Consider the following 57671-nt stretch of genomic DNA (forward strand, 5'->3'; position numbering starts at 1 on the left):
CCGTGGCGCAGCACGAGGGCGAGGTGCTCTTCGTCGAGCTGCCCGCCGCCGTCGAGCTGACGGTCAAGGAGACCGAGCCGGGCGTGCAGGGCGACCGCTCCACCGGCGGCACGAAGCCCGCCGTCCTGGAGACCGACCACCAGATCCAGGTCCCGCTCTTCATCACCACCGGTGAGAAGATCAAGGTCGACACCCGCACCAGCGACTACCTCGGCCGGGTGAACAGCTAACCGTGGCTGCCCGCAACACGGCCCGCAAGCGTGCCTTCCAGATCCTCTTCGAGGGCGACCAGCGCGGCATCGAGGTGCTGACGGTCCTCGCCGACTGGATCCGGCACTCCCGGACCGACACCCGGCAGCCGCCGGTGAGCGAGTACACGATGCAGCTCGTCGAGGGCTACGCGAAGCACGCGCAGCGCATCGACGAGCTGATCGCCCAGTACTCGGTCGGCTGGACCCTGGACCGGATGCCGGTCGTGGACCGCAGCATCCTGCGTCTCGGCGCCTACGAGCTGATCTGGGTCGACGAGACGCCGGACGCGGTGGTCCTCGACGAGATGGTGCAGCTGGCGAAGGAGTTCTCGACGGACGAATCCCCGTCCTTCGTGAACGGCCTGCTGGGCCGCTTCAAGGAGCTCAAGCCGACCCTCCGCCGCGAGGCCTGATCGCACCCGGCGCACGGCGCACCCGGCGTGCCAGGCGCGCCCCGGCACGGACGCAGCCTCATAACCGCAACGTCAGAGCCGCATCGTCAGGCCGCGACGTCACGACCGCAACCTCACGGCGCACGAAAAAACCGCCGGGGTGACAGGAACCCACGAAGGCTCCCGTCACCCCGGCGGCACGTTTCTGCGAGCAGCCCCTCCACGTACCCGTGAAGCGCACACCCGCGAAGCGCACGCACCCGTGAAGCGCTCGGCGTGGAACGCCTACGCGTCCTCGTGCGAGGCCACCGCGCGGCGGGCGTCCGCGTCCAGGACACCCCAGCTGATGAGCTGCTCGGTGAGGACCGACGGCGACTGGTCGTAGATGACGGCGAGGGTGCGCAGGTCGTCCTGGCGGATGGACAGCACCTTGCCGTTGTAGTCGCCGCGCTGGGACTGGATCGTCGCCGCGTAGCGCTGCAGCGGTCCCGCCTTCTCGGCCGGCACCGTGGCCAGCCGCTCCAGGTCCAGGACCAGCTTCGGCGGCGGCTCGGCGGCGCCGCCCGGGGTCGTACCCGGCAGCAGCTCCTGCACCGGAACGCCGTAGAAGTCCGCCAGCTCCGCGAGGCGCTGCACGGTGACGGCGCGGTCGCCACGCTCGTACGAACCGACCACGACCGCCTTCCAGCGGCCCTGGGACTTCTCCTCGACACCGTGGAGGGAAAGGCCCTGCTGGGTGCGGATCGCCCGGAGCTTGGCCCCGAGCTGTTTGGCGTATTCGCTGGACATATAGCTCCCCGGCACTGTGTCGACGCGGCTCTGGCCGATTTCCATGCCGCGCGGCTGGTAACTCACTGTGAGGTTACGCAGCGTTACTCTGATGCGTCAAGCCGAATGGTCCACACCGACTCTTCCGTGGTAGCGAAGATCGGCTACTCCATTGGAGTGACAGGGGGTGTCGCTCCGGGCGAATCCGGGCCTGATAGCCTGTGTGAAGCAATCCGACGTCCTTTAAGGTCCGTCCCGTGAGGCGGAGAAGGAGGTCCGTTTCGTATGGACAAGCAGGGCCCGCACAACCCCTCGCCATCGCAAGACCAGCACCCGACCCCCGATGCCCGCCCCGTCCTCGAGGCCCCCGACATCGCCCGGGTGCTGACCCGCATCGCCCACGAGATCGTCGAACGCGCCAAGGGCGCCGACGACGTGGTGCTCCTCGGCATCCCGACCCGAGGCGTCTTCCTCGCCCAGCGGCTCGCCGCCAAGCTGGAGCAGATCACCGAGCGCAAGGTCCCGGTCGGCTCGCTCGACATCACGATGTACCGCGACGACCTGCGCATGCACCCGCCGCGCGCACTCGCCCGCACCGAGATCCCCGGTGACGGCATCGACGGCCGGCTGGTCGTCCTCGTCGACGACGTGCTGTTCTCCGGCCGCACCATCCGCGCCGCCCTCGACGCGCTGAACGACATCGGCCGCCCCCGCGCGGTGCAGCTCGCCGTCCTCGTCGACCGCGGCCACCGCGAACTGCCCATCCGCGCCGACTACGTCGGCAAGAACCTCCCCACGTCGCTGCGGGAGACGGTCAAGGTCCTGCTCGCCGAGGAGGACGGTCGCGACACCGTGCTGCTCGGCGCCAAGCGGACCTCCCAGTAGCACAGCGCGCGCACGCAGCGGCGCGCGCCGGCTCGGCACGCCCTCGCGCGTCCCCGTCTGCCCGATTTCGCCTCATTGAACTGCCTTACGGAGCCTGACAGATGCAGCGTCATCTCATCTCGGCCGCCGACCTCACCCGCGACGACGCCGTCCTCATCCTCGACACCGCCGAGGAGATGGCCCGGGTCGCCGACCGGCCGATCAAGAAACTGCCCACCCTGCGCGGCCGCACCGTCGTGAACCTCTTCTTCGAGGACTCCACGCGCACGCGGATCTCCTTCGAGGCCGCGGAGAAGCGCCTGTCCGCGGACGTCATCAACTTCACCGCCAAGGGCTCCAGCGTCTCCAAGGGCGAGTCCCTCAAGGACACCGCCCAGACCCTGGAAGCCATGGGCGTGGACGCGGTGGTCATCCGGCACGGCGCCTCCGGAGCCCCGTACCGCCTCGCCACCTCCGGCTGGATCGACGCCGCCGTCATCAACGCGGGCGACGGCACCCACCAGCACCCCACCCAGGCGCTGCTCGACGCCTTCACCATGCGCCGCCGACTGGTCGGCCGCGACGCCGGGCTCGGCCAGGACCTGAACGGCCGCCGGATCACCATCGTCGGTGACGTCCTGCACAGCCGGGTCGCCCGCTCCAACGTGGACCTGCTGCACACCCTCGGCGCCGAGGTCACCCTCGTCGCCCCGCCCACCCTGCTCCCGGTCGGCGTCGAGACCTGGCCCTGCGAGGTCGCGTACGACCTGGACTCCACGCTCACCAAGTCCGACGCCGTGATGATGCTGCGCGTCCAGCGCGAGCGGATGAACGCCGCGTTCTTCCCCACCGAGCGGGAGTACTCGCGCCGCTACGGCCTCGACGGCGAGCGCATGGCGCGGATGCCCGAGCACGCCATCGTGATGCACCCCGGCCCGATGGTCCGCGGCATGGAGATCACCGCCGAGGTGGCGGACTCCGACCGCTGCACCGTGATCGAACAGGTCGCCAACGGTGTCTCCATCCGGATGGCCGTGCTCTATCTGCTCCTGGGCGGCAACGAACCCGCCGTCACCCACGCCCGTACCACCGAGGAGAAGTAACAACCATGAGCAAGATCCTGATCCGTGGTGCGAAGGTGCTCGGCGGCGAGCCGCAGGACGTACTGATCGACGGCGCCGTCATCGCGGCGGTCGGCCCGGACCTGGCCGCGGAGCACGCCGGGAGCGCCGAGATCGTCGAAGCCGCCGGCAAGGTGCTGCTCCCGGGCCTGGTCGACCTGCACACGCACCTGCGCGAACCAGGCCGCGAGGACTCCGAGACGGTGCTCACCGGCAGCCGAGCGGCGGCGAGCGGCGGCTACACCGCCGTGTTCGCCATGGCCAACACCTTTCCGGTCGCCGACACCGCCGGTGTGGTCGAGCAGGTCTGGCGGCTCGGCAAGGAGCACGGCTACTGCGACGTGCGGCCCGTCGGCGCGGTCACCGTCGGCCTGGAGGGGCAGAAGCTCGCCGAACTGGGCGCCATGCACGACTCCGCGGCCGGCGTCACCGTCTTCTCCGACGACGGCAAGTGCGTCCACGACGCCGTGATCATGCGCCGCGCCCTGGAGTACGTGAAGGCCTTCGGCGGCGTCGTCGCCCAGCACGCGCAGGAGCCCCGCCTCACCGAGGGCGCCCAGATGAACGAGGGCGTCGTCTCCGCCGAACTCGGACTCGGCGGCTGGCCCGCCGTCGCCGAGGAATCGGTCATCGCCCGGGACGTGCTGCTCGCCGAGCACGTCGGCTCCCGCGTGCACATCTGCCACCTGTCCACGGCGGGCAGCGTCGAGATCGTGCGCTGGGCCAAGTCCCGCGGCATCGACGTCACCGCCGAGGTCACCCCGCACCACCTCCTCCTCACCGACGAGCTGGTCCGGTCGTACAACCCGGTCTACAAGGTGAACCCGCCGCTGCGCACCGAGCGCGACGTCATGGCCCTGCGCGAGGCGCTCGCCGACGGCACGATCGACATCGTCGCCACCGACCACGCCCCGCACCCGCACGAGGACAAGGACTGCGAGTGGGCCGCCGCCGCCATGGGCATGGTCGGCCTGGAGACCGCGCTGTCGGTGGTCCAGGAGACGATGGTCGACACCGGCCTGCTGGACTGGGCCGGCGTCGCCGACCGCATGTCCTTCGAGCCCGCGCGCATCGGCCGCGCCGAGGGCCACGGCCGTCCCGTCTCGGCAGGTGAGCCCGCCAACCTCACCCTCGTCGACACGGCATACCGTGGTTCCGTGGACCCCGCGGGCTTCGCCTCGCGCAGCCGCAACACTCCTTACGAGGGCCGTGAGCTGCCGGGCCGTGTCACCCACACCTGGCTCCGGGGCACGGCCACGCTCGTCGACGGGAAGCTCACGTGACACCTGTAATCCTGCTGGCCGCCGAGAAGGAATCGGCGGAAGTGACCGACTGGGCCGCCCGGATCGGCTGGGTCGTCGGACTCGCCCTCTTCGTCGCGCTCGTCTACTGGCTGATGCGCGAGGGCTGGAAGTGGCGCGGCACCCTCCAGAGCGACCTGCCCGAGCTGCACAGCGCGCCGGACGACCCCGGCCCCGCCAGACTGAGCATGAGCGGCCGCTACCACGGCTCGACCACCGCAGGTCAGTGGCTGGACCGCATCGTGGCGCACGGCCTGGGCACCCGCAGCCGGGCCGAGCTGACGCTCACCGACGCGGGAATCGACGTGGTGCGTCCCGGCGCGGACGACTTCTTCGTCCCGGCGGACGCGCTGCGCGGGGCCCGGCTCGACAAGGGCATCGCCGGCAAGGTCCTCACCGAGGGCGGGCTGCTGGTCGTCACCTGGGCGCACGGCGAGAGGCTGATCGACTCCGGATTCCGCTCCGACCACGCGGCCGAGCACCACGAGTGGGTGGACGCCCTCAACCACATGATCAACAAGACGGAAGGCGCACGATGACAACCTCCACCAGGGGAACCGCCAAGGTTCCCGCCGTACTCGTCCTGGAGGACGGCCGGATCTTCCGCGGCCGCGCCTACGGGGCTGTGGGGGAGACCTTCGGCGAAGCGGTGTTCTCCACCGGCATGACCGGCTACCAGGAGACCCTCACCGACCCGTCGTACCACCGCCAGGTCGTCGTGATGACCGCCCCCCACGTGGGCAACACCGGCGTCAACGACGAGGACATGGAGTCCCGCAAGATCTGGGTCTCCGGCTACGTCGTGCGCGACCCCGCGCGCGTGCCGTCCAACTGGCGCTCGAAGCGCTCGCTGGACCAGGAGCTGGCCGCGCAGGGCGTGGTCGGCATCTGCGGCATCGACACCCGCGCCCTCACCCGCCACCTGCGCGAGCGCGGCGCCATGCGCGTCGGCATCTTCTCCGGCAACGCCCTGCCCGACGAGGGCACCATGCTCGCCGAGGTCCGCCAGGCCCCCGAGATGCAGGGCGCCGACCTCTCCGCCGAGGTGGCCACCAAGGAGGCGTACGTCGTCCCCGCGCAGGGCGAGAAGAAGTTCACCGTCGCCGCCGTCGACCTCGGCATCAAGGGCATGACCCCCTACCGGATGGCCGAGCGCGGCATCGAGGTGCACGTGCTGCCCGCCACCGCCACCGTCGACGACGTGTACGCGGTCGACCCGGACGGCGTGTTCTTCTCCAACGGCCCCGGCGACCCCGCCACCGCCGACCACCCCGTCTCCGTGATGCGGGGCGTGCTGGAGCGCGGCACGCCCCTGTTCGGCATCTGCTTCGGCAACCAGATCCTCGGCCGCGCCCTCGGCTTCGGCACCTACAAGCTGAAGTACGGCCACCGCGGCATCAACCAGCCGGTGCAGGACCGTACGACCGGCAAGGTCGAGGTCACCGCGCACAACCACGGCTTCGCCGTCGACGCCCCGCTGGACACGGTCTCCGACACCCCCTACGGCCGCGCCGAGGTCACCCACGTGTGTCTCAACGACAACGTGGTCGAGGGTCTCCGGCTCCTCGACAAGCCGGCCTTCAGCGTCCAGTACCACCCGGAAGCGGCAGCGGGTCCGCACGACGCCGCCTACCTGTTCGACCGCTTCACCTCTCTGATGAGCACCGTTCCGATGGAGGGCCAGCGTGCCTAAGCGCACCGATATCCAGTCCGTCCTGGTCATCGGCTCCGGCCCGATCGTCATCGGCCAGGCCGCCGAGTTCGACTACTCCGGCACCCAGGCGTGCCGCGTCCTGAAGTCCGAGGGCCTGCGGGTCGTCCTGGTCAACTCCAACCCCGCGACGATCATGACCGACCCGGAGATCGCCGACGCCACCTACGTCGAGCCGATCACCCCCGAGTTCGTCGAGAAGATCATCGCAAAGGAGCGGCCCGATGCCCTGCTGCCCACCCTGGGCGGCCAGACGGCCCTCAACACGGCCATCTCCCTGCACGACAACGGCGTCCTGGCGAAGTACGGCGTCGAGCTGATCGGCGCCAACGTGGCGGCGATCCACAAGGGCGAGGACCGCGACCAGTTCAAGGAGGTCGTGGAGGCCGTCCGCGGCAGGATCGGCCACGGCGAGTCCGCCCGCTCCTTCATCTGCCACTCCATGGACGACGTCCTCAAGGGCGTCGAGGAACTCGGCGGCTACCCGGTCGTCGTCCGCCCGTCCTTCACCATGGGCGGCGCCGGCTCCGGCTTCGCCCACGACGAGGACGAGCTGCGCCGCATCGCGGGTCAGGGCCTCGCCCTCTCGCCGACCACCGAGGTGCTCCTGGAGGAGTCCATCCTCGGCTGGAAGGAGTACGAGCTGGAGCTGATGCGCGACAAGAACGACAACGTCGTGGTCGTCTGCTCCATCGAGAACTTCGACCCCATGGGCGTGCACACCGGCGACTCCATCACCGTCGCGCCGGCCATGACGCTGACCGACCGCGAGTACCAGGTGCTGCGCGACGTCGGCATCGCGATCATCCGCGAGGTCGGCGTCGACACCGGCGGCTGCAACATCCAGTTCGCGGTGAACCCCGTGGACGGCCGGGTCATCGTCATCGAGATGAACCCGCGCGTCTCGCGCTCCTCGGCCCTCGCCTCCAAGGCGACCGGTTTCCCGATCGCCAAGATCGCGGCCAAGCTCGCCGTCGGCTACACCCTCGACGAGATCCCCAACGACATCACCCGGGAGACCCCGGCCTCCTTCGAGCCCACGCTCGACTACGTGGTCGTCAAGGCCCCCCGGTTCGCCTTCGAGAAGTTCCCGAGCGCCGACTCCACCCTCACCACCACCATGAAGTCGGTCGGCGAGGCCATGGCCATCGGCCGCAACTTCACCGAGGCCTTCCAGAAGGCGCTGCGCTCCCTGGAGAAGAAGGGCAGCCAGTTCTCCTTCGTCGGCGAGCCCGGCGACAAGGCCGAACTGCTGCGCGAGGCAATCCGTCCCACCGACGGCCGGATCAACGCGGTCATGGGGGCCATCCGCGCGGGCGCCACGCCCGAGGAGGTCTTCGAGGCCACCAGGATCGACCCCTGGTTCGTCGACCAGCTGTTCCTCATCAAGGAGACCGCCGACGAACTGGCCGAGGCCCCCGAGCTGACCCGCGAGCTGCTCGCCGAGGCCAAGCGGCACGGCTTCTCCGACCACCAGATCGGCGAGATCCGCGGCCTGCGCGAGGACGTGGTCCGCGAGGTCCGGCACGCGCTGGGCATCCGCCCCGTCTACAAGACCGTCGACACCTGCGCCGCCGAGTTCGCCGCGCGGACGCCGTACTTCTACTCCTCCTACGACGAGGAGACCGAGGTCGCGTCCCGCGAGAAGCCCGCGGTGATCATCCTCGGCTCCGGCCCGAACCGCATCGGCCAGGGCATCGAGTTCGACTACTCCTGCGTCCACGCCTCCTTCGCGCTGCACGACGCCGGCTACGAGACCGTGATGGTCAACTGCAACCCGGAGACCGTCTCCACCGACTACGACACCTCCGACCGGCTCTACTTCGAGCCGCTCACCCTGGAGGACGTCCTGGAGGTCGTGCACGCCGAGCGGCAGGCCGGACCGGTCGCGGGCGTCATCGTGCAACTGGGCGGCCAGACCCCGCTCGGCCTGTCCCAGGCGCTCAAGGACAACGGCGTGCCGATCGTCGGCACCTCCCCGGAGGCCATCCACGCCGCCGAGGACCGCGGCGCCTTCGGCCAGGTCCTCAAGGAGGCCGGGCTGCCCGCCCCCAAGCACGGCACCGCCACCACCTTCGCCGAGGCCAAGGCCATCGCCGACGAGATCGGCTACCCGGTTCTCGTCCGCCCGTCCTACGTGCTGGGCGGCCGCGGCATGGAGATCGTCTACGACGAGAACCGGCTGGAGGCCTACATCACCGAGTCGACCGAGATCAGCCCCTCCCGGCCGGTCCTCGTCGACCGCTTCCTCGACGACGCCATAGAGATCGACGTCGACGCCCTCTATGACGGCCAGGAGCTGTACCTGGGCGGCGTCATGGAGCACATCGAGGAGGCCGGCATCCACTCCGGCGACTCGGCGTGCGCCCTGCCCCCGATCACGCTCGGCGGCTTCGACATCAAGCGGCTGCGCGCCTCCACCGAGGGCATCGCGCGCGGCGTCGGGGTGCGCGGTCTGATCAACATCCAGTTCGCGCTGGCCGGGGACATCCTCTACGTCCTGGAGGCCAACCCGCGCGCCTCGCGCACCGTCCCCTTCACCTCGAAGGCGACCGCGGTGCCGCTGGCGAAGGCCGCCGCGCGGATCTCGCTGGGCGCCACCGTCGCCGAGCTGCGCGCCGAGGGCCTGCTCCCGGCGCGGGGCGACGGCGGGGAGCTGCCGCTGGACGCGCCGATCTCCGTCAAGGAGGCCGTGATGCCCTGGTCCCGCTTCCGGGACATCCACGGCCGTGGCGTCGACACCGTGCTCGGCCCGGAGATGCGCTCCACCGGCGAGGTCATGGGCATCGACACCGTCTTCGGCACGGCGTACGCCAAGTCGCAGGCCGGCGCCTACGGCCCGCTGCCGACCAAGGGCCGCGCCTTCATCTCGGTCGCCAACCGCGACAAGCGTTCGATGATCTTCCCCGCGCGGGAGCTCGTGGCGCACGGCTTCGAACTGCTCGCCACCTCCGGCACCGCCGAGGTCCTCAAGCGCAACGGCATCAACGCCACCGTGGTGCGCAAGCACTCCGAGGGCACCGGACCGAACGGCGAGCGGACCATCGTCCAGCTCATCCACGACGGCGAGGTCGACCTCATCGTCAACACCCCGTACGGCACCGGCGGCCGCCTCGACGGCTACGACATCCGTACGGCCGCCGTGGCCCGGTCCGTGCCGTGCCTGACGACGGTCCAGGCGCTCGCCGCCGCCGTCCAGGGCATCGACGCGCTCAACCGCGGGGACGTGGGAGTCCGCTCGCTCCAGGAACACGCGGAACATCTCACCGCGGCCCGCGACGACTAGCAGCCCCCAGGGGGACACCGGAAACGGTGTCCCCCTCTTCATGAGGACACCATGTACAAGATTCTCTTCACCCTGCTCTTCCGGCGGATGGACCCGGAGCGGGCCCACCACGTCGCCTTCCGCTGGATCCGTCTCGTCGCGCGCGTTCCGGTGCTGCGGACCTTCGTCGCCGCCGTGCTCGCCCCCCGCCACGAGGAACTGCGCACCGAGGCGCTCGGGCTGCGCCTGCACAGCCCCTTCGGTCTCGCCGCCGGCTTCGACAAGAACGCCGTCGGCATCGACGGCCTGGCCATGCTGGGCTTCGACCACGTGGAGATCGGCACGGTGACCGGGGAGGCACAGCCCGGCAACCCCAGGAAGCGGCTGTTCCGCCTCGTGGCCGACCGGGCCCTGATCAACCGCATGGGCTTCAACAACGACGGCTCGCTCGCCGTCGCGGCCCGGCTGGCCTCCCGCAGGCCCGTCTTCCGGACCGTGGTCGGGGTCAACATCGGCAAGACCAAGGCCGTACCGGAGGACGAGGCCGTGGCCGACTACGTGAAGTCCGCCGAGCGGCTCGCCCCGTACGCGGACTACCTCGTCGTCAACGTCTCCTCGCCGAACACGCCCGGCCTGCGCGACCTCCAGGCCGTCGGCCAGCTGCGGCCGCTGCTCACCGCGGTCCGCGAGGCCGCTGGCCGCAGCGTGCCGTCACGCCGGGTCCCGCTGCTGGTGAAGATCGCCCCCGACCTCGCCGACGAGGACGTCGACGCCGTCGCCGACCTGGCGGTGGAACTGGGCCTGGACGGGATCATCGCCACCAACACCACCATCGCCCGCGAGGGACTCGGCCTGACCTCCGACCCGAGCGTCGTGAAGGAGACCGGCGGCCTGTCCGGCGCCCCCCTGAAGGCACGCTCTCTCGAGGTGCTGCGCCGCCTCTACGCGCGCGTGGGCGACCGGATCACCCTGGTCGGCGTCGGGGGCGTCGAGAACGCCGAGGACGCCTGGCAGCGCATCCTGGCCGGTGCCACGCTGGTCCAGGGGTACAGCGCGTTCGTCTACCAGGGCCCCTTCTGGGCCCGCTCCATCCACAAGGGACTGCTCGCGCGGCTGCGCACCAGCCCCTACGCCTCGCTCGCCGACGCGGTGGGCGCCGACGTGAGGACAACGGCATGACCGGACTGGAACCCTTCGGCGCGCGACTGCGCCGCGCGATGGACGAGCGGGGCCCGCTGTGCGTGGGCATCGACCCGCACGCCTCCCTGCTCGCCGAGTGGGGGCTGACCGACAACGTGGCCGGTCTGGAGCGGTTCAGCCGCACGGTCGTCGAGGCGCTCGCGGACCGGATCGCCGTGCTCAAGCCGCAGAGCGCCTTCTTCGAGCGCTTCGGCTCACGCGGCGTCGCGGTGCTGGAGAAGACGGTCCAGGAGGCGCGGGCGGCCGGCGCGCTGGTCGTCATGGACGCCAAGCGCGGTGACATCGGCTCCACCATGGCCGCCTACGCGGAATCCTTCCTCCACAAGGACGCGCCCCTGTTCTCGGACGCGCTCACCGTTTCCCCGTACCTCGGCTACGGCTCGCTCAGCCCGGCCGTCGCCCTGGCCCGCGAGAGCGGCACCGGGCTGTTCGTGCTGGCGCTGACGTCCAACCCGGAGGGCGGCGAGGTGCAGCACGCGGTCCGCGCGGACGGGCGCACTGTGGGCGCCACCATGCTCGGGCACCTGGCCCTGGAGAACGCCGGCGAGGAGCCGCTGGGCTCCTTCGGCGCGGTGGTCGGCGCCACGCTGGGCGATCTGTCCTCGTACGGGCTGGACATGGGCGGGCCCCTCCTGGCGCCCGGCATCGGGGCGCAGGGGGCCACGGCGGCGGATCTTCCGGCCGTGTTCGGGCGCGCGGTACGCAATGTCGTGCCCAACGTCAGCCGGGGAGTGTTGCGCCACGGTCCCGATGTCGTCGCTCTGCGTGACCGCGCAGAGCGGTTCGCGGAGGAGATCCGCGGTGCCGTGACGGGTGTCTGAGAGCGTTCGACGAGGGATTCCGAGGTCGTCGCACTCTGGATACACCCTCAAATCCGGGGCAATATGTCCTAAATGCCCGTCCTGACGGAGGCTGACCAGGACTTTTCCGCTGTTCTCGCTGACTCCGGCGGACTTGGCCGCTAGTCTCCGACGGAGAGTGAACGGGCAAGCGTGTTGCTCGTGGCTCCCCAGGTGTGGGGCGACTAGGTTCCTCACCGGTCCGTATCCGACAGTTCGACATCCGAGGTGACGTAGGCGTGGCTCTTCCGCCCCTTACCCCTGAACAGCGCGCAGCCGCGCTCGAAAAGGCCGCCGCGGCTCGCCGGGAGCGGGCCGAGGTCAAGAATCGACTCAAGCACTCCGGCGCCTCCCTTCACGAGGTCATCAAGCAGGGCCAGGAGAACGACGTCATCGGCAAGATGAAGGTCTCCGCCCTGCTGGAGTCCCTGCCTGGCGTGGGCAAGGTCCGCGCCAAGCAGATCATGGAGCGACTGGGCATCTCCGAGAGCCGCCGCGTGCGGGGTCTCGGTTCCAACCAGATCGCCTCCCTGGAGCGCGAGTTCGGCAGCACCGGCTCCTGAGTCCCGGGCACTGCGGGATTGCTGGAATAATCGCTGCATGACTGAACGTCCGCGGCTGACCGTGCTCTCCGGCCCCTCCGGGGTCGGCAAGAGCACGGTCGTCGCCCATATGCGCAAGGAACACCCCGAGGTCTGGCTCTCGGTGTCGGCGACGACCCGGGGGCCTCGCCCCGGGGAGCAGCACGGAGTCCACTACTTCTTCGTCACCGACGAGGAGATGGACAAGCTGATCGCCAACGGCGAGCTGCTGGAGTGGGCCGAGTTCGCCGGGAACCGGTACGGCACACCCCGCGCGGCGGTGCAGGAGCACCTGGAGGCGGGGGTGCCCGTGCTCCTGGAGATCGACCTCCAGGGCGCGCGGCAGGTCCGCGAGTCCATGCCCGACGCCCAGCTGGTGTTCCTGGCTCCTCCCTCCTGGGAGGAGCTCGTGCGCAGGCTCACGGGCCGGGGCACCGAGTCCCCCGAGGTCATCGAGCGCCGGCTCGATGCCGCGAAGACCGAACTGGCGGCCGAGCCGGAGTTCGACACCACCCTGGTCAACACCTCCGTCGAGGACGTGGCCCGCGAGCTGCTAGCCTTGATGAACGTCGTGTGATCGTGAGCGACCGTGCAGCGGTCCGCTCACCGGTCGTCTCCCGACTGAATCTTTCCCATCCATCGGAAGGTAGAGCGTGTCCTCTTCCATCTCCGCGCCCGAGGGCATCATCAACCCGCCGATCGACGAGCTCCTCGAGGCCACGGACTCGAAGTACAGCCTCGTGATCTACGCGGCCAAGCGGGCCCGCCAGATCAACGCGTACTACTCGCAGCTCGGCGAGGGCCTGCTCGAGTACGTCGGTCCCCTTGTCGACACCCATGTCCACGAGAAGCCGCTCTCGATCGCCCTGCGCGAGATCAACGCGGGACTGCTGACCTCCGAGGCCGTCGAAGGCCCCGGCCAGTAATCGGTCAGTACGTCGTACCATCAGCTCGCAGCTGACTTTTCCACAGGCCCGGCAGTACACCTGCCGGGCCTGTGGTGTCTCATGGGGTGTGGTCGCACATTTCCGAGGTCCGGGGAGAGACGGTGGACAAGCCGAAGGTCGTACTGGGGGTCAGCGGCGGCATCGCCGCGTACAAGGCCTGTGAGCTGCTCCGGCGGCTGACGGAGTCGGGGCACGACGTGCGGGTCGTCCCCACCGCCTCCGCCCTGCACTTCGTCGGCGCCGCCACCTGGTCCGCCCTTTCCGGCCACCCGGTCTCCACCGAGGTCTGGGACGACGTCCACGAGGTGCCCCACGTCCGCATCGGGCAGCACGCCGACCTGGTGGTCGTCGCCCCCGCCACGGCGGACATGCTGGCCAAGGCCGCCCACGGGCTGGCCGACGACCTCCTCACCAACACCCTCCTCACCGCCCGCTGCCCGGTGGTCTTCGCCCCCGCCATGCACACCGAGATGTGGGAGCACCCGGCCACCCAGGACAACGTGGCGACGCTGCGCGCCCGGGGCGCCGTCGTCATCGAACCGGCCGTCGGACGCCTCACCGGCGTCGACACCGGCAAGGGCCGGCTGCCCGACCCGGGGGAGATCTTCGAGGTCTGCCGCCGGGTCCTGGCCTGCGGCGCCACCGCACCCGACCTCGCGGGACGGCACGTCGTCGTCAGTGCCGGGGGCACCCGCGAGCCCCTCGACCCCGTCCGCTTCCTCGGCAACCGCTCCTCGGGCAAGCAGGGCTACGCCCTCGCCCGCACCGCCGCCGCCCGGGGCGCCCGCGTCACGCTGATCGCGGCCAACACCGCCCTTCCCGACCCCGCCGGGGTGGACGTCGTCCCCGTCGGGACCGCCGCCGAACTGCGCGAGGCCGTCCTCACCGCCGCCGTCGACGCGGACGCGGTGGTCATGGCCGCCGCCGTCGCCGACTTCCGCCCGGCGGCCTACGCGACCGGGAAGATCAAGAAGAAGGACGACCGGGAGCCGGAGCCCATCACCCTGGTACGGAATCCGGACATCCTCGCCGAGATCTCCGGCGACCGGGCGCGGCCCGGACAGGTGATCGTGGGCTTCGCCGCCGAGACCGACGACGTGCTCGCCAACGGGCGCGCCAAGCTGAAGCGCAAGGGCTGCGATCTGCTCGTGGTGAACGAGGTGGGGGAGCGCAAGACCTTCGGCGCGGACGAGAGCGAGGCCGTGGTACTGGGCGCGGACGGCAGCGAGACCCCCGTCCCGCACGGCCCCAAGGAGACCGTGGCCGAAACCGTCTGGGACCTGGTGGCCGACCGGCTCGGATGAGTGCTTGAGTCACCCGCGGCTCCGTAAACCTTCCCCCGGGAGGGTGTGGCGCCTCTGGCGAACCTCGCCCGGCCCGGAGAGAATGCCCGTGCCGCAGGTCACAGCACTCTCGCGAGACGAGACAGGGGGCCCGCGGTGAAGCGCGACCGATAAACTGTTCCACGGACGGCGTCGGGTGCAGCCCCCGCCGTCCGCCAATGATCAGCCAGCAGCCGCTGCAACCCCAGGGAGCGTTGTGTCCCGTCGTCTGTTCACCTCGGAGTCCGTGACCGAGGGTCACCCCGACAAGATCGCTGACCAGATCAGCGACACCATCCTCGACGCGCTGCTCCGCGAGGACCCGGCCTCCCGGGTCGCCGTCGAGACCCTGATCACCACCGGCCTGGTGCACGTGGCCGGCGAGGTCACCACCAAGACGTACGCGGACATCGCGACGCTGGTGCGCAACAAGATCCTTGAGATCGGCTACGACTCCTCCAAGAAGGGCTTCGACGGCGCCTCCTGCGGCGTGTCGGTGTCGATCGGCGCGCAGTCCCCGGACATCGCGCAGGGCGTCGACGCCGCCTACGAGGCCCGCGTCGAGGGCGACGACGACGAACTGGACCGCCAGGGCGCCGGCGACCAGGGCCTGATGTTCGGCTACGCGACGGACGAGACGCCGACGCTGATGCCGCTCCCCGTCTTCCTCGCCCACCGGCTCTCCAAGCGCCTGTCCGACGTGCGCAAGAACGGGACCATCCCCTACCTGCGCCCCGACGGCAAGACCCAGGTCACCATCGAGTACGACGGCGACAAGGCCGTCCGCCTGGACACCGTGGTCGTCTCCTCGCAGCACGCGAGCGACATCGACCTCGAGTCGCTGCTCGCGCCCGACATCCGCGAGTTCGTCGTGGAGCCGGAGCTGAAGTCGCTCCTGGACGACGGCATCAAGCTGGACACCGAGAAGTACCGGCTGCTGGTGAACCCCACCGGCCGGTTCGAGATCGGCGGCCCCATGGGCGACGCGGGCCTGACCGGCCGCAAGATCATCATCGACACCTACGGCGGCATGGCCCGCCACGGCGGCGGCGCCTTCTCCGGCAAGGACCCCTCCAAGGTGGACCGCTCGGCGGCCTACGCGATGCGCTGGGTCGCCAAGAACGTCGTCGCCGCGGGCCTCGCCGGACGCTGCGAGGTGCAGGTGGCGTACGCGATCGGCAAGGCCGAGCCGGTCGGCCTGTTCGTGGAGACCTTCGGCACCGCCAAGGTCGACGTGGAGAGGATCGAGCGGGCCATCGACGAGGTCTTCGACCTGCGCCCGGCAGCCATCATCCGCGACCTCGACCTGTTGCGGCCCATCTACGCCCAGACCGCCGCCTACGGTCACTTCGGCCGTGAGCTGCCCGACTTCACCTGGGAGCGCACCGACCGCGTCGACGCCCTGCGCAAGGCCGCCGGGCTGTAGCCCCACGCCGTCCCTCCGGGGCCCGGCGCCCCCTCCGCGGGGGTGCCGGGCCCCGGCGCGTACCTCGGGCCCACCGCACATCCGGGCGCGGGGCCGCGCGGACGCGGGCGAGTCCCCGTACCCGAGACCGGTCTCGGGCCCGGCGCCGTTGTCGGTGGCGTTTGGTAAGAATGCAAGCGTGAGCAGCGACAACGGACCCGCGGACGGCGGCGCGGAGGGCACCCCGCCCGAGCAGCTCGCGCTCATCCGGGAGAGCGTGCGCAAGGCCGCCGCGCCCCGGGCCAAGCCGCGCACCTGGCGGGGTGCCGCGCTCGCCAAGGAGCTGCCCGTCGCCCGGGTCCTCGTCGACAAGGGAGTGCTCCACCTCGACCGCTACTTCGACTACGCCGTGCCCGAGGAGCTGGACGCCGACGCCCAGCCGGGCGTCCGGGTCCGGGTACGGTTCGGCGCCGGCCGGCACCGGGTGCGCGAGGGCCGGCGGGAGGGCGGCGGCCTGATCGACGGGTTCCTCGTCGAGCGGCTCGCCGAGTCCGACTACACGGGCCCCCTGGCGGCGCTGGCCCAGGTCGTCTCGCCCGAGCGGGTGCTCGACGAGGAACTGTTGGCGCTCGCCCGCGCCGTCGCCGACCGGTACGCGGGCAGCCTCGCCGACGTGCTCCAGCTCGCCGTGCCGCCGCGCAACGCCCGCGCCGAGAAGCGGCCTTCCCCCGCCCCGCAGCCCCCGCCTCCGCCGCCCGCCCCCGGCTCCTGGGAGCGCTACGAGCAGGGCCCCGCCTTCCTGGAGTCACTGGCCGCCGGAGGCGCCCCCCGGGCCGTGTGGAACGCGCTGCCCGGACCGCAGTGGAGCGAGGAACTGGCCAGGGCCCTCGCCGCGACCCTGGCCTCCGGACGCGGCGCGCTGGCCGTCCTGCCCGACGGACGGACCGTCGCCCGCGTGGACGCCGCCCTCACCGCGCTGCTGGGGGAGGGGCGGCACGCGGTCCTCACCGCCGACGCCGGCCCCGAGAAGCGGTACGCGCAGTGGCTCGCCGTACGGCGGGGATCGGTGCGGGTCGTCATCGGAACGCGGGCGGCGATGTTCGCACCGGTGCGCGACCTCGGCCTGGTCGCCGTCTGGGACGACGGCGACGACAGCCACAGCGAGCAGCACGCCCCGCAACCGCATGCCCGCGAGGTGCTGCTGCTGCGGGCGGCACAGGACAAGTGCGGCTTCCTGCTCGGCGGTTGGAGCTGCACCGTGGAGGCCGCCCAGCTCGTCGACACCGGCTGGGCACGCCCGCTGGTCGCGGGCAGGGAGCAGGTACGGGCGGCCGCGCCGCTGGTGCGCACCGTGGGCGACCTGGACCTCGCGCGCGACGAGGCGGCCCGCGCGGCGCGGCTGCCGACACTCGCCTGGCAGGCCGCCAGGGAGGGACTGCGGCACGGGCCGGTCCTGGTCCAGGTGCCCCGGCGCGGATACGTGCCACGGATGGCGTGCGCCACCTGCCGCGCCCCGGCACGCTGCCGGCACTGCGCCGGGCCGCTGGAGGCCCGGGGATCCGACGACCTGCGGTGCGGATGGTGCGGGCGCGAGGAGAACGGCTGGCACTGTCCCGACTGCGGCGGCTTCCGGCTGCGGGCCCAGGTGGTGGGGGCGCGCCGCACCGCCGAGGAGCTGGGCCGGGCCTTTCCGGCCGTTCCGGTGCGGACCTCGGGCCGCGAGCACGTGCTGGACACGGTGCCGGGGACGCCCGCGCTGGTGGTCAGCACGCCGGGCGCGGAGCCGGTGGCCGAGGGCGGGTACGCCGCGGCGCTGCTGCTGGACGGGTGGGCGATGCTGAGCAGGCCCGACCTGCGGTCCGGGGAGGACGCGCTGCGCCGCTGGATCGGTGCCGCGGCGCTGGTCCGCTCCCAGACGGCGGGGGGCACGGTGGTGGTGGTCGCGGAGCCGACGCTGCGGCCGGTGCAGGCGCTGGTGCGGTGGGACCCGGTCGGGCACGCCGTGCGGGAACTGGCCGAGCGCGGGGAGCTGGGCTTCCCGCCGGTGTCGCGGATGGCGGCGGTGTCCGGGCCCGGGGACGCGGTGACGGAGTTCCTCCGCGCGGTGGAGCTGCCGGCACGCGCGGAGATCCTGGGCCCCGTACCCCTGCCGGTCACCCCGGCAGGCCGCCCCCGGCGCCCGGGCGCACCCCCGCCCGGTGAACACTGGGACCGAGCCCTGATCCGCGTCCCCCCGGGCCACGGCGCCCCCCTGGCCGCCGCCCTGAAGGCAGCACAGGCAACCCGCATGGCCCGCGGCGGCAGCACGCCGGTATGGGTCCGAATCGATCCCCTGGACATCGGCTGACCAGCCCCACGCCCCCGGGAGGGCAGGGACGGGTCGTCGGGTGGGCCCCGTGCGAGGGCTCGACTCCGTCCGGCTGACCGCCCGCGACACCTGGCCGCACCTCCGCCCGGGGAGCACCGGGACCGGGCGCCGGCCCAGGCTCCCCTGGGCCACGGCGCTGAGAACCCGCGGCGGATGTGCCGCGCCCTCCCGGGGCGGTGGGCCCGGGAGGGCGGGGGCGGGCCGGCCCTGTCCAAGCTCAGCTCTGTGCAGCCGGCCGCCCGCGAGGCCCCGGCACACCTCCGCCCGGGTGGGGCAAGGCGTGGATCTGGGTTCCCGGGCACGGCGCCGCCCTGGCCGGGGGACCCGGACTCGCAGGGGCGGTAGCTCGCCTGGGTAGGCGCGGGTAGGCCGACGCCGCGCCCTCGTGTGGCGGTGTGCCCGGGAGGGCCGGGGCGGCGGGTTGGTTTCGTACGAGGGCTCAGCCCGTGTGGGGAGTGGGCCCCGTGAGGGCTCGGCCCTGGCGGTGGTCAGCCGTTGCGCGGGGCGGGGAAGACCGTGGGGCGGGGGTCGTCGCGCAGGGAGGGGCTGCCGGCCGTGGGCTGGGTCGGCATGGAGCGGGCGGCGGGGACGGTCGGCACCGTGGAGACACCGGCGCCCACATTGACCGTGCGGGTGCCCGAGGACTCCGGGGCGCGCTCCGTTTCGGCGGTGGGGGTCGCGGGCGACGTCTGGGCCGCCGCGCGGCGGGAACCGTAGCGGCGGTGCACCGCCTGCTTGGTGACTCCGAGCGCGGAGCCCACCGCGTCCCACGAGAAGCCCAGCGAGCGGTCGAAGTCCACCGCCGCCGTCACCAGGGTCTCGACACTGTCCCGCAGCTCCTGGGCGAGACGGACCGTCGGGGCGGGGGCGCGTCCGTAGACGACGAAGCCCGTGGAGGGGCCGGAGCGGCGCGGGCGGTAGACGTTGCCCAGCTGGGCGGTGAGCGTGCGCAGTGCGTCCACCTGCCGGCGGACCCGCTCGATGTCGCGCACCAGCAAGTGCAGGCTGGCCCGAGCCTGGGCGTCGTGGGTTGCGTGGTCGGCCATGAACAAGCCTCTCGAACCGGCGTTGAAAGGAATGAGCCCGTTGCGGGGCCCGTGGTCAACTCTTTCTTGACCAACGCGCAGGCGCTCCACGGGTCACGGGGTGGGGGCGCGGCGGCATATGCGTACGCCCCCGCGCCGCCGGCGGCCGTCCCCGCGTGGGGGTGCCGCCCGGGCCCATAGACTGGTGCGCTGTCCCTGGACGCCCCCGCCCGAGAGGCCCTACGCACCCCATGAAGCTCGTCTTCGCCGGCACCCCCGAGGTCGCCGTTCCCTCCCTGGACGCTCTTCTCGCCTCCGGGCGGCACGAGGTGGCGGCCGTCGTCACCCGGCCCGACGCGCCCGCCGGACGCGGACGCAGGCTGGTCGCCTCACCCGTCGCCGAGCGCGCGGAGGAGGCCGGGATCGAGGTGCTGAAGCCGGTCAGGCCCAAGGACCCCGGGTTCCTCGAGCGGCTCGAGGAGATCGCGCCGGACTGCTGCCCGGTCGTCGCCTACGGCGCCCTGCTGCCCCGCGCCGCCCTGGACATCCCCGCCCGCGGCTGGGTCAACCTGCATTTCTCGCTGCTCCCCGCCTGGCGCGGCGCCGCGCCCGTGCAGCACGCCATCATGGCCGGCGACGAGATCACGGGCGCCTCCACCTTCCTCATCGAGGAGGGCCTCGACTCCGGGCCCGTCTACGGCACCGTCACCGAGGAGATCCGCCCCACCGACACCAGCGGCGACCTGCTCACCCGGCTCGCCTTCGCCGGCGCCGGCCTGCTCGCCGCGACCATGGACGGCATCGACGACGGCACGCTCAAGCCCGTGCCGCAGCCCGCCGAGGGCGTCAGCCTCGCCCCCAAGGTCACCGTCGAGGACGCCCGCGTCGACTGGAACACCCCGGCGCTGCGCGTCGACCGGGTGGTGCGCGGCTGCACGCCCGCGCCCGGCGCCTGGACCACTTTCCGGGGCGAGCGGCTGAAGATCGTCCAGGCCGCCCCCGTACCGGACGTCACCGAGCTGGCGCCCGGGCAGCTCTCCGTCGGCAAGAACCACGTGCACGTGGGCACCGCCTCGTACGCCGTGGAACTGCTGTGGGTGCAGGCCCAGGGCAAGAAGCCGATGCGGGCGGCGGACTGGGCGCGCGGGGCGCGGATCACCGCGGGGGAGACCCTCGGCGGCTGAGACCCCGGCGACGGCCACGACGTAGGCTGGACCGCGCACTTCACCCCACCTCCGGAGCACCTTTTTCGTGAGCGACCAGCCCCGTCGGCCGCGCAGGCCCGCCAAGCCCTACCGCCGGCCCAAGAAGGACCCCGTCCGCATCCTCGCCTTCGAGGCCCTGCGGGCCGTGGACGAGCGGGACGCCTACGCCAACCTCGTCCTGCCCCCGCTGCTGCGCAAGGCGCGCGAGAAGGGCGACTTCGACGCCAGGGACGCCGCCCTCGCCACCGAGCTGGTGTACGGCACGCTGCGCCGGCAGGGGACGTACGACGCGATCATCGCGGCCTGCGTCGACCGGCCGCTGCGCGACGTCGACCCGCCGGTGCTGGACGTGCTCGGCCTGGGCGCGCACCAGCTGCTCGGCACCCGGATCCCGACGCACGCCGCGGTCTCCGCCACCGTGGAACTGGCCCGGGTGGTGCTCGGCGACGGGCGGGCGAAGTTCGTCAACGCGGTGCTGCGCAGGATCGCGCAGGACGATCTAGACGGCTGGCTGGAACGGGTCGCGCCGCCCTACGACGAGGACCCCGAGGACCACCTCGCCGTCGTCCACTCGCACCCCCGGTGGGTCGTCTCCGCGCTGTGGGACTCCCTGGGCGGCGACCGCGCCGGCATCGAGGAACTGCTGCGGGCGGACAACGAACGGCCCGAGGTGACGCTCGTGGCCCGCCCCGGCCGGGCCACCACGGCCGAACTGCTCGGTGAGGAGGCCGCCGTCCCCGGCCGCTGGTCGCCCCACGCGGTACGCCTGACCGAGGGCGGGGAGCCGGGCGCCGTCCCGGCCGTGGCGGAGGGCCGGGCCGGTGTCCAGGACGAGGGCAGCCAGCTGGTCGCCCTCGCGCTCGCCGCCGCTCCCGTCGAGGGCCGCGACCGGCTGTGGCTGGACGGCTGCGCCGGGCCGGGCGGCAAGGCGGCGCTGCTCGGGGCGCTCGCCGCCGAGCGGGGCGCCGCGCTGCTGGCCTCCGAGAAGCAGCCGCACCGGGCCGGCCTGGTGGCGAAGGCGCTCGCCGGGAACCCCGGGCCGTACCGGGTCGTCGCCGCCGACGGGACACGCCCCCCGTGGCGCCCCGGCACCTTCGACCGGGTGCTGGTCGACGTGCCGTGCACCGGCCTCGGCGCCCTGCGCCGCCGGCCCGAGGCACGCTGGCGTCGCCGCCCGGAGGACCTGGACGGCTTCGCGCCCCTCCAGCGGGGGCTGCTGCGCACCGCCCTGGAGTCCGTGCGGGTCGGCGGCGTCGTCGGCTACGCCACCTGCTCGCCGCACCTCGCGGAGACCCGTGCGGTGGTCGCCGACCTCCTCAAGCAGTTCCCGGACGCCGACCTGATCGACGCCAGGCCCCTGCTGCCCGGCGTACCGCACCTGGGCGAGGGCCCCGACGTCCAGCTCTGGCCCCACCTGCACGGCACCGACGCGATGTACCTGGCCCTCCTGCGCTGCACCGGCTGACGTACGCGGACATCGGGCGCGCAGCGCTGTCTGCCTGGTGGACCGGTGCGGGAATCCCCCGCGGGACATGGCAGGCTTGGTCCATGGCCCCGCAGATCAGCCCCAGCATCCTGTCCGCCGACTTCGCACGCCTCGCGGACGAGGCGAAGGCGGTCGATGGAGCCGACTGGCTCCACGTCGACGTCATGGACAACCACTTCGTCCCGAACCTCACGCTCGGCGTGCCGGTCGTGGAGTCGCTGGCCCGTGCGACGGACACCCCGCTGGACTGCCACCTCATGATCGAGGCCCCCGACCGGTGGGCCCCCCAGTTCGTGGAGGCCGGGGCCGGCTCCGTCACCTTCCACGTCGAGGCCGCCACCGCGCCCGTACGGCTCGCCCGGGAGATCCGGGCCAAGGGCGCCCGCGCCTCCATGGCGCTGCGGCCGGCCACGCCCGTCGAGCCCTACGAGGATCTGCTCCCCGAGCTGGACATGCTGCTGATCATGACGGTTGAACCCGGCTTCGGCGGGCAGGCGTTCCTCGACATCATGCTGCCGAAGATCCGCCGCACCCGTGAGCTGATCCGCAAGCACGGTCTCGAGCTCTGGCTCCAGGTCGACGGCGGTGTCTCGGCGTCCACCATCGAGCGGTGCGCGGACGCCGGCGCCGACGTCTTCGTCGCGGGCTCCGCCGTGTACGGGGCATTCGACCCGGCCGAGGCGGTCCGTGCACTGCGCGATCGGGCTCAGGCCGCGACGGCCAAGGCATCGTGGGCATGCGACCACTGAGCGTCAGGAACATGAACGGCGCCCGCGAGGGCTGATCGACCGCGCCGGATCTGCAAGGATGAACGGCGAATCCAGAGTGTGAACAGCAGTGAGGAGATCGCCGTGTCGGGTATGTCGGCGGGCCGGTCAGCCACGCGGATGGGACCCGCTGAGCTGGTGCAGGCGGCGGCCATGGCCCGCCGCTTCTACCTCGAGGGCAAGTCCAAGATCCAGATCGCCGAGGAGTTCGGCGTCAGCCGCTTCAAGGTGGCCCGGGTCCTGGAGACCGCCCTCGAACGGGATCTCGTACGGATCGAGATCCGTGTGCCGGCCGAACTGGACGCCGAGCGCTCCGACGCGCTCCGCGCCCGCTACGGCCTCAGGCACGCCGTCGTGGTCGAGTCCCCGGCCGAGGCCGAGGAGACACCCGACCCCGAGAACCTGGGAGAAGTGGCCGCCGACCTGCTCGGCGAGCTGGTCAACGAAGGGGATGTGCTGGGCCTGGCCTGGGGCCGCTCCACCATCCACATGGCGGCGGCCCTGGACCGGCTGCCGCCCTGCACCGTCGTGCAGCTGACGGGCGTGTACGACGCCGGGACCGCCGAGCGCGGCTCCGTCGAGGCCGTACGCCGCGCCGCGCAGGTGTCGGGCGGCGACGCCCACCCCATCTACGCGCCGATGCTGCTGCCCGACGCGGCCACCGCGGAGGCGCTGCGCCACCAGACCGGGATCGCGCGGGCCTTCGAGTACTTCGACAAGGTCACCGTCGCGTGTGTCTCCATCGGCTCCTGGGAGCCGGGCATCTCGACGGTGCACGACATGCTCAGTGACGAGGAGCGGGCGCACTACGCCTCCCTCGGCGTCGCCGCGGAGATGTCCGCGCACCTCTTCGACGCCCAGGGGCGCCGGGTCGGCCGGGACCTCGGAGAGCGGTGCATCACCGTCAAGACGGACCAGCTCCGCCGCGTCCCCGAGGTCGTCGCGATCGCCGGCGGACAGCGCAAGGGGCCCGCGATCGACGCCGTACTGCGCTCCGGGCTCGTCACCAGCCTGGTGACGGACACATCCGCCGCCGACTATCTGATGACGGTGGGACCGGCCCCGCGGTCCGCCCTCAACCGCGCGGACCCCGACGCCGCCTGAACGCGACACGGGGCGGGGCGTGTTCCGGTACCGGTACCACGGTGCCTGAGCATGCCCCGCCCTCGCCTTCGCGGCGGCTCTTCAGGCGGCTCCTGGAGGAAGCTCCGAGCGGTGCTCCGATCGGCTTGGACGATGCTCCCGGAGTCGGCGTACCGGTCGGCATGGGACAATCAAGTACGTGCTCTTCCCCCTGGCTGACCTGCCCGGGGGCCACCTCTGATCGACTGGGATGTGCAGCACGTGCGTTTCCTCAACGACATCCAGCCCCCGTACGACCTGACGTACGACGACGTCTTCATGGTGCCGAGCCGCTCCGCGGTCGGCTCGCGGCAGGGTGTGGACCTCAGCTCCCCGGACGGCACGGGCACCACCATCCCGCTCGTCGTCGCCAACATGACCGCCATCGCCGGCCGCCGCATGGCCGAGACGGTCGCCCGGCGCGGCGGACTGGTCGTCATACCGCAGGACATCCCGATCGAGGTCGTCGCCGAGGTCGTCTCCTGGGTGAAGTCCCGCCACCTGGTGCTGGACACCCCGATCGTGCTGGCCCCTCACCAGACCGTCGCCGACGCGCTGTCCCTGCTGCCCAAGCGGGCGCACAACGCGGGCGTGGTCGTCGACGAGGAGCGCCGTCCGGTCGGCGTGGTCACCGACGCCGACCTGACCGGCGTGGACCGCTTCACCCAGCTCGACGAGGTCATGTCCAAGGACCTGCTCCTCCTGGACGCCGGCATGGACCCGCGGGAGGCCTTCAACACCCTCGACGGCGCCAACCGCCGCTACGCGCCCGCCGTGGATGCCGAGGGCCGCCTGGCCGGCATCCTGACCCGCAAGGGCGCCCTGCGCGCCACCCTGTACACGCCCGCCACCGACGACCGGGGCCGGCTGCGCATCGCCGCCGCGGTCGGCATCAACGGCGACGTGGCGGGCAAGGCGAAGCAGCTCCTCGAGGCGGGCGTGGACACGCTCGTCATCGACACCGCGCACGGCCACCAGGAGTCCATGATCGGCGCGGTCCGGCTGGTGCGCGGCCTCGACCCGCAGGTCCCGGTCGTCGCCGGCAACATCGTCTCCGCCGAGGGCGTCCGCGACCTCATCGAGGCCGGCGCGGACATCGTCAAGGTCGGTGTCGGTCCCGGGGCCATGTGCACCACCCGCATGATGACCGGCGTCGGCCGGCCCCAGTTCTCCGCCGTCCTGGAGTGCGCCGCCGAGGCGAGGAAGTACGGCAAGCACGTCTGGGCCGACGGCGGCGTCCGCCACCCGCGCGACGTCGCGATGGCGCTCGCGGCCGGCGCGTCCAACGTGATGATCGGCTCCTGGTTCGCCGGGACCTACGAGTCCCCGGGCGACCTCCAGCACGACGCCGACGGCCGCCCCTACAAGGAGTCCTTCGGCATGGCCTCCGCGCGCGCCGTGCGCAACCGCACCTCCGAGGAGTCGGCCTACGACCGGGCACGCAAGGCGCTCTTCGAGGAGGGCATCTCGACCTCCCGGATGTTCCTCGACCCGGAGCGCCCGGGCGTGGAGGACCTGATCGACTCGATCATCGCGGGCGTCCGTTCCTCCTGCACCTACGCCGGTGCCGGCACGCTCGAGGAGTTCGCCGAGAAGGCCGTCGTGGGCATCCAGAGCGCCGCCGGATACGCCGAGGGCAAGCCCCTCCACGCCAGCTGGAACTGACCGCGGGCGTTCGCCCGGCGGGGACCGGGCCGCAACGGACGGGGACCGGGCCGCAACGGACGAAAGGCCCGGCGCAACGAAGGCCCGCGTCCCCGCGAGCAACGCAATGATCTTGCGGCAGTGCGCAAGGTTGCTGCATTTCAGGAGCAACGAAGAACCTCGTAGGGTTACGCGCTGTACGTGGTGCGGCGGGGACCCCGCTCGACGGGTCCCGGCTGTCGCGGGACGCCGTCGGTCCCTGCCGCGGAACACCGGCAGCGACGAAGGAGTCAGCGCGTGCTCGATCAAGGCGCCCCCCCGCACAAGAGCAGTCCCGCCGCCCCGCGGTCCCCGGGGGCCGGCGCGCGCCTCATGCGCCGCAAGCCCGTGGAACACCTGGTCGCCGAGGGTGGGCAGGGCGACGGCGGCTCGCTGCGCCGCTCCCTCGGGCTGTGGCAGCTGACCATGATCAGCATCGGTGCCACCCTCGGCACCGGCATCTTCGTCGTCCTCGGCGAGGCCGTCCCCAAGGCCGGTCCCGCCGTCACGCTCTCCTTCGTCATAGCCGGTCTGACGGCCCTCTTCTCCGCCCTCTCCTACGCCGAGCTGGCGGGCACCATCCCGGTCTCCGGCTCCTCCTACTCGTATGCGTACGCAACGATGGGCGAACTGGTCGCCTGGGTCTGCGGCTGGTGCCTGATGCTGGAGTACGGCGTGTCGGTCGCCGCCGTCGCCGTCGGCTGGGGCGAGTACCTCAACGAACTGCTCGACGGCACCATCGGCGTCACCATCCCCGCCGCGCTGTCCGCCCCGCCCGGCGACGGCGGCATCTTCAACCTGCCCGCGCTGATCGTCGTCCTGCTCGCCATGGCCTTCCTGATGGGCGGCGCGCGCGAGTCCGCCCGCGCCAACACGATCATGGTCGCGGTGAAGATCGGCGCCCTCGTGCTGTTCTGCGCCGTCGGCGTCCAGGGGTTCCGCTCCGGCAACTACGACCACTTCATGCCGCTCGGCATGGCCGGCGTCAGCGCCGCGGGGGCGACGCTGTTCTTCTCGTACATCGGCTTCGACGCCGCCTCCACCGCCGGTGAGGAGGCGAAGAACGCCCAGCGCGACCTGCCCCGCGCCATCCTGCTCTCGCTCGCCGTCATCACCGCGCTGTACGTCCTGGTCGCCGCCGTCGCCGTGGGCGCCAAACCCTGGCAGCAGTTCACCGACTCCGAGGCCACGCTCGCCCGGATCATGAGTGACGTCACCGGCCAGAGCTTCTGGGGCACCCTGCTCGCGTTCTGCGCCGTCATCGCCATCGCGAGCGTCGTCCTGACCGTGCTCTACGGCCAGACCCGCATCCTGTTCGCCATGTCCCGGGACGGGCTCGTGCCCAAGGCGTTCGGCAAGGTCAGCCCCAGGACCGGCACGCCGCGCACCAACACCCTGATCGTCTCCCTCTTCTGCGGCGTGCTCGCCGCGGCCATTCCGCTCGGCCAGCTCGCCGACGCCACCAGCATCGGCACGCTGTTCGCCTTCGCGCTGGTCAACGTGGCCGTCGTGGTGCTGCGCCGGACCCGCCCCGACATGCCCCGCACCTTCCGGGTGCCGTTGGCCCCGGTGCTGCCCGCCGTCGGCTTCGCCTTCTGCCTGTGGATGATGGGCAGCCTGTCCACCGTCACCTGGGTGGTCTTCGGCGTCTGGATGGCCGTCGGGCTCGTGTTCTACTTCCTGTACGGCTACCGCCGTTCCCGGCTCGCCGCCGCACCGGCCCCCTCTGAAGCGAAGTGAACCACCCGCCGTGCTGAACGATCTCGACGAACGCATCGTGCACGCCCTCGCCGAGGACGCCCGCCGCTCCTACGCGGACATCGGCCACCTCGTCGGCCTGTCCGCGCCCGCCGTGAAGCGGCGCGTGGACCGGCTGCGCGCCACCGGGGCGATCACCGGGTTCACCGTGCGGGTGGACCCCGCCGCCCTCGGCTGGGAGACGGAGGGGTTCGTCGAGATCTACTGCCGCAGCAACACGTCCCCCGAGACCATCCAGCGGGGTCTTGAGCGTTACCAGGAGGTCGTCGCCGCCTCCACCGTCACCGGTGACGCGGACGCGGTCGCCCAGGTCTTCGCCTCGGACATGCGTCACTTCGAACGGGTGCTGGAGCGCATCGCGGGCGAGCCGTTCGTCGAGCGGACCAAGTCGGTGCTGGTGCTGTCGCCGCTGCTGCGACGGTTCTCGTCGGGGTCGCCGACGTAGGCCGTGCGGTGGGGGTGGAAAAAACCCGGCGGGTGGTGGGGGACGCTGTTTAATATGGGTGTTATGACCTGGCGACATTGATCCACGAGTCGCGCCTCTCGAGGGCCGCCTCGGATGCCGTACGTCCTCCGCGTCCGGTGTCCGATCCGCCCTTACGGGAAGGCCTCATGACTCTCACGCCCACGCGTGCGTCCGACGTCAGCGTGCGACGGCTGACGACCACGCTGTACGGCTACTCGTTTTCCGAAGAATTCGTTCTGCTGTACCCGGTGTACGCGCTGCTGTTCAGCGACACCGGGCTGTCGGTCTGGCAGATCTCGTCGCTGTTCGCCCTGTGGTCGGTCACCGGCGTGCTGCTGGAGATCCCCTCCGGGGCCTGGGCCGACACGGTCTCGCGCCGACTGCTGCTGTGGCTCGGCCCGCTGCTGACCGCGGCCGCCTTCACCCTGTGGGTGCTGCTGCCGTCGTACGGCGCCTTCGCCCTCGGTTTCGTGCTGTGGGGTGCCGGCGGTGCGCTCGGCTCCGGTGCGCTGGAGGCGCTGGTCTACGACGAGCTGGAACGGCTCGGCGCGGAGGATGACTACGCCCGGATCATGGGGCGGGCGCGGGCGGCCGGTCTCGTTGCCGTGATGGCGGCGATGGGGCTCGCCGGGCCCGTGCTCGCCTGGGGCGGTCACGCGGCGGTCGGTGCGGCGAGTGTGCTGGTGTGTCTGCTGACAGCTGCCACGGCCCTGCGGTTTCCGGAGCACCGGACGGCGGGAGAGGGGCACGGGTCCTGGACCGGGACCCTGCGCGCCGGACTCGCGGAGGTGCGCGCCGACCGGTCGGTGCGGGGGGCGTTGCTGCTGGTTCCGGCCGTGACCGCGGTGTGGGGTGCGCTTGATGAGTACACGCCGTTGCTGGTCCGCGACACCGGGGTCGCGGACGGGACGGTGCCGTATCTGCTGCTGCTGATCTGGGCCGGGGCCACGGTGGGGAGCCTGCTGGCCGGTGAGGGTGAGCGGCTGGGGAGCCGAGGGCTTGCCGTGCTGCTGGCCGGTGCCGGGCTGGCGCTGGTGCTGGGGGCGGCCGACGGGACGCCGTGGGGGCTGGTGCTCGTGGCTCTCGCGTTCGGCGGGTTCCAGGCGGCGACCGTGCTGGCCGACGCGCGGCTGCAGCGGCGCATCGAGGACTCGGGGCGGGCCACGCTGACCTCGGTCGCGGGGCTGGGTACGGAGCTGGCGACGGTTGGTGCGTTCGGTGTGTACGCGCTGATCGCGTCGGGTCACGCGCACAGTACGGCCTTCGCGGTGCTGGCGGTGCCATACCTGGTGACGGCGGCGGTGGTGGTGGTGCTGGCGGGGTCGCGGTCGTGATGCGTATGCCTGCGGCGCCTGTGCTCCTCCGGTGGGGGTGCGCGTAGCGCCCGCGGTGGGTGGGTGGTGCGGGGCCGTGCCGGGGGTGTACGTCCTCGGACTGGCGCGATAGGGCTTGTTGGTGGGGCTGAACGGCGCGGACGCGCCAGCCACTGCGGGCGCACACCCCCGCCCCGCCCCCTCCCCGCCGTCGGCGCCTACCGCCCTCCCCGGGCTGCACGCCGCCGCTCCCGCGATCCGCGCCCTGCTACCGCCATCCGCGCTGCGGTGGGACGCCCTGCCTGCCACCGCCGCGGACGCCCCGCCTTGCCGCCATCGCGGGCGCCCTGCCTTGCCGCCATCGCGGGCGCCCTGCCTCCGGGCATCGCGGGGCGCCGCCGCTCACCCGATCCGCGCCCTGCCTCCGGGCATCGCGGGCACGCTGCTGCTCTCGCGATCCGCGCCCGGCCGCCGCCATCCGCGATCCGCCGCCATCCGCGCCGCAGGCGGGCGACCGCCGCGCCGCTCCCGCGAGTCGCGCGCCGCTCCCGCGGTCCGCGGGCAGTCGTGCCTCCCCCAGAGCCTGAAGGGCCTGGGAGGTACCCCCAGGGCGATGGGGGTCCCCCCGCTCATGGGGGTACCTCCCGCTCGAGCGGAGCCGAGAGTGGGGGAGGCACCCCGCTGGCGCCGGGCTGCGCGAACACCCCCGGCCCGCACCAACGCACTGCACCCTGCGGTAGCGCCGACTGTGCAACACACCCCAGGCCAGCACCAACGCAGGGCACCGGGGGTAGCGGCGGCTGGGCAATACACCCCCGGTCGGCACCAGGGCTGGGTGCCGTACGCCACCCCGGGGAACGCAAAGGCACCCCGTGCAATGAATCACCGTTCGCCCGCCCACCCACGCAACAAACCCCTCACCCGCACGCAACGGCTCCTTCTTGTCCCCCCGAGCCGCCCGCCCGTACCGTCTATCTCGCCCCCGCAAACCCCCGCGTACCGGTGAGGATCACGCATGCGCACCGCCCTGCTCCAGAGCTCCGGCCGCCCCGGCTCCGTCGTCGAGAACCTCAAGATCCTCGACGACGCGGCCGCCCGCGCCGCAGCCGCAGGCGCCGCGCTGCTCGTCACCTCGGAGCTGTTCCTGACCGGATACGCGATCGGCGACGACCTGGGCCGGCTCGCCGAGCCCGCCGACGGCGACGCCGCCGACGCGGTCGCGGAGACCGCCGCCCGGCACGGCCTCGCCGTCGCCTACGGCTACCCGGAGCGCGACGGCGACACGGTGTACAACTCCGTCCAGCTCGTGTCCGCCGACGGCACCCGCCTCGCGAACCACCGCAAGACCCATTTGTACGGCTGCTTCGAGCGGGACCACTTCACCCCGGGCGAGCGGACGGTGGTCCAGGCCGAGCTCGACGGCCTCACCGTCGGCCTGATGATCTGCTACGACGTCGAGTTCCCGGAGAACGTGCGCGCCCACGCGCTCGCCGGGACCGACCTGCTGCTGGTGCCCACGGCACTGCTCCACCCGTTCCAGTTCGTCGCCGAAGCCGTCGTGCCGGTGCGGGCGTTCGAGAACCAGATGTACATCGCGTACGTCAACCGGGTCGGCCAGGAGGGCGAGTTCGAGTTCGTCGGGCTGTCCACGCTTGCCGCTCCCGACGGAGTCGCCCGTGCCCGGGCCGGGCGGGGGGAGGAGCTCGTGGTTGCCGAGGCCGATCCTCTTCTTCTCGCCGCCTCACGTGAGAGCAACCCGTATCTACGGGATCGCCGTCCCGGTCTCTACCGGTCTCTCGTCTGAACCTCCCTCGTACCACCCCCGCAAGGAGTCCGTACCCCATGACGTCCACGGTGCCCAACGCCGTCCAGCACGCCGATGAGCAGCAGCCGCCGATCACCATGTTCGGCCCGGACTTCCCGTACGCGTACGACGACTTCCTCGCCCACCCCGCCGGTCTCGGGCAGGTGCCCGCGACCGAGCACGGCACCGAGGTGGCCGTCATCGGGGGCGGTCTGTCCGGCATCGTCGCCGCGTACGAGCTGATGAAGATGGGGCTCAAGCCCGTGGTCTACGAGGCCGACCGGATCGGCGGGCGGCTGCGGACCGTGGGGTTCGAGGGGTGTGATCCCTCGCTGACCGCTGAGATGGGGGCGATGCGGTTTCCGCCGTCCTCCACCGCTCTGCAGCACTACATCGATCTGGTGGGGCTGGAGACCCGGGCCTTTCCCAACCCTCTCGCCGAGGTGACGCCGTCCACCGTGGTGGACCTCAAGGGGGAGTCGCACTACGCCGAGACCCTCGACGATCTGCCGCAGGTCTACCGGGACGTCGCCGACGCCTGGGCCCGGTGCCTGGAGGAGGGGGCGGACTTCTCCGACATGAACCGGGCCCTGCGGGAGCGGGACGTGCCGCGGATCCGGGAGATCTGGGCGAAGCTGGTCGAGAAGCTCGACAACCAGACCTTCTACGGCTTCCTCTGTGAGTCGGAGGCGTTCAAGTCCTTCCGGCACCGTGAGATCTTCGGGCAGGTCGGCTTCGGCACCGGTGGATGGGACACTGATTTCCCCAACAGCATTCTGGAGATCCTCCGGGTCGTCTACACCGAGGCCGACGACCACCACCGCGGCATCGTCGGCGGCTCCCAGCAGCTGCCCCTGCGGCTGTGGGAGCGGGAGCCGGAGAAGATCGTCCACTGGCCGTACGGCACCTCGCTGAAGTCCCTCCACGTGGACGGCGAGCCCCGCCCGGCCGTGACCCGGCTGACCCGCACCGCGGGCAACCGCATCACGGTGACGGACGCCGACGGCGACATCCGTACGTACCGGGCGGCGATCTTCACCGCCCAGTCCTGGATGCTGCTCTCCAAGATCGCCTGCGACGACTCGCTCTTCCCGATCGACCACTGGACCGCCATCGAGCGGACCCACTACATGGAGAGCTCCAAGCTCTTCGTGCCCGTGGACCGGCCGTTCTGGCTGGACAAGGACGAGGAGACCGGGCGGGACGTCATGTCGATGACGCTCACCGACCGGATGACCCGCGGGACGTATCTGCTGGACGACGGTCCCGACAAGCCGGCCGTGATCTGTCTGTCGTACACCTGGTGCGACGACAGCCTGAAGTGGCTGCCGCTGTCCGCGAACGAGCGGATGGAGGTCATGCTGAAGTCGCTCGGCGAGATCTACCCCAAGGTCGACATCAGGAAGCACATCATCGGCAATCCGGTGACCGTCTCCTGGGAGAACGAGCCCTACTTCATGGGCGCGTTCAAGGCCAACCTGCCCGGCCACTACCGGTATCAGCGGCGCCTGTTCACCCACTTCATGCAGGAGTCGCTCCCGGAGGACAAGCGGGGCATCTTCCTCGCCGGTGACGACATCTCCTGGACGGCCGGCTGGGCCGAGGGCGCCGTCCAGACCGCGCTGAACGCGGTCTGGGGCGTGATGCACCACCTGGGCGGCGGGACCGACCCGTCCAACCCGGGCCCGGGCGACCTCTACGACGAGATCGCCCCGGTCGAACTCCCGGAGGACTGACCCGGCTCAGACGCCGGCGGCCCGCGCCTTCTCGTACACCTCGGCGGCGACGTCCCTGAGCTCCTCGGCGTCACGCGTGGAGGTCTGCAGGTCGATCAGCATCTCGTCGAGCCCGATCGCGGCGTGTGCGACCAGGTCCTCGACGATCTGGTCCACGCTGCCCTGGAAGGGGCGGCGGTCCGCTTCCGGCCGGCTTGCGGTCGAGTAGACCGTGTTCACCCGGAGCACCGTGCGCAGTGGCTCGGTGCGTCCGCGTTCCGCGGCCAGTTCCTGGAGCTGCCGCCACTGCGTGGTCAGCGACTCGACGCCCATGCCGGTGGGCATCCAGCCGTCGGCGAGGTCGACGACCCGCCGGCGGGCCCGGGCGCTGCCCGCGGCCAGCAGGACCGGGATCGGCCGGGCGGGCTTCGGACCCACCACGGCCGAGGCGATCCTTGTCAGGTCGCCCTCGTACGACACCGGGTCCGGGCCCCAGACCGCGCGGCACACGCCGATCAGCTCGTCCAGGGCCTTGCCCCGCTCCTCGAACGGCCGCACCCCCGACGCCGCGTACTCGTCGAGGGACCAGCCGGTGCCGAAACCGGCCACCACCCGGCCGCCGCTGGCCGCGTCCAGCGAGGCCAGCGTCTTGGCGAGCTGGAACGGCAGATGCAGCGGGCCGACCAGGACGCTGGTGCCCAGTTCGACGCGCCGGGTGGCCGCTGCCGCGAGGGTGAGGGTGACCAGCGGGTCGGCCACGCCCCGGTAGGAGTCGGGCCAGGGGAGCCCCTCGATGCCGTACAGACCCTGGGTGGCCGGTTCCGGGAACAGAGCCCGCTCGTAGACCCACAGGCTGTCGTAGCCGGTCTCCTCGGCGGCGCGTGCCACCAGGGGGACGTCCCGCCCGAGGTCGTACCGCCTGTTCTGGGGGAGGCCGAGACCGAGCCGAGTCGCCATGTTCCGTGCTCCTTCGTCAGAGGGTCGGATCTATCGAACCTACAGCGGAGGCCGGGGAGTTCGCCGATCAGTCGGGCAGCGGGGTGAGCAGCATGCGCCCGGCGAGGCCCACCGCGGCGTCCAGACGTTCGGTCATCTCCTCGGCGACGTCCGGCAGTCCGCGCAGCGCCCACAGGGCGCGCCCCGCCGTCCACGCGGCGTCCCGGGCGCGCTCCAGGCTCCATGCGCCGAGCAGATGGGTCAGCGGGTCGGCGATCCGCAGCAGATCGGGGCCCGGTGTCAGGTCCTCGCGGATGCGTTCCTCCAGGGTGACCAGGAGGTCGCCCACCTGGTCGAACTCGTCTTCGAGGTCGGCGGGTGCGCAGGTCAGCGTACGACAGGTGTCCACGACGGCCAGCGCCAGATCGTGGCCGATGTGCGCGTTGATGCCCGCGAGCGCGAACTGCAGGGGACGTACACCGGGGTGGTGCCGGAATGCGAACAGCGGACGCCAGCAGGCCGGAGGCCGCCGTCCCCCGGCCACCGCGTCGACCGCCGCCAGATAGCGCTCCGCGAACCGCACATCCAGCGTGATCGCCGCCCGCGCGTCCGGGAACCGCCCGGCGTCGATGCGCCGGTCCACGGCCTCCGTCACCGCCAGGTAGACGCGGTTGAAGACCGCGACCCCGTCCCGCGCCGGCAAGGCCGCGTCGAGGGCGCGCAGACGGGAGACGACCCCGTCCACGGGAGTCAGGACTTGTTCGCCTTGCGCCATGAGCGCAGAGTGGCACCTTTAGGGTGGTTCGAGTGGCGGCGGGCCCGACGCTTCCCCGGAACGGGGGAACGCACCCGCCGTGGGGGAGGGGGAGCAGTACAGTGCCAGGCTCGCGTGCCCAGCGCCTGTCCACGCGAAGGGCGGAGCGGCGCCGTGCCGCCCGCCGCGGCGCGATGGTCGCGGCGGCGTCCGTCGTGGTCGCCGTCGGCACGGCGGCCGGGATGCTGTCGGCGGCCGGCGAGGGCCGCGGCCCGGACCGGGCCCGCCCCGAGGTCTCCTCGTCGCCGCGCCTCGAACCGCTGCCCGCCGTGCCGTCGCCCTCCCCGTCGGCGACGGCGTCCCCGTCGCCCAGGGCCAGTGCGAAGAAGAAGGCGAGTCCCACGCCGTCCCCGTCCCGCACCGAGCAGAAGCGGCAGACCACGCCCGTGTCCACCCGTCTGTACCGCCACCCCGAGAGCCGGGTCCTGGAGTGGGTGCGGGCCCACCGCGACGATCCGCGCCGCGCGGTCATAGAGTCGCGGATCGCCGCCCAGCCGGCGGCCGTCTGGTTCGCCGACTACACGCCGGCCACGATCACCGCCCGGGTGCGCGCCGTGACGTCCGGCGCGGCCGCCCAGGGCCGGACGCCGGTCCTCGTGCCGTACGCCGTCCCCGACCGCGACTGCGGCGGGCACTCCCAGGGCGGAGCACCCGACCTGGCCGCCTACGACGCCTGGATCGACCGCTTCGCCGCCGGGCTCGGCGACGGCGACGTCATCGTGATCCTGGAGCCCGACTCGATCGCCCAGGCCGAGTGCCTCTCCGCCGGCCGGCGCGCCGACCGCTTCGCCTCGCTGGCCCGCGCCGGACGGGTGCTGAAGAAGGCGAACCCCCGCGCCCGGGTCTACTTCGACGCCGGGCACTCCGGCTGGAACGCGCCCGGGAAACAGGCGGACCGGCTGCGGCAGGCCGGCGCCGCCTCGGCCGCCTCCTCCAACGGCATCTTCAGCAACGTCTCCAACTTCCACGGCACGGCCGACGAGATCGCCTACGACCGTGCCGTGCTCGACGCCCTCGGCGGACCGTCGGGCCTCGGCGCGGTGATCGACACCAGCCGCAACGGCAACGGCGCGCCGGCGGACGGCGAGTGGTGCGACCCGGCGGGCCGCAAGCTCGGCCGGACCCCGACGCTGAACACCGGCGAGGCCCGCATCCACGGCTATCTCTGGGTGAAGCTCCCCGGCGAGTCGGACGGCTGCGCGGGAGCGCCGGGCACCTTCACCCCGTCGTACGCCTACGACTTGGCGCGCTGAGTCTCCTCGGCGCCGTTCGTGTCGTAGGTGGAGGTGCCCTCGTCGAGCAGCGGCTGCTGCGTCTTGAGATGGGCGGGGGCGAAGGCGCGCAGCGCGTGGTAGCCGGTGATGACCACCACCGTGCCGAGCGCGATACCGCTGAGCGAGAAGGTGTCGGTGAACTCCATCGAGACATTCCCGACGCCGATGATGATGCCGGCGGCGGCCGGTACCAGGTTCAGCGGATTGCGCAGGTCCACCTTGGCGTTGATCCAGATCTGGGCGCCCAGCAGGCCGATCATGCCGTACAGGATGACGGTGATGCCGCCCAGCACCCCGCCCGGGATGGCCGCCACGACCGCGCCGAACTTCGGGCAGAGACCGAACAGCAGGGCGAACCCGGCGGCGGCCCAGTACGCGGCGGTGGAGTACACGCGGGTCGCGGCCATCACGCCGATGTTCTCCGAGTAGGTGGTGTTCGGCGGGCCGCCGACGGCGGTCGACAGCATGGAGCCGACACCGTCGGCGGAGATGGCCGTGCCGAGCTTGTCGTCGAGGTCGTCGCCGGTCATTTCGCCGACCGCCTTGACGTGTCCCGCGTTCTCGGCGATCAGCGCGATGACCACCGGCAGGGCGACCAGGATCGCCGACCACTCGAAGGACGGGCCGTGCAGGTCCGGCAGGCCGATCCAGTCGGCCCGGCCCACCCCGGACAGGTCCAGGCGCCAGTGGTCGGTGACCTCGCCGCTCGCGTCCGCCGCGTGGATCCGCCCGAAGATCCGGTCCAGCGCCCAGGACAGGGCGTACCCGAAGACCAGGCCGAGGAAGATCGCGATCCGGGACCAGAAGCCGCGCAGACAGACCACGGCCAGACCGGTGAACAGCATCACGAACAGGGCCGTCCACTGGTCCTGCGGCCAGTAGGTGGCGGCGGTCACCGGTGCCAGGTTGAATCCGATCAGCATGACCACCGCGCCGGTGACGACGGGCGGCATCGTGGCGTGGATGATCCGCGCGCCGAAGCGCCGCACGGCCAGACCCACCAGGAACAGCGCGGCCCCGACCACGAACACCGCGCCGGTGACGGTGGCGCTGGACCCGCCCTGTGCCCGGATCACGGCGGCGACGCCGACGAAGGACAGCGAGCAGCCCAGGTAGCTGGGCACCCGGCCGCGGGTGGCCAGCAGGAAGACGACGGTCGCGACGCCCGACATCATGATCGCGAGGTTGGGGTCCAGACCCATGAGCACCGGGGCGACGAACGACGCCCCGAACATCGCCACGACGTGCTGGGCACCGAGGCCCGCCGTGCGGGGCCAGGAGAGCCGTTCGTCGGGGCGGACCACCGCGCCGGGGGCCGGGGTGCGTCCGTCGCCGTGCAGTGTCCAGCGGACGCCGAGATCCATGGGCTGTCGCTTTCGTCGTTTGGTGCAGCGTGTCCGGACCATTGTGCGGCCCGAGCAGGAGTGCTTCGTACGGACGAGCGGGTGGGCGGGGGTGGCTGAGCGGTTGCTTAGGATGGGCGGTGCCGTCTTTCGTTGTAGGTGGCACTCAGTCCGTACGTCCTTGGAGTCCCGCCCGTGACCGTCGAAGCACCGCCCGCCCCCGCCCTGCACCATGGGCGGCTGATCCCCGTGACCGTCCACTTCGACGACCTCGACGCGCTGGGGCTGCTGCACAACGCCCGCTACCCCCTGCTGGTCGAGCGCGCCTGGACCGAGCTGTGGCACGACAACGGCGTCCGCTTCGAGGGCGACTGGGCCGCGGCCGGTGACGCCTGCAACGCGGTCAAGGAGCTGCGCCTCACCTACGAGGCCCCGGTAACCCGGCCCGGCACCTACGCCGTTCACCTGTGGCTCGACCGGCTGGGCACCACCGGACTCACCTACGGCTTCCGTTTCTGCTCGGCGGACGGGGCGGTGACCTACGCCCGGGGCAGCCGGGTGCTGGTGAGGCTGGACGCCGGGACGCTGCGCCCGGCGCCCTGGAGCGAGCCGTTCAGGGACGCGGCTCGGGCACTGCTGCGTCCGGACGCGTGACCTTCGTGCGGTCCCCAGCGCGCAGCACGCCCGCCAGGCCCGCGATACCGCAGGACAACACGGTCACCAGCACGAACGACACCATCAGACTGGTCGCCTGCGCCAGCAGTCCGATCGCGCTGGGCGCGATCAGTCCCGAGGTGTAGGTGATGGTCGCGACGCCCGCGATGGCCAGGCTCGGGTTGGCGCCGCTGCGGCCGGCGGCGGCGAAGCACAGCGGGACGACCACGGCGATGCCCAGCCCCATCAGCGCGAACCCGCCCATCGCCGCCGCCGGGTGCTCGGCGAACACGATCAGCAGCCCGCCGAGAACGGCCACCACACCGCTCGCGCGGACCGTGCGCACGGCGCCGTAGCGGTCCACCACACGGTCGCCGGCGATCCGGGCGACGGCCATGGTGAGCGTGAAGCCCGTCGTGCAGGCCGCCGCCAGACCGGCCGAGGTCTCCAACTGGTCGCGCAGATAGACCGCCGACCAGTCCAGGCTCGCGCCTTCGGCGAACACCGCGCAGAACCCGATCGCGCCGATGAGCAGGGCGGAACGAGGCGGCAGGGCGAACCTCGGCGGCGGCTCCTCGTCCTCGGCCGGCTGCAGATCGAGCACCCAGGCACAGGCGATGACGCCCGATGCCGTCAGCACGGCGGCGGCCAGCGCGTGGTGCAGCCGGGCGTCGGCGCCCAGGTGGGCGGCGAGCGTGCCGGCCGCCGAACCGGTCAGCGCGCCGGCGCTCCACATGCCGTGCAGACCCGACATGATCGACTTGTCGAGACGGGTCTCCACCTCCACGCCCAGCGCGTTCATCGCCACGTCCGACATGCCCGCCGTCGCGCCGTAGACGAACAGGGCCAGACAGAGGGTCAGCATGCCGGGCGCGGCCGACGGCAGGATCAGCGCGAGCGTCCACAACGCGGTCAGGCCGCGCAGCGCGGTGCGGGTACCGAAGCGGTGGCTGATGCTCCCCGCCAGCGGCATCGCCACGGACGCGCCGAGCGCCGGGAAGGCGAGGGCGAGGCCCAGCTGGCCCGCGCTCACCCCGGCGTGGTCCTGGATCCAGGGGACCCGGGTGGCGAACGAGCCGGTGACGGCGCCGTGCACGGCGAACACCGCGGCCACGGCGTACCGGGCCCGCCTCACCTCGCGCTGTGCGTGCACCACTGGCCCCATCGATCCGTCCCTCCCCTTGGCCCGTTCCCGTCCGCGGGCGTAAACTATCAGGAACCCTGCCTGAAAGATAAGGGGTCCGTGTCACGACCGGTCCCGCCGATCTGGAAGGATCCCGGCATGGCCGCATCCCCGAGCACCGCCAGAGCCATCAACGACCGGCTCGCGCTGCGTCTGCTCCAGCAGGAAGGCCCGCTGACCGCGGGGCAGTTGAAGCAGCTGACCGGTCTGTCCCGGCCCACCGTCGCCGACCTCGTCGAACGGCTCACCGCGGCCGGGCTCATCGCGGTCGTCGGAGAGGCGGGGGAGCAGCGCCGCGGGCCCAACGCCAAGCTGTACGGCATCGTGGCGGGCCGTGCGCACCTCGCCGCGCTGGACGTCCGTACCGAGGGCGTGGCCGTGATCGTGTCCGACCTCGTCGGCGAGGTGCTCGCCGAGGCGTCGCTGCCCATCACCGGGGACACGGGGACCGGGCCGGCCGTGGAACAGGCGGTGGCGCTGGTCGAGCGGACGGCGAAGGAGGCGGGCGCCGACCGGCTGCACACCGTGGGGATCGGGGCGCCGGGGCTGATCGACCCCGCGAGCGGCGAGCTGCGCGACTCCACCCAGCTGCCCGAGTGGCATCGGCGCCTGGTCGCCGCGCTTCAGGAACGGCTGCCGGAGGCCCGCGTCAGCGTGGAGAACGAGACGAACCTCGCCGCGCTGGCCGAGCAGCGCGACGGGGCCGCGCGCGACCGGGACACGTTCGTGCTGCTGTGGCTGGGGCACGGGACGGGTGCGGCCGTCGTTCTCGACGGCGCCCTGCGGCGGGGGGCCTCCGGCGGTACGGGTGAGATCGGCTTCCTTCCCGTGCCGGGCACCAGGGAGCTGCCCTCGGCCACCGACTGCGCGGGCGGCTTCCACTCCCTGGTGGGCGCGGCGGCGGTCGCGGAACTGGCGGCGGAGTACGGCATCGACGCGGAGCCCGGGGTCGAGCCGGTGGCGGCGGGGGCGGTGCGGAGGGCGGTGTCGGCCGGGCGTGATTCCGCCGGCGCGCGCTTCCTCGACACCCTGGCCGACCGGGTCGCGGTGGGCGTCGCGTCGGTCGTGGCGCTGCTGGACCCCGGGCACGTGGTCCTGGGCGGTGAGGTCGGACAGGCCGGCGGGGAGGCGCTGGCCGCGCGGGTACGGGACCGGCTGGCCGGCCTCTCACCCCTGCCCACGGAGGTCCACCCCAGCGCCCTGGGCGGCGCCGCGGTCCTCCGCGGAGCCCTCCTCACGGCCCGCGAGCGCGCCCAGAACGACCTCTTCGGCACCTCTGACCACTGACGGCGCCCACGGTGGGTGGGTGGTGCGGGGCCGCGCCGGGGGTGTACGTCCTCGGACTGGCGCGACTGGGCTTGCTGGTGGGGGTGGGCGGTGCGGACGCGCCAGCCACTGCGGGCGCACACCCCCGCCCCGTCCCCTCCCGCCATCGGCGCCTGCCGCGCGCTGCGGGCTGCGCGCCGCGGGCCGCCGCTCCCCGTGATCCGCGCCGTCCGCGCGAGCCCCGCGATCCGCGGGCAGTCGTGCCTCCCCCAGAGCCTGAAGGGCCTGGGAGGCACCCCCATGGGCGATGGGGGTACCTCCCGCTCATGGGGGTACCTCCCGCTCGAGCGAAGCCGAGAGTGGGGGAGGAGCCGAGAGTGGGGGAGGCACCCCGCTGGCGCCGGGCTGCGCGAACACCCCCGGCCAGCACCGACGCAGGGCACCTGCAGAGCGCCGGCTAGTGCAACAACCCCCGGCCAACACCAACGCCCGCTGCACAGGGCACCCACCCCCACCGGCGTACGGCGCCTAACGGAACCGCGTGGCGAGGTACTCGTCGAACGTGCGCTTCCCCACCGCCCGCTCCGGCGCCAGATGACCCCCCGCCCGGAACCCCTCGTACGCCGCCCCCCGCAGCGGCACCTTCACCACCGCCCGCCGCCGCCCCGCCGCCTTCAGATACGCCCGCGCCAGCGACTCGAACGTCCGCACCTCCGGCCCGCCCATGTCGTCGACCCGCCCCGCCGGCTCGCCCTCCGCCAGCTCCGCCAGCCGCTCCGCGACCTCCGTGACGTCGATCGGCTGGTCCTTCACCCGGGCCGGCAACAGGATCACCGGCAGCTTCGCCATCCCCTGCAGCACCGTCAGGACCAGGTCGTGGAACTGCGTCGTCCGCAGCACCGTCCAGCCGATCCCGGAGCCCTCGATCAGCCGCTCCACCGCCAGCTTGGACTTGTAGTAGCCGAACGGCACCCGGTCCACGCCGACGATCGAGATGTACACCAAATGCCCCACCCCGGCCCGCCGCGCCGCCTCGATCAGGTTCCGCGAGGCCTTCTCGTCGCCCCCGCGCGGTGAGGTCGCGCAGTGCACGATCGTGTCCACGCCCGTGACGGCGGCGTCCAGGGCGCTCCCGCCCTCGCGCAGATCGACGGCGTACGGCCGCGCGTGCCGGCTGAGAACCCGCACCTCGTGCCCGTCCGCGCGTAGCCGCTCGACGACATGCCTGCCGAGCGTTCCGGTACCGCCGGTCACCAGGATCGTGGTCATGCTGATTCAGCCCTTCCGGACACCGGCGCCCCCGGACGGAGCGCCCCGCATCGGCCAGGACGGACCGGCCCGCGCCGGATGTGACATCGGTGCCGGACCCGTCGAAGTCCAGCTTCGCCGGGTCCGGCACCGTGCGCATCCCCACCTGGTGAGGCCCGGCGGCGGGCAAGGGCCGTCGTCACCGCCGCCGGGCCGGTCCACGGGAGGTCAGCAGGCTCCCTGGTCCCGCCACACCCCCCACTCGCCGGTGGTGCCGGGCTCCTCGCCCTGCGTCCACCACTGCGCCCGCCAGACGCGTCCCCCGTGGGAGACCACGCTTCCTCCGCCGTAGGCGGTCGAGGCGTTCCACGCCGGGTCCGTGCAGTCGCCGGGCTCACCCGGGTCCGTCGGCGTCGTGCCGCCCGGCTCGACCACGGTCGTCCCGCGTGCGAGGTCGCCGGCGAGGGCGTACGTCGTGCCGGAGACCGTCACCGTCCAGTTCGACGGGGTCGACACGGGCAGGTAGTAGTTGAACGACAGGTCGACCGTCGCGCCCGGCGCCAGCGACTGCCACGCCGGCAGCTTCAGCGACACCCGGTGGAAGTCGCCCCGCAGACCGCCCACGTTGTCGCCGGTGTGGTCGCTGCTGATCACCTCGGTGCCGAAGCCGGACTGGTCGGAGGCGTTCCCCGGGGCCGAGGTCGCGTAGTCGAACTGGAACTCCGTGCCGCCCGGCAGCGTCGTCTGCGTGTTGTTCGTGATGCGCAGCTTGGGCGTGATCGGGTAGTTGGAGTCGCCCAGCTTGAAGTCCGTGAACCGCACGTCCACGTTCACGGCCTCGGCCGGCAGGTCAGCGCCGGACTTCTTCGCGCCGTACGGCGTCGCCGTCCGGAACGTGTCGTACATCAGCGAGGTGAGTGTGTCGCCCTGCTCGTACTGGCCCTTCGCGTCGTTCCAGCCGTAGTCGCCGGCCAGCTCCCAGACCATCGTGCCGCCGATGCCGCGGTCCACGACGTAGTCGGCCTTGGCCGCGACGGACTGCTCGTCCTCGGTGGAGAGGAACACCTTCTTCTCGGCGTTCCACAGCCAGGGCGCGACCAGCGTCGAGTCGTACTTGCGGGCGTAGGTCCCGGTCAGCTCGGTGCCGGCGGGGAAGCCGTAGTCGGTGACGTAGTCGCCGACGATCCCCTTCTCGAGGTTCTTGGCGTGCCACATCGGGTTGGAGCCCGCCGGGGACTCCTTGCCCTCGGTGTCGAGGTCGTGCCAGAGGTTGTCGATGCCGACGGCGCCGTCACCGCACTTGGTCAGGCCGGAGCCCGCCGGGCAGGAGGACGCGGTGGCCCTGCCCCACAGACCGTCGGTGCCGCCCTGCACGTTCTTGTGCCCGCGCGTGTAGTACGGCAGGCCGATGTTGATGCGGCCGGCCGGCATCGAGCCGCGGAAGTAGTGGTAGGCCCAGTCGGTGTTGAGGTAGCCGATGCCGCCGTACTGGGCGCTGCCGTAGACGTTCGCGGCGGCCAGCTCGGCGTCCTTGCCGTCGTCGAAGAGCGACGCGTTGGGGCCGACGTACTCGTTCCAGGCGCCGTGCAGGTCGTACGACATGATGTTGACGTAGTCCAGGTACTTCTGGACCTGGAAGGTCTCCATGCCGCGCAGCAGATAGCCGGACGAGGGCGCCGCCACCGTGAGCAGGTAGTGCCGGCCGTCGGCCGCGCCCGCGCGGTCCAGCTTCTCGCGCAGCGTCTTCATCAGCACCGCGTAGCCCTCGACCAGCCCGGCCCGGCGGGGGTTGGCGAGGGACCAGTCGAGCGGGTTGCCCGCGTCCTTCATCGTCGTCGGGTACTCGTAGTCGATGTCGACGCCGTTGAAGCCGTACGTGCGGATGAATGCGACCGCCGAGTCGGCGAAGGTGTCGATGCCGGCGTGGTTGACCGAGCCGTCGGCGTTGGTGGCCATCGAGTAGAAGCCGCCGGAGTTCACACGGTTGCCGGCGTCGTCGAAGTAGCCGCCGGTCTCGGCCCAACCGCCCACCGAGATCAGCGTCTTGACGTCGGGATGCTGCTTCTTGAACTTGGTGAGCAGATTGAAGTGGCCCTGGTAGGGGAGCTGCGGATCCATCTCCGCGCCGTCCACGCCCGGCCAGGTCATGCCCGTCGCCGGGTTGGTGGCGCCGTCCGTGCCGACGGAGATCTTGTTGCTCTTGTCGATGTGCGCGAAGGCGTAGTTGATGTGGGTGATCTTGTCCCACGGGATGTCCGACGCGAGGTAGGCGGGCTTTCCGTCCTTGCCGGTGCGCCAGCCGGTGAAGTAGCCGATCACCCGGCGCTGGTGGTCGGCGCCCATCTTCTCGCGTCCGTCCGAGTCGTAGACCGAGCAGTAGGGGACGTCGGCGCCGGGGGTGCTGTAGAGGCCGTCGGGGCGGCAGGACTCCTGGTCGGCTGCGGGTGCGGCTACGGGTGCGGCGGTGGCGGGCAGGGCCGTGAGCAGCAGGCCCGCGAGGGCGGCGGCGGAGGCGAGCAGCGCGGGTCTCGCTCCGGGGCGTGAGGGGGACGACACAGTGGGTTCCTCTCCACGGAAGTTGGCTCGGACCCTAAAAGGACTAGACCAGAGCGTCAATAGGTATGGACCAATTTCGGGGTGGGTTCAAGAGGTGGCGATGGAGGGGGAGTTGTGGGGCGGGCGACACTCGGGTGCGCACGTGTCACCCGCTGTGAGGCACTCCACAGCCCTCGCCCGCATGGGTGACGGCCGGGCGTGGCAGACTGGCCCTGTACCAGAAGCAGCGCACTCCGGGGTCGGTGAAAGTCCGAACCGGCGGTTACAGTCCGCGACCCGGTCGCCTCCAGCGACCGGTTGACCAGGTGAAATTCCTGGACCGACGGTGAAAGTCCGGATGGGAGGCAGTGCGCGGCGGGCGGGCATCCATGCACGCCGCCGTACCGGTTCGCCGTCGGGCGAGCCCTGTCCGGCGTCGTCCCCGGATCCTCGCTCGCAGTCCCTGTCGTCATCGGCAGGCCCCGGAGTCCGTGCCCGAAGAGGCAGGAGGACCCGGGAAGTGTTCACCGGAATCGTCGAAGAGCTGGGCGAGATCACCGCCGTCGAGACCCTCGGCGACGCCTGTCGGTTCCGGCTGCGCGGTCCCCTCGTCACCCAGGGCGCACAGCACGGGGACTCCATCGCCGTCAACGGCGTCTGCCTCACCGTCGTCGAGCACGAGGGCGACGAGTTCACCGCCGACGTGATGGCGGAGACCCTGAACCGCTCGAGCCTCGGCGCCCTCACCGTCGGTTCCCTCGTCAACCTCGAACGCCCCATGGCGGTGGGCGGGCGTCTGGGCGGCCACATCGTGCAGGGGCACGTCGACGGCACGGGTGAGATCCTCGAGCGCAAGCCGTCGGAGCACTGGGAGCTGGTGAAGATCTCGCTCCCCGCGGATCTCTCCCGCTACGTCGTGGAGAAGGGCTCCATCACCGTCGACGGCATCAGCCTCACCGTCGTCGACGCGGGGCCCGACTTCTTCACCGTCAGCCTCATCCCCACCACTCTCGCCCTGACCACGCTCGGCGTGAAACAGCCCGGCGACCCGGTCAACCTCGAGGTGGACGTCATCGCCAAGTACGTCGAGCGGATGCTCGGCGACCGCGCCCTCGGCGAGGGGGCGGGCCGGTGAACTGGCTCAACTCCGAGGCGTTCACCGTCCTCGACCAGCACATCAAATGGTCGGACATGATCGGCAACGTCATCGGCCTGCTCGCCCTCGCCCTGGGCTGGCGCCGCTCCCTGTGGACCTGGCCCGCCCAGTTCGTCTCCGGACTGATCCTGTTCGCCGCCTTCGCCACCGCCCACCTCTCGGGCAGCGCGGGCAAGCAGGTCGTCGTCATGCTGGTCGCCGCCTGGGGCTTCGCGCAGTGGAACCGCGGCCGGCAGCAGGCGCGGGACGGCGCCGTCTCCGTACGGTTCGCGACAAACCCCGAACGAGCCCTGCTGGCCGGAGCGGCGGCCGTCGGCACCCTCGCCGTCGGCGGCCTGTTCACCCTCTACCCGTCCCTGTCCTGGGACCCCTGGCCGGACGCCTACATCTTCGTCGGCACGATCGTCGCCATGTACGCCCAGGCCCGCGGCATGGTCGAGTTCTGGTTCGCCTGGCTGCTCGTCGACCTCGTCGGCGTCCCCCTGAACTTCGCCAACGGATTCGCCTTCTCCGGCTTCGTCTACATCGTCTACGGCGCACTGGTCCTGTGGGGCCTGCGCGACTGGTGGCTGCGCTCCCGCGACGCGCGGCCCGCCCTGGAAGGAGCGCCGGCATGACCGCGGCACCCATGCTGTACGACACCGAGGACCTCGCCCTGCGGCTCGACCCCGTCGAGCAGGCCGTCGCCGACATCGCGGCCGGCCGGCCCGTCGTGGTCGTCGACGACGAGGACCGCGAGAACGAGGGCGACCTCGTCATCGCCGCCGAGATGGCGACCGAGGAGATCGTCGCGTTCATGATGAGCGAGTGCCGCGGCCTGATCTGCGCCCCCATGGAGGGCGACGAACTGGACCGGCTGCACCTCCCGCAGATGGTGGACGACAACACCGAGTCGATGAAGACCGCCTTCACCGTCTCCGTCGACGCCTCCGCCGCCCACGGAGTGAGCACCGGCATCTCCGCCGCCGACCGCGCCACCACGCTTCGGCTGCTCGCGGGCGGCACCGCCGGACCCACCGACTTCGTCCGCCCCGGCCACGTCTTCCCGCTGCGCGCCCGGCCCGGCGGTGTGCTCGTGCGCAACGGCCACACCGAGGCCGCCGTCGACCTCGCCCGCCTCGCCGGACTCCGGCCGGCCGGCGCCATCGTCGAGATCGCCGGTGAGGACGGCCGCATGCTGCGGCTGCCGGAACTCGTGCCCTTCGCCCGCAAGCACGGCCTGACGATCATCTCCATCGAGGACCTGATCGCCTACCGCCGGTCCGCCGAGCCCACCGTCCGCCGCGAGGCCGAGGTCCGGCTGCCCACCTCCCACGGCACCTTCACGGCGTACGGCTACCGCTCCACCGTCGACGGCGTCGAGCACGTCGCCCTCGTCCACGGCGACCTCGGTTCCGGCGAGGACGTCCTGGTCCGCGTCCACTCGGAATGCCTCACCGGCGACGTCTTCGGCTCGCAGCGCTGCGACTGCGGTCCCCAGCTGGACGCCTCCCTCGACCGCATCCAGGCCGAGGGCCGGGGCGTGGTCGTCTACCTGCGCGGACACGAGGGGCGCGGCATCGGCCTGATGTCCAAGCTGCGCGCCTACGAACTCCAGGAGCGCGGCCGGGACACCCTGGACGCCAACCTGGAGCTCGGCCTGCCCGCCGACGCCCGCGACTACGGCGCGGGCGCGCAGATCCTCGCCGACCTCGGGGTCCGCAGCGTCCGCCTGCTGACCAACAACCCCGACAAGTCCGAGGCTCTCGTCCGGCACGGCATCGCGGTCACCCGGCGCGAGCCGATGCCCGTCACCACGAGCGAGCACAACCTCCGGTACCTGCGCACCAAGCGCGACCGGATGGGCCACGACCTGCCCTGGCTGGACACGCCGACCGTGCCCGCCTGCGGCAACCAGTAAGAGAACACCGAGGAGAGACGTGAGCGGCAAGGGTGCACCGGAACTGTCCGTACGCAACGTGGGGGACCTGCGGGTCGCCGTCGTCGCGGCACAGTGGCACGAGAAGGTGATGGACGGACTGGTGGACGGCGCCCTGCGCGCCCTGCACGACCTCGGCATCGACGAGCCGACCCTGCTCCGGGTTCCCGGCAGCTGGGAACTCCCCGTCGTCGCCAAGGTCCTGGCCGGCCGCGGCTACGACGCGGTCGTCGCCCTCGGCGTCGTCATCCGGGGCGGCACACCCCACTTCGACTACGTGTGCCAGGGCGTCACCCAGGGCCTCACCCAGGTGTCGGTCGACACCGGGGTGCCCGTCGGGTTCGGCCTGCTCACCTGTGACAACGAGGAGCAGGCTCTGGACCGGGCCGGGCTGCCCGGCTCCAGCGAGGACAAGGGACACGAGGCGGTCACCGCCGCCGTGGCGACCGCGGCCACACTGCGTTCGGTATCCGAACCCTGGCGGTGAGCAGTCCCCGTCACCGCGTAGGGTAAGGACCACCATGTCCAAGAAGACGTTCGAGGAGCTCTTCACCGAGCTCCAGCACAAGGCCGCCCACGGCGACCCCGCCACCTCCCGCACCGCCGAACTGGTCGACAAGGGCGTCCACGCCATCGGCAAGAAGGTCGTCGAGGAGGCCGCCGAGGTCTGGATGGCCGCCGAGTACGAGGGCAAGGAAGCAGCCGCCGAGGAGATCTCGCAGCTGCTGTACCACGTCCAGGTGATGATGGTCGCCCGCGGCATCTCCCTCGACGACGTCTACGCCCACCTGTAGCCCGACGCCCCCGACACACCCCTCCCGCACGAAACACGAAGGAAGCCGACCTCATGCTGCGCATCGCCGTCCCCAACAAGGGTTCCCTGTCAGGCCCCGCGGGGGAGATGCTGCATGAGGCCGGCTACCAGCAGCGCCGCGAGTCCAAGGAACTGCGGATCGTCGACCCGGCCAACGAGGTGGAGTTCTTCTACCTCCGCCCCCGCGACATCGCGATCTACGTCTCCTCCGGCAAGCTGGACATCGGCATCACCGGACGCGACCTGCTCGTCGACTCCGGCGCCGATGCCGAGGAGATCCTCCCGCTCGGCTTCGCCCGCTCCACCTTCCGCTTCGCCACCAAGCCCGGCACGGCGAACGGCGTGACCGACCTCACCGGCAGGACGGTCGCCACCTCCTACGAGGGGATCGTCGCGGCGCACCTCGCCGACCAGGGCATCGACGCCTCCGTCGTCCACCTCGACGGCGCCGTCGAGACCGCCATCGAACTGGGTGTCGCCGAGGTCATCGCCGACGTCGTCGAGACCGGCACGTCCCTGCGCAACGCGGGCCTCGAGGTCTTCGGCGAGCCGATCATGAAGTCCGAGGCGGTCGTCATCCGCCGCACCGGTGCCTCCTCCGACGCCGACCCGGCCGTCGAGACCAAGGTGCAGCAGTTCCTGCGCCGCCTCCAGGGCGTCCTGGTCGCCCGGACGTACGTGATGATGGACTACGACTGCCGCGTCGAGCAGCTGGAGAAGGCCGTCGCCCTCACCCCCGGCCTGGAGTCCCCGACCATCTCCCCGCTGCACAACGAGGGCTGGGTCGCCGTCCGCTCGATGGTCCCGTCCAGGGACGCCCAGCGGATCATGGACGACCTGTACGACATCGGCGCGCGCGCCATCCTCACCACGGCCATCCACGCCTGCCGCCTCTGACCGGCCCGGAGCATCCCATGTCCGAATCCACACCGAGCCGGCCGCCCGCGCTGCCCGCCACCTTCCGCCCGGCCCACACCCGCGTGGTGCTGCTCTCCGCCGGCGTCGCGATGTTCGTGGTCATCACCCTCATCGCGCTGCTGCTGGAACAGCTCAGCCCGGGGGAGCGGATCAGCTTCGTGTTCACCGCCGCGCTGCTGGCCGGTGTGCTGTTCCTGCTGGCCCGGCCCAAGGTGGTCGCCGACGAGAGAGGCGTCACCGTGGTCAACATCGTGAGCCGGCGCCGTCTGGAGTGGGCGGAGATCCTTCAGGTGAACCTCCGCCCGGGTGATCCCTGGGTCTTCCTCGACCTCAGCGACGGCACCAGCCTGCCCGCGCTCGGCATCCAGCCGGGCATCGCCAGGCAGCGTGCCGTCGCCGACGCGCGCGCCCTGCGCGCGCTGGCCGAGGAGCGCTCCGCCCCCGGTCACGAAAGGCCGCGGGGCTGAGATCCCGGCCGCCCGTACGGACCGGTCCTGCGGACCGTACGGGGCAGGATCCGGGAAGCGCGGGGGCCATCCACCTGCCGCAGTCGCCCATGTCTTGATTAATCTGGTGGGCGGAGGCGCGCCGACAGCGCCTCCGCCCCTGTCGCCCCGCCCGGTGCCCAGGGGCTCCAGCTACCCGAGGAGTGACCCTCTCCGGCGATGGACGGATCGTCCTGCAGTACCTGCGCCGCCCCCTGCCGGCATAGCGCGAAACCGTATTCCCGGGTTCGCGCGCATGCGGAGGCGGCGGCAACATGACCACCCACCTGCTGCTGCTCGCAGCCGCTTTCGTACTGATCCTGGCCAACGGATTCTTCGTGGCCGCGGAGTTCGGCCTGGTGACGGTCGAACGACCGGACGCCGAACAGGCCGCCACGGCCGGCGACCGGCGCGCCCGCCGTGTCGTCGAGTCCCTCCGGGAGCTGTCCTTCCAGCTCTCCGGAACGCAGCTCGGCATCACCATCACCTCCCTCGTCGTGGGCATGCTGGCCCAGCCGGCCCTCGCCGGACTGCTGCACGGCCCCTTCACCGGCATCGGTCTCCCCGAGGGAGCCGTCCCCGGCGTCTCCGTCGTCGTCGGCATGCTGCTGGCCTCGGCGGTCCAGATGGTGATCGGTGAGCTCGTGCCCAAGAACTGGGCGGTGTCCCGCCCGATGCAGGTCGCGCGCTTCGTGGCCGGCCCGCAGCACGTCTTCGCCCGGCTGTTCCGCCCGGTGATCGCCGGGCTGAACGCCGTGGCCAACCGCCTGGTGCGCGCCCTGGGCTTCGAACCCGCAAGGGAGCTGGCCTCCGCCCGCACCCCCGGCGAACTCGTCTCCTTGGCCCGGCACTCCGCCCGGGCCGGCGCCCTCGAACAGGACACGGCCGACCTCTTCGTCCGCACCCTGTCCCTGGGCGAACTGACCGCACAGCACGTTATGACCCCCCGCGTGAAGGTCAGCGCCCTGCAGGCGTCGGCGACCGCCGAGGACGTGGTCAATCTGACCCGGGCCACCGGACTGTCCCGGTTCCCCGTGTACCGGGACCGGATCGACGAGATCGTCGGCATGGTCCACCTCAAGGACGCCCTCGCGGTGCCCGTGCCCCACCGGCTGCGCACCCCCGTCGGCCGCATCGCCCGCCCGGCGCTGCTGGTCCCCGAGACCCTGCCCGTACGGCCGCTGCTCACGCGGCTGCGCAGCGAGCAGCCCATCGCCGTCGTCGTCGACGAGTACGGCGGCACGGCCGGCGTCGTCACCCTGGAGGACATCGTCGAGGAGATCGTCGGAGAGGTGCGCGACGAGCACGACGGACAGGACGTCCCCGAACTCGCCCCCGCTCCGCCGGAGGACGGCAACCCGGCCTGGGACGTCGACGGCGGTGTCCGCGTCGACATCCTGCAGCGCATAGGCCTGGAGGTGCCCGCGGGGCCCTACGAGACGGTGGCCGGCCTCGTCGCCGATCTGCTCGGGCGCATCCCGGCCGTCGGCGACCGCGCCGAGCTGCCCGGCTGGCGCCTGTCGGTCCGCGCGGTCGGCCACTACCGCGCCGAGCGTGTCCGGCTGGTCAGAACGGTGCCGCTGCCCCTCGAGGTGGCCGGATGAGCGTCCTGCAGCTCCTTTTCGCCGCGCTGCTCGTGCTCGCCAACGGCTTCTTCGTCGGCGCCGAGTTCGCCCTGGTCTCCGTCCGCCGCAGTCAGATCGAGCCGCTCGGCACCGCCCGGGCCCGTCAGGTGCTGTACGGGCTGGAGCATCTGCCGCAGATGATGGCGGCCGCCCAGTTCGGCATCACCGTCTGCTCGCTCACGCTGGGCGCGGTCGCCGAACCGACGGTCGCCCATCTGCTGGAGCCGGCGTTCATCGGGATGCATCTGCCGCACGGCATGATCCATCCGCTCGGCTACGTCATCGCGCTCGCGGTCGTGGTCTTCTTCCACCTGGTCATCGGGGAGATGGTCCCGAAGAACCTGGCCATGGCGGCACCGGAGACCGCCGCGCTGTGGCTGAGCCCCGGGCTGGTCTGGTTCGCCCGGCTGTGCAGGCCGGTCACCGTCGCCCTCGGCGCCTGCGCGGAGGCCGTACTGCGGTTGTTCCGCGTCGAGCCGAAGGACGAGGTCGAGGCCGTCTTCACCAGCGAGCAGCTCAACCGGCTGGTGGAGGACGCCGGCCAGGCGGGTCTCCTCGACCCCGAGGAGGCCGAGCGCCTGGAGGACGCCCTTGAGCTGGGCTCCCGCCCGGTGACGGACGTCCTGCTCGACCGTGAGTCGCTGGTGACGGTCTCGCCCGCGGTCACCCCGGGCGAGATCGTGGAGCTCACCGCCCGCACCGGTTACTCCCGGTTCCCGGTGGCCTCGGACGGCGGTGCCTTCATGGGGTTCCTCCACGTCAAGGACGTACTGGACCTGGAGTACTCCGACCGCGCGGTGCCGCAGCAGCTCTGGCGGCCCATGACGACGCTGCGTCCCGAACTCCCCCTGGACGACGCCCTCACGGTGATGCGCCGCGCGGCGACCCACCTGGCCCAGGTCGTCGACGCCTCCGGCAAGGTCCTGGGCCTGGTGGCCCTGGAGGATGTCCTGGAACTCCTGGTGGGAGAGGTCCGCGACCCGGCCCACAGGGAGGTCACCCTCACCTCCCAACGCTCCACGGGCCCCCAGCAGGAAGCCATGGCTTAACTGCGGGGCAAGCGCAGACACCCCCGCCGGCCGACCCCACCGGGCCTCACAACCCCGGTGGGCCCGCCGGCCCCCGCCCCGACAACACCTCCCCGTACGCCTGCATGAGATCCGCCAGCCGCAACGTCGCCAGATCCTCCCGGCTCAACTCCCCGGGATACGCCGACAACCGCAGATCCCGGTACGCACAGCTCTTCTCGTACAGCGTCCGCAGGAACCGCCCGTTGCCCAACTCGTCGATCCACCCCTGCTCCACCACATGCCCGGCGATCGACCGCAGCTCGTCGAGCGCCTCCTCGTCCCACACGTCCCCGTTCTCCGCGGCCAGCACCTCCCCGATCGCCGTGAGCTCCAACGGCCGGTAGGAGGGAAAGTCCACGCGCGTGGTGAAACGGGACGACAGCCCGGGGTTCGCGGCCAGCAGCCGGTCCATGCCCTCCGGATACCCGGCGAGGATCACCACCAGGTGATCGCGATTGTCCTCGGCCCGCTTCAGCAGCACCTGGAGCGCCTCGTCCCCGTACGCGTCCCCCTTGCCGTACCCCGAGTTGGACAGGGAGTACGCCTCGTCCACGAACAGCACCCCGCCGAGCGCGGAGTCGATCAGCTCGTTCGCCTTCACCGCGGTCTGCCCGAGGTACTCGCCCACCAGATCCGCCCGCTGGGCCTCCACCAGGTGGTCTCCGCCGAGCAGCCCGAGGGCGTAGAAGACCCGGCCGAGGATTCGGGCCACCGTGGTCTTCCCGGTCCCGGACGGTCCGGAGAAGACGAAGTGGCGTTTCGGCGGCTGCACCGGCAGCCCCTGGCCCGCGCGCAACCGGGCCATGTTCAGCTGGGCCGACAGGGCCTTCACCTGCCGCTTCACCGGCTCCAGCCCCACCATGCGCTCCAGTTGGGCGAGCGCCTCTTCCAGCAACGCGGGGTCGGTCGGTCCGGTCGGCAGCGGCGGCCCGGCGCTGCCCGCCCGTTCGCGTACACCCGGGGCGGTGACCGACGGCAGCGAGGGCGGCGGCTCCGGCTCGGACAGCCGCAGGTCACGTCCTTCGGTGCCGAAGAGCGGGTCGAGGGTGTCGGGGCCGTCCGCCATGTCCTGCCCGGCACCCGTCAGGGTGATCGCCGCGAGGTCGGCGGCATCGTCGTAGCCGTCGCCCTCGGAGATCGCGGCGAGCCGGGCGGCGGTGTCCATGAAGGCCGGGTCGACCCGGTGCACCGCCCGGTACAGGGGGAGCGCGGCGGCGCTGCGGCCGGTGCCCTCATGGGCGCGTGCCAGCCAGTAGCGCAGTTCTTTGCGCTGTGGCTGTTCGCTGCGGCAGCGCATCAGTGCCGCCGACAGCAGCGGTTCGGCCTGTCCGTACATTTCGAGCCGTACCCGCGCCATGCCGCCGAACAGACCCGCCTCGATGCCCAGCATGGGGTCGTCGACCAGGGAGTCGGTGTGCCGGACCAGCTGTTCCCAGTCCTTGACCAGGTAGGCGCGACAGGCGTGCAGGAAGCGGACCTGCGGGTCGGTGTCCACCGGGGGCAGCCCGGCGAGGGCCCGGTCCAGTTCGGGGACGTGGCGGCCGTCCAGCCAGTGGGAGGCGTGCGCCAGCAGCAGATCGCGGGGGCTCTCCAGCACCGGTTGCACCCACCAGCCCAGCCAGTACCAGGAGTTGAGAGTGCGCCGGTGCCGGGCGCGCTGCTCGCCGAAGCGGTCCCGGTGCCGGAACATCCGCAGCAGCGCGGTCGTCGTGTCGACGCGCAGCGCATGCAGCCCGAGCCAGCCGTCGGCCATGCCCGGGTCGATCCGCACCGCGGCCCGGAACTCCTCCTCGGCCTGCGGATACGCGCCCATGGTGTAGGCGTCCACGCCCCGCAGCCAGGCGAGGTCGGCCGGGGCCTTGGGGCCCTGGGTGCCGAAGTCCATCACGTCCCCCACAAACCGTGCCCCCGTCCGCGTACCGGCCGGCCCTCGCCCGTCGGCTCCCAGAAGGTGAACCGCTGTACCGCGGACCGGAGTTGCAAGGTGCGCGAAGCAGCGTCCGCAGGTCGCACCGAGGGCATCGTACCTGCGGCGGCGTCACGTCCGTAGGGTGCCGCGCACGTCGGGTGCGAGGGGGAAAGGGGGGCGACGCAGGAGCCGGTGACCCAGGGTGATCGTCATATGCCGCTCAGCGGTCGAAAAGCGCGAAGAGGGCAGAACGAAGCCCCCGATCACGGGGGAACAACCGGGGGCTTCGTGTCCGCTGGCGACTCCGGGGAGCCGCACATTGAGAACGTAAGACCTGTACGGGCCCTCGGTCAAGCGGAGTTGGGATGCTGCGGCAACTTGTCCTGGACCGCTCTTCACGAGTTCACCACATTGCTGGCGGTCCCTCACCCTGAGTGATCGGAGGGGTGGACGCGTCGGCCTCGCCGGGCCCGCTGAGCACCTCGTATCCCTCCGGTCGCTGCCGCACCAGGAGGTCCGCGAAGGGGCGTGAGGGATCGCCCGCGAAGTGCTCGCGCTCCGCGCGCACCCAGCCCTCCCAGAACTCGCGCTGCTCCGCACCGTCCCGCGCCCGGCCGCGCGACCAGGACTCCTCGCGGGGCAGGTCCATCCACAGCAGCAGCGCCAGATACGGGCGCAGCGCCCGGCGTCCGGCGCCGACACCCTCCACGACGATCACCGGTGCCGGGGGCAGCGGGCGGGGCGGCCCGAAGCGCCGGGTGCGCCAGTCGTACGGGGCGTAGTGCGCGGTCTCGCCGCGGCCGAGCGGCTCGACCACCTCGCTCAGCAGCCGTCCGGTCCAGTCGAACAGCTCCTCGTGGCTGGCGATGTCGTCCAGCCGCAGAACCGGGGCGCCGTCCAGCGCCTCGGCCAGCCGGCCGGCGAAGGTCGACTTGCCGGAGCCGGCGTGCCCGTCGACGGCGACGAGCCGGACCGGGCCGCAGGAGGGGGCGAGCCCGCGGATGCGGGAGGCGAGTGCGTGAATGACTGGTTCCCAGTGGTTGTGGGGGCTGACGGAAGCACTCTAGGCCCGCTCCCGTGGCGCCGCCCTCGGTACCGCCATTGGTCGAGTCCCATGTTGGTCGGGCGCGGCACGGCCGGGGTGCTGGCAGGAACCGCCCGGCTGCGTTCATAGTTGGCCCACACCCGCTCCATCCGGCGGACGCACACCCGTCCGTCCGGCCGTGCACTGGTCCTGTCCCGACTCCGACACCTGGGGGTCCTCCACCCATGAGCAGAGCCGAACTGCCCTCCCGCAGAACCCTCCTGGCCGCGGCGGTCGTCGCCACCGTCGCAGGGAGCGCGGGCCCGGCGTACGCCGGCACCACGACCGCCGGCGCGCCCGTCACCACCGGCGGCGGCCGGGCCCCCGCCCGCACCGTCGACAACCGGGCCTGGACCTCGTACACCGACTGGCGCAGCGGGAGCGCCGACGGGACCCGCGCCGTCGCCGGTGCCCGTCCCGGTCTGGTGATCGCGAGGGCCGCCGGCGCCACGGACTACACCGACCCGCACACCGGCCGTACGGCCGCCTGGGAGTACGCGACCTGGACCTCGCCCGTGCACCGGCTCGGGGTTCCGGCCACGGAGGTCATCACCTCCTGGAACGCGCACACCCCCGAGGGCACCTGGATCCAGGTCGAGCTGAAGGGCACGTACTCCGACGGCACGGACACCCCCTGGTACGTCATGGGCCGCTGGGCGGCCGGCGACCAGGACATCCGGCGCACCTCGGTGGACGACCAGGGCGACGGGAAGAGCAGCGTCTGGACGGACACGTTCGCCGTCGACGACGCCGCCTCGGGCCTGCGCCTGGTCTCCTACCGGCTGCGCCTGACGCTCCACCGCCGCCCCGGGACCAAGCTCACCCCCACCGTGTGGCGGGCCGGCGCCATGGGCTCCGACGTCCCCGACCGGTTCACCGTCCCGGCCTCCACGCCCCGCGTGGCCCGCGAACTGATCGTCCCGCGCTACTCCCAGGAGATCCACAAGGGCCAGTACCCGGAGTACGACAACGGCGGCGAGGCCTGGTGCAGCCCGACCTCCTCGCAGATGATCATCGAGTACTGGGGCTGCAGGCTCACCGAGGAGCAGCTGTCCTGGGTCGACCCGTCCTTCGCCGACCCGCAGATCTGCCACGCGGCCCGGTACACGTACGACCACCAGTACGCGGGCTGCGGCAACTGGCCGTTCAACGCCGCCTACGCGGCCACCTTCCCCGGCCTGCAGGGCGTGGTCACGCGCCTCGGCTCCCTCACCGACCTGGAGACGCTGATCGCCGCCGGTATCCCGGCCATCACGTCCCAGTCGTTCCTGGAGGAGGAGCTGACCGGCGCCGGGTACGGCACGTCGGGGCATCTGATGACCGTGGTCGGCTTCACCGCCGACGGCGATGTCATCGCCAACGACCCTGCCTCGGACGACAACGAGGCCGTGCGCCGCGTCTACCGGCGGCGCGAGTGGGAGAACATCTGGCTGAGGACCAAGCGGTACAACGCCTCCGGGAAGGTGGCCTCCGGCACCGGAGGGGTCTGCTACCTGTACTTCCCGGCACGCCCGACCCCGCGCCAGCGCAAGGCGCTCGCGGTGGTGGGCGTGCGCTGAGCCCGCCCGGCCGGCGGGCCCCGGACCGTCCGGGGCCCGCCGGTGTGTGAGCAACGTCTCGACCGCGAAAGCCGCTCACGGTGGCAAAGTGGACGCAGTCGGGGGAGTCCGCGCACCACCGAGACCAGCGAGAAGCCATGACCGCGAACGCAGCCACCGTCACCCGCGCCCGCACCGGCGGTCCCCGGGAGGACGGTCCGAAGATCCTCGAGCACGTCCTGGGATGGACGCTCGTCGTGGTGCTCGCGATGCTGGTGACACAACTGGGACTGCTGTAACCCCGCGGCCCCGGGGGGTCGCTCGTCCCCATTCGTCGCCCGACCTGCCATACTGCGGCGGGATTGTCCCGCCGCCCGCAGGAGACCTGGGTCGACAGTGAACATATGCCAGCAGCCCGCCGTGCAGCCCCGAGCGCGCGGCACCCAGCGCTCGTCGGCCCGCCGGGCCGAACTCATCGCCATCGGGCGGAAGTTGTTCGCCGACACGTCCTACGACGCGCTGTCGATGGATGACATCGCACGCCAGGCGAAGGTCGCCAAGGGGCTGATCTACTACTACTTCCACTCCAAGCGGGGCTACTACCTGGCGATCATCCAGGACTCGGTGGCCAGTCTGGTCGCCTTCGCGGCCGAGAAGGCCGAACTGCCGCCCGTGGAGCGGGTGCAGCGCACCATCGACAGCTATCTGCGGTACGCCGAGCACAACCAGGCCGCCTACCGCGCGATCGTCGCCGGCGGCGTCGGCTTCGACACCGAGGTGCACGCCATCCGGGACGGGGTGCGCGAGGCGATCGTCGCGACCATCGCCGAGGGAGCCTACGGCCGCACCGACATCGCCCCGGTGGCGCGGGTGGGGCTGCTGGCCTGGGTGTGCAGTGTCGAGGGCGCCACGCTGGACTGGATCGACCGTCGTGATATGCCGCGCGCGACCATGTGCGAGCTGCTGGTGAAGCTGCTCGGCGGCGCCATGCGCGCCATCGAGGAGATGGATGTCGCGCACCCCGCGCCGGCACCCGCCCGCCGCGACGCCTGAGCCGGACCGGGCACGGGCAAGGGGCGGAGGCCCCCGTGGAACCTCCGCCCCCTGCCTGTCGGATGGGGACTACCGGATCGCCTTGATCAGCTCTCCGTTCGCGGTGTCACCGCTCAGCTCCCAGAAGAAGGTGCCGGCCAGGCCCTGCCGGTCCTTGTAGTCCATCTTG

The 57671-nt window shown here is 72.0% G+C and carries 52 protein-coding genes and 1 riboswitch (2 of these 53 only partly in view); of the genes, 41 read left to right on the forward strand and 11 right to left on the reverse strand.

The window, feature by feature from the left end; all coding sequences use genetic code 11:
- Both efp and nusB read left to right on the forward strand, forming a co-directional pair.
- On the forward strand, positions 1–230 hold the 3' end of the coding sequence (efp, locus tag AC5L3C_RS31495; RefSeq protein ID WP_125508195.1) for an elongation factor P. It extends 337 nt beyond the left edge of the window; only the last 230 of its 567 coding nucleotides appear in the window; its start codon lies beyond the left edge, outside the window; the stop codon is at positions 228–230.
- Positions 231–232: 2 nt separating this feature from the next.
- Positions 233–664 carry a transcription antitermination factor NusB gene (gene nusB, locus AC5L3C_RS31500; RefSeq protein ID WP_493652444.1) on the forward strand — a complete coding sequence of 144 codons (432 nt, stop codon included), beginning with the start codon at positions 233–235 and terminating at the stop codon, positions 662–664.
- A 264-nt stretch (positions 665–928) separates the two neighbouring features.
- On the opposite strand, the gene bldD is transcribed toward nusB, so the two are convergent.
- On the reverse strand, positions 929–1432 hold the full coding sequence (bldD, locus tag AC5L3C_RS31505) for a transcriptional regulator BldD (RefSeq protein WP_006131213.1): 504 nt from the start codon (positions 1430–1432) through the stop codon (positions 929–931).
- A gap of 264 nt (positions 1433–1696) precedes the next feature.
- Here bldD and pyrR point away from each other — a divergent pair, with 264 nt between their 5' ends.
- From pyrR to AC5L3C_RS31575, 14 genes are all read left to right on the forward strand, one after another.
- Entirely contained in the window at positions 1697–2296 is a 600-nt protein-coding gene (pyrR, locus tag AC5L3C_RS31510; RefSeq protein WP_125508198.1) for a bifunctional pyr operon transcriptional regulator/uracil phosphoribosyltransferase PyrR, read from the forward strand.
- 101 nt (positions 2297–2397) lie between these two features.
- Complete coding sequence (locus AC5L3C_RS31515; RefSeq protein ID WP_493652447.1) at positions 2398–3378, forward strand: aspartate carbamoyltransferase catalytic subunit; 981 nt, start codon at positions 2398–2400, stop codon at positions 3376–3378.
- Between the two features lie 5 nt (positions 3379–3383).
- Positions 3384–4679: a dihydroorotase gene (locus tag AC5L3C_RS31520; protein ID WP_493652449.1), complete on the forward strand. Its 1296-nt coding sequence runs from the start codon at positions 3384–3386 to the stop codon at positions 4677–4679.
- On the forward strand, positions 4676–5236 hold the full coding sequence (locus AC5L3C_RS31525; RefSeq protein WP_493652451.1) for a PH-like domain-containing protein: 561 nt from the start codon (positions 4676–4678) through the stop codon (positions 5234–5236). The genes AC5L3C_RS31520 and AC5L3C_RS31525 overlap by 4 nt, the downstream gene beginning before the upstream one ends.
- On the forward strand, positions 5233–6390 hold the full coding sequence (gene carA / locus AC5L3C_RS31530; RefSeq protein ID WP_493652453.1) for a glutamine-hydrolyzing carbamoyl-phosphate synthase small subunit: 1158 nt from the start codon (positions 5233–5235) through the stop codon (positions 6388–6390). Before AC5L3C_RS31525 ends, carA begins: the two co-directional genes overlap by 4 nt.
- Positions 6383–9694, forward strand: a complete 3312-nt coding sequence (gene carB, locus AC5L3C_RS31535; RefSeq protein ID WP_493652455.1) for a carbamoyl-phosphate synthase large subunit — start codon at positions 6383–6385, stop codon at positions 9692–9694. Before carA ends, carB begins: the two co-directional genes overlap by 8 nt.
- A 51-nt stretch (positions 9695–9745) precedes the next feature.
- Positions 9746–10852 carry a quinone-dependent dihydroorotate dehydrogenase gene (locus tag AC5L3C_RS31540; RefSeq protein WP_493652457.1) on the forward strand — a complete coding sequence of 369 codons (1107 nt, stop codon included), beginning with the start codon at positions 9746–9748 and terminating at the stop codon, positions 10850–10852.
- Positions 10849–11694, forward strand: a complete 846-nt coding sequence (pyrF, locus tag AC5L3C_RS31545; RefSeq protein WP_493652459.1) for an orotidine-5'-phosphate decarboxylase — start codon at positions 10849–10851, stop codon at positions 11692–11694. The genes AC5L3C_RS31540 and pyrF overlap by 4 nt, the downstream gene beginning before the upstream one ends.
- Positions 11695–11951: 257 nt before the next feature.
- Complete coding sequence (locus AC5L3C_RS31550) at positions 11952–12275, forward strand: integration host factor (RefSeq protein ID WP_003977346.1); 324 nt, start codon at positions 11952–11954, stop codon at positions 12273–12275.
- 37 nt (positions 12276–12312) lie between these two features.
- Entirely contained in the window at positions 12313–12870 is a 558-nt protein-coding gene (gmk, locus tag AC5L3C_RS31555; RefSeq protein ID WP_493652461.1) for a guanylate kinase, read from the forward strand.
- Positions 12871–12946: 76 nt separating this feature from the next.
- The gene (gene rpoZ, locus AC5L3C_RS31560; RefSeq protein WP_004933985.1) at positions 12947–13219 is read left to right on the forward strand and encodes a DNA-directed RNA polymerase subunit omega; all 273 of its coding nucleotides are present in this window, start codon (positions 12947–12949) and stop codon (positions 13217–13219) included.
- Positions 13220–13341: 122 nt separating this feature from the next.
- Entirely contained in the window at positions 13342–14544 is a 1203-nt protein-coding gene (gene coaBC / locus AC5L3C_RS31565) for a bifunctional phosphopantothenoylcysteine decarboxylase/phosphopantothenate--cysteine ligase CoaBC (protein ID WP_493652463.1), read from the forward strand.
- A gap of 235 nt (positions 14545–14779) precedes the next feature.
- Positions 14780–15988, forward strand: coding sequence for a methionine adenosyltransferase (gene metK / locus AC5L3C_RS31570; RefSeq protein ID WP_493652465.1), 1209 nt, complete (start codon positions 14780–14782; stop codon positions 15986–15988).
- Positions 15989–16166: 178 nt separating this feature from the next.
- Complete coding sequence (locus AC5L3C_RS31575) at positions 16167–18314, forward strand: primosomal protein N' (RefSeq protein WP_493652467.1); 2148 nt, start codon at positions 16167–16169, stop codon at positions 18312–18314.
- Between the two features lie 509 nt (positions 18315–18823).
- Here AC5L3C_RS31575 and AC5L3C_RS31580 read toward each other — a convergent pair.
- Positions 18824–19381, reverse strand: coding sequence for a hypothetical protein (locus AC5L3C_RS31580; RefSeq protein ID WP_493652469.1), 558 nt, complete (start codon positions 19379–19381; stop codon positions 18824–18826).
- Positions 19382–19611: 230 nt separating this feature from the next.
- On the opposite strand from AC5L3C_RS31580, the gene fmt reads away from it, so the two are divergent.
- The 10 genes from fmt to AC5L3C_RS31630 all read left to right on the forward strand — a co-directional run bounded on the left by fmt (position 19612) and on the right by AC5L3C_RS31630 (position 32700).
- The gene (fmt, locus tag AC5L3C_RS31585; protein WP_493652471.1) at positions 19612–20544 is read left to right on the forward strand and encodes a methionyl-tRNA formyltransferase; all 933 of its coding nucleotides are present in this window, start codon (positions 19612–19614) and stop codon (positions 20542–20544) included.
- Positions 20545–20611: 67 nt separating this feature from the next.
- On the forward strand, positions 20612–22030 hold the full coding sequence (locus AC5L3C_RS31590; RefSeq protein WP_493652473.1) for an RsmB/NOP family class I SAM-dependent RNA methyltransferase: 1419 nt from the start codon (positions 20612–20614) through the stop codon (positions 22028–22030).
- Positions 22031–22113: 83 nt separating this feature from the next.
- On the forward strand, positions 22114–22800 hold the full coding sequence (gene rpe, locus AC5L3C_RS31595) for a ribulose-phosphate 3-epimerase (protein ID WP_493652474.1): 687 nt from the start codon (positions 22114–22116) through the stop codon (positions 22798–22800).
- 78 nt (positions 22801–22878) lie between these two features.
- Positions 22879–23922 carry a sugar-binding transcriptional regulator gene (locus tag AC5L3C_RS31600; protein ID WP_493652476.1) on the forward strand — a complete coding sequence of 348 codons (1044 nt, stop codon included), beginning with the start codon at positions 22879–22881 and terminating at the stop codon, positions 23920–23922.
- Positions 23923–24162: 240 nt separating this feature from the next.
- The gene (locus AC5L3C_RS31605; protein WP_493654105.1) at positions 24163–25605 is read left to right on the forward strand and encodes a GuaB1 family IMP dehydrogenase-related protein; all 1443 of its coding nucleotides are present in this window, start codon (positions 24163–24165) and stop codon (positions 25603–25605) included.
- 276 nt (positions 25606–25881) lie between these two features.
- Complete coding sequence (locus tag AC5L3C_RS31610; protein ID WP_493652478.1) at positions 25882–27363, forward strand: amino acid permease; 1482 nt, start codon at positions 25882–25884, stop codon at positions 27361–27363.
- Between the two features lie 10 nt (positions 27364–27373).
- Positions 27374–27826 carry an Lrp/AsnC family transcriptional regulator gene (locus tag AC5L3C_RS31615; protein ID WP_344010607.1) on the forward strand — a complete coding sequence of 151 codons (453 nt, stop codon included), beginning with the start codon at positions 27374–27376 and terminating at the stop codon, positions 27824–27826.
- 167 nt (positions 27827–27993) lie between these two features.
- Complete coding sequence (locus tag AC5L3C_RS31620; RefSeq protein ID WP_493652481.1) at positions 27994–29181, forward strand: MFS transporter; 1188 nt, start codon at positions 27994–27996, stop codon at positions 29179–29181.
- Between the two features lie 994 nt (positions 29182–30175).
- Positions 30176–30964, forward strand: coding sequence for a carbon-nitrogen hydrolase family protein (locus tag AC5L3C_RS31625; protein ID WP_493652483.1), 789 nt, complete (start codon positions 30176–30178; stop codon positions 30962–30964).
- A 38-nt stretch (positions 30965–31002) separates the two neighbouring features.
- Positions 31003–32700: a flavin monoamine oxidase family protein gene (locus tag AC5L3C_RS31630; RefSeq protein WP_493652485.1), complete on the forward strand. Its 1698-nt coding sequence runs from the start codon at positions 31003–31005 to the stop codon at positions 32698–32700.
- Between the two features lie 6 nt (positions 32701–32706).
- On the opposite strand, the gene AC5L3C_RS31635 is transcribed toward AC5L3C_RS31630, so the two are convergent.
- Both AC5L3C_RS31635 and AC5L3C_RS31640 read right to left on the reverse strand, forming a co-directional pair.
- Positions 32707–33636: an LLM class F420-dependent oxidoreductase gene (locus tag AC5L3C_RS31635; protein WP_493652487.1), complete on the reverse strand. Its 930-nt coding sequence runs from the start codon at positions 33634–33636 to the stop codon at positions 32707–32709.
- Positions 33637–33703: 67 nt separating this feature from the next.
- Positions 33704–34390 (reverse strand): DUF5995 family protein, encoded by a 687-nt coding sequence (locus tag AC5L3C_RS31640; protein WP_493652489.1) that lies wholly within the window; start codon positions 34388–34390, stop codon positions 33704–33706.
- Positions 34391–34563: 173 nt separating this feature from the next.
- Here AC5L3C_RS31640 and AC5L3C_RS31645 point away from each other — a divergent pair, with 173 nt between their 5' ends.
- A complete protein-coding gene (locus AC5L3C_RS31645) occupies positions 34564–35682 on the forward strand; it encodes a glycoside hydrolase family 6 protein (RefSeq protein ID WP_493654106.1) in 1119 nt (372 codons plus the stop codon).
- Here the strand turns inward: AC5L3C_RS31645 and AC5L3C_RS31650 are convergent.
- Positions 35664–37067, reverse strand: a complete 1404-nt coding sequence (locus AC5L3C_RS31650; RefSeq protein ID WP_493652491.1) for a uracil-xanthine permease family protein — start codon at positions 37065–37067, stop codon at positions 35664–35666. The genes AC5L3C_RS31645 and AC5L3C_RS31650 overlap by 19 nt on opposite strands.
- A 174-nt stretch (positions 37068–37241) precedes the next feature.
- On the opposite strand from AC5L3C_RS31650, the gene AC5L3C_RS31655 reads away from it, so the two are divergent.
- Positions 37242–37700, forward strand: coding sequence for an acyl-CoA thioesterase (locus AC5L3C_RS31655; RefSeq protein ID WP_493652492.1), 459 nt, complete (start codon positions 37242–37244; stop codon positions 37698–37700).
- Here AC5L3C_RS31655 and AC5L3C_RS31660 read toward each other — a convergent pair.
- Positions 37660–38865, reverse strand: a complete 1206-nt coding sequence (locus tag AC5L3C_RS31660) for an MFS transporter (RefSeq protein ID WP_493652494.1) — start codon at positions 38863–38865, stop codon at positions 37660–37662. The genes AC5L3C_RS31655 and AC5L3C_RS31660 overlap by 41 nt on opposite strands.
- 117 nt (positions 38866–38982) lie before the next feature.
- Between AC5L3C_RS31660 and AC5L3C_RS31665 the strand changes: the two genes are divergently transcribed.
- Positions 38983–40170: an ROK family transcriptional regulator gene (locus tag AC5L3C_RS31665; protein WP_493652496.1), complete on the forward strand. Its 1188-nt coding sequence runs from the start codon at positions 38983–38985 to the stop codon at positions 40168–40170.
- Between the two features lie 507 nt (positions 40171–40677).
- Here AC5L3C_RS31665 and AC5L3C_RS31670 read toward each other — a convergent pair.
- Entirely contained in the window at positions 40678–41418 is a 741-nt protein-coding gene (locus AC5L3C_RS31670) for an SDR family oxidoreductase (RefSeq protein WP_493652498.1), read from the reverse strand.
- A 207-nt stretch (positions 41419–41625) separates the two neighbouring features.
- Positions 41626–43953, reverse strand: coding sequence for a chitinase C-terminal domain-containing protein (locus AC5L3C_RS31675; RefSeq protein ID WP_493652499.1), 2328 nt, complete (start codon positions 43951–43953; stop codon positions 41626–41628).
- 224 nt (positions 43954–44177) lie between these two features.
- Positions 44178–44308: riboswitch (FMN riboswitch) on the forward strand.
- 144 nt (positions 44309–44452) lie between these two features.
- Between AC5L3C_RS31675 and AC5L3C_RS31680 the strand changes: the two genes are divergently transcribed.
- The 9 genes from AC5L3C_RS31680 (at position 44453) to AC5L3C_RS31720 (ending at position 51897) form a co-directional block, all read left to right on the forward strand.
- Positions 44453–45067 (forward strand): riboflavin synthase, encoded by a 615-nt coding sequence (locus AC5L3C_RS31680; RefSeq protein WP_493652500.1) that lies wholly within the window; start codon positions 44453–44455, stop codon positions 45065–45067.
- Positions 45064–45705 carry a nicotinamide mononucleotide transporter family protein gene (locus AC5L3C_RS31685; protein WP_125508256.1) on the forward strand — a complete coding sequence of 214 codons (642 nt, stop codon included), beginning with the start codon at positions 45064–45066 and terminating at the stop codon, positions 45703–45705. Before AC5L3C_RS31680 ends, AC5L3C_RS31685 begins: the two co-directional genes overlap by 4 nt.
- Positions 45702–46988, forward strand: a complete 1287-nt coding sequence (locus AC5L3C_RS31690) for a bifunctional 3,4-dihydroxy-2-butanone-4-phosphate synthase/GTP cyclohydrolase II (protein WP_493652503.1) — start codon at positions 45702–45704, stop codon at positions 46986–46988. The genes AC5L3C_RS31685 and AC5L3C_RS31690 overlap by 4 nt, the downstream gene beginning before the upstream one ends.
- A gap of 19 nt (positions 46989–47007) precedes the next feature.
- Positions 47008–47493, forward strand: coding sequence for a 6,7-dimethyl-8-ribityllumazine synthase (gene ribH / locus AC5L3C_RS31695; protein WP_125508260.1), 486 nt, complete (start codon positions 47008–47010; stop codon positions 47491–47493).
- 34 nt (positions 47494–47527) lie between these two features.
- Positions 47528–47800, forward strand: a complete 273-nt coding sequence (locus AC5L3C_RS31700) for a phosphoribosyl-ATP diphosphatase (protein WP_004990764.1) — start codon at positions 47528–47530, stop codon at positions 47798–47800.
- Positions 47801–47853: 53 nt separating this feature from the next.
- Positions 47854–48717 (forward strand): ATP phosphoribosyltransferase, encoded by an 864-nt coding sequence (gene hisG, locus AC5L3C_RS31705; RefSeq protein ID WP_125508261.1) that lies wholly within the window; start codon positions 47854–47856, stop codon positions 48715–48717.
- A gap of 17 nt (positions 48718–48734) precedes the next feature.
- Positions 48735–49205 carry a PH domain-containing protein gene (locus AC5L3C_RS31710; protein ID WP_493652506.1) on the forward strand — a complete coding sequence of 157 codons (471 nt, stop codon included), beginning with the start codon at positions 48735–48737 and terminating at the stop codon, positions 49203–49205.
- Positions 49206–49498: 293 nt separating this feature from the next.
- Positions 49499–50827 carry a hemolysin family protein gene (locus tag AC5L3C_RS31715; protein ID WP_493652508.1) on the forward strand — a complete coding sequence of 443 codons (1329 nt, stop codon included), beginning with the start codon at positions 49499–49501 and terminating at the stop codon, positions 50825–50827.
- Positions 50824–51897 (forward strand): hemolysin family protein, encoded by a 1074-nt coding sequence (locus tag AC5L3C_RS31720; protein WP_493652509.1) that lies wholly within the window; start codon positions 50824–50826, stop codon positions 51895–51897. Before AC5L3C_RS31715 ends, AC5L3C_RS31720 begins: the two co-directional genes overlap by 4 nt.
- 46 nt (positions 51898–51943) lie before the next feature.
- Here the strand turns inward: AC5L3C_RS31720 and AC5L3C_RS31725 are convergent, their stop codons facing one another.
- Both AC5L3C_RS31725 and AC5L3C_RS31730 read right to left on the reverse strand, forming a co-directional pair.
- Positions 51944–53803: an AAA family ATPase gene (locus AC5L3C_RS31725; protein ID WP_493652511.1), complete on the reverse strand. Its 1860-nt coding sequence runs from the start codon at positions 53801–53803 to the stop codon at positions 51944–51946.
- 427 nt (positions 53804–54230) lie between these two features.
- Positions 54231–54851 carry a uridine kinase family protein gene (locus tag AC5L3C_RS31730; protein ID WP_493654107.1) on the reverse strand — a complete coding sequence of 207 codons (621 nt, stop codon included), beginning with the start codon at positions 54849–54851 and terminating at the stop codon, positions 54231–54233.
- A gap of 245 nt (positions 54852–55096) precedes the next feature.
- On the opposite strand from AC5L3C_RS31730, the gene AC5L3C_RS31735 reads away from it, so the two are divergent.
- The 3 genes from AC5L3C_RS31735 (at position 55097) to AC5L3C_RS31745 (ending at position 57502) form a co-directional block, all read left to right on the forward strand.
- Positions 55097–56470: a C39 family peptidase gene (locus tag AC5L3C_RS31735; RefSeq protein WP_493652513.1), complete on the forward strand. Its 1374-nt coding sequence runs from the start codon at positions 55097–55099 to the stop codon at positions 56468–56470.
- Positions 56471–56607: 137 nt separating this feature from the next.
- Positions 56608–56748 carry an SCO1431 family membrane protein gene (locus AC5L3C_RS31740; RefSeq protein ID WP_125508272.1) on the forward strand — a complete coding sequence of 47 codons (141 nt, stop codon included), beginning with the start codon at positions 56608–56610 and terminating at the stop codon, positions 56746–56748.
- A gap of 97 nt (positions 56749–56845) precedes the next feature.
- Complete coding sequence (locus AC5L3C_RS31745) at positions 56846–57502, forward strand: TetR/AcrR family transcriptional regulator (protein ID WP_493652515.1); 657 nt, start codon at positions 56846–56848, stop codon at positions 57500–57502.
- A gap of 69 nt (positions 57503–57571) precedes the next feature.
- Here AC5L3C_RS31745 and AC5L3C_RS31750 read toward each other — a convergent pair whose 3' ends face one another.
- Positions 57572–57671, reverse strand: partial view of a glycoside hydrolase family 18 protein gene (locus tag AC5L3C_RS31750; protein WP_493652517.1) — the end only. The gene runs 1133 nt beyond the window's last position; only the last 100 of its 1233 coding nucleotides appear in the window; its start codon lies beyond the right edge, outside the window — the gene reads right to left on this strand; it ends in the stop codon at positions 57572–57574.

The sequence above is a fragment of the Streptomyces speibonae genome, from assembly GCF_984686075.1.

What these genes read in the sequence shown, in the direction of transcription:
- AC5L3C_RS31740 (WP_125508272.1), top strand. Translation starts at nt 56,608, where the DNA reads ATGACCGCGAACGCAGCCACCGTCACCCGCGCCCGCACCGGCGGTCCC.
- AC5L3C_RS31660 (WP_493652494.1), bottom strand. Translation starts at nt 38,865, where the DNA reads ATGGGGCCAGTGGTGCACGCACAGCGCGAGGTGAGGCGGGCCCGGTAC.
- AC5L3C_RS31515 (WP_493652447.1), top strand. Translation starts at nt 2,398, where the DNA reads ATGCAGCGTCATCTCATCTCGGCCGCCGACCTCACCCGCGACGACGCC.
- rpe (WP_493652474.1), top strand. Translation starts at nt 22,114, where the DNA reads ATGGCCCCGCAGATCAGCCCCAGCATCCTGTCCGCCGACTTCGCACGC.
- gmk (WP_493652461.1), top strand. Translation starts at nt 12,313, where the DNA reads ATGACTGAACGTCCGCGGCTGACCGTGCTCTCCGGCCCCTCCGGGGTC.
- AC5L3C_RS31720 (WP_493652509.1), top strand. Translation starts at nt 50,824, where the DNA reads ATGAGCGTCCTGCAGCTCCTTTTCGCCGCGCTGCTCGTGCTCGCCAAC.
- AC5L3C_RS31670 (WP_493652498.1), bottom strand. Translation starts at nt 41,418, where the DNA reads ATGACCACGATCCTGGTGACCGGCGGTACCGGAACGCTCGGCAGGCAT.
- AC5L3C_RS31700 (WP_004990764.1), top strand. Translation starts at nt 47,528, where the DNA reads ATGTCCAAGAAGACGTTCGAGGAGCTCTTCACCGAGCTCCAGCACAAG.
- AC5L3C_RS31640 (WP_493652489.1), bottom strand. Translation starts at nt 34,390, where the DNA reads ATGGCGCAAGGCGAACAAGTCCTGACTCCCGTGGACGGGGTCGTCTCC.
- AC5L3C_RS31635 (WP_493652487.1), bottom strand. Translation starts at nt 33,636, where the DNA reads ATGGCGACTCGGCTCGGTCTCGGCCTCCCCCAGAACAGGCGGTACGAC.
- AC5L3C_RS31725 (WP_493652511.1), bottom strand. Translation starts at nt 53,803, where the DNA reads ATGGACTTCGGCACCCAGGGCCCCAAGGCCCCGGCCGACCTCGCCTGG.
- carA (WP_493652453.1), top strand. Translation starts at nt 5,233, where the DNA reads ATGACAACCTCCACCAGGGGAACCGCCAAGGTTCCCGCCGTACTCGTC.
- AC5L3C_RS31625 (WP_493652483.1), top strand. Translation starts at nt 30,176, where the DNA reads ATGCGCACCGCCCTGCTCCAGAGCTCCGGCCGCCCCGGCTCCGTCGTC.
- AC5L3C_RS31690 (WP_493652503.1), top strand. Translation starts at nt 45,702, where the DNA reads ATGACCGCGGCACCCATGCTGTACGACACCGAGGACCTCGCCCTGCGG.
- AC5L3C_RS31520 (WP_493652449.1), top strand. Translation starts at nt 3,384, where the DNA reads ATGAGCAAGATCCTGATCCGTGGTGCGAAGGTGCTCGGCGGCGAGCCG.
- AC5L3C_RS31645 (WP_493654106.1), top strand. Translation starts at nt 34,564, where the DNA reads ATGGTCGCGGCGGCGTCCGTCGTGGTCGCCGTCGGCACGGCGGCCGGG.
- AC5L3C_RS31715 (WP_493652508.1), top strand. Translation starts at nt 49,499, where the DNA reads ATGACCACCCACCTGCTGCTGCTCGCAGCCGCTTTCGTACTGATCCTG.
- bldD (WP_006131213.1), bottom strand. Translation starts at nt 1,432, where the DNA reads ATGTCCAGCGAATACGCCAAACAGCTCGGGGCCAAGCTCCGGGCGATC.
- pyrF (WP_493652459.1), top strand. Translation starts at nt 10,849, where the DNA reads ATGACCGGACTGGAACCCTTCGGCGCGCGACTGCGCCGCGCGATGGAC.
- AC5L3C_RS31540 (WP_493652457.1), top strand. Translation starts at nt 9,746, where the DNA reads ATGTACAAGATTCTCTTCACCCTGCTCTTCCGGCGGATGGACCCGGAG.
- AC5L3C_RS31630 (WP_493652485.1), top strand. Translation starts at nt 31,003, where the DNA reads ATGACGTCCACGGTGCCCAACGCCGTCCAGCACGCCGATGAGCAGCAG.
- pyrR (WP_125508198.1), top strand. Translation starts at nt 1,697, where the DNA reads ATGGACAAGCAGGGCCCGCACAACCCCTCGCCATCGCAAGACCAGCAC.
- AC5L3C_RS31580 (WP_493652469.1), bottom strand. Translation starts at nt 19,381, where the DNA reads ATGGCCGACCACGCAACCCACGACGCCCAGGCTCGGGCCAGCCTGCAC.
- hisG (WP_125508261.1), top strand. Translation starts at nt 47,854, where the DNA reads ATGCTGCGCATCGCCGTCCCCAACAAGGGTTCCCTGTCAGGCCCCGCG.
- AC5L3C_RS31620 (WP_493652481.1), top strand. Translation starts at nt 27,994, where the DNA reads ATGACTCTCACGCCCACGCGTGCGTCCGACGTCAGCGTGCGACGGCTG.
- fmt (WP_493652471.1), top strand. Translation starts at nt 19,612, where the DNA reads ATGAAGCTCGTCTTCGCCGGCACCCCCGAGGTCGCCGTTCCCTCCCTG.
- AC5L3C_RS31710 (WP_493652506.1), top strand. Translation starts at nt 48,735, where the DNA reads ATGTCCGAATCCACACCGAGCCGGCCGCCCGCGCTGCCCGCCACCTTC.
- AC5L3C_RS31735 (WP_493652513.1), top strand. Translation starts at nt 55,097, where the DNA reads ATGAGCAGAGCCGAACTGCCCTCCCGCAGAACCCTCCTGGCCGCGGCG.
- AC5L3C_RS31650 (WP_493652491.1), bottom strand. Translation starts at nt 37,067, where the DNA reads ATGGATCTCGGCGTCCGCTGGACACTGCACGGCGACGGACGCACCCCG.
- AC5L3C_RS31665 (WP_493652496.1), top strand. Translation starts at nt 38,983, where the DNA reads ATGGCCGCATCCCCGAGCACCGCCAGAGCCATCAACGACCGGCTCGCG.